The sequence below is a fragment of the Flavobacterium humi genome, from assembly GCF_004745595.1.
Classification (GTDB): Bacteria; Bacteroidota; Bacteroidia; order Flavobacteriales; family Flavobacteriaceae; genus Flavobacterium; species Flavobacterium humi.
In genome coordinates this window covers 230,686-288,356 of sequence record NZ_SRLH01000005.1, presented here as the reverse complement: position 1 = coordinate 288,356, position 57,671 = coordinate 230,686, and the positions used below count along the sequence as shown (strand labels likewise).

At 41.8% G+C, this 57,671-nt stretch carries 52 protein-coding genes and 2 tRNA genes (2 of these 54 only partly in view); 26 read left to right on the top strand and 28 right to left on the bottom strand.

Annotated elements, in window-relative coordinates:
- Nucleotides 1-622: the 3' portion of a universal stress protein gene (locus E4635_RS10995; protein ID WP_135526743.1), read on the top strand. It extends 203 nt beyond the left edge of the window; only the last 622 of its 825 coding nucleotides appear in the window; the start codon falls outside the window, past its left edge; it ends in the stop codon at nucleotides 620-622.
- Between the two features lie 50 nt (nucleotides 623-672).
- Here E4635_RS10995 and E4635_RS10990 read toward each other — a convergent pair whose 3' ends face one another.
- Entirely contained in the window at nucleotides 673-1,104 is a 432-nt protein-coding gene (locus tag E4635_RS10990) for a tellurite resistance TerB family protein (RefSeq protein WP_135526742.1), read from the bottom strand.
- A gap of 149 nt (nucleotides 1,105-1,253) precedes the next feature.
- Here E4635_RS10990 and E4635_RS10985 point away from each other — a divergent pair, with 149 nt between their 5' ends.
- The 3 genes from E4635_RS10985 to E4635_RS10975 are packed head-to-tail and all read left to right on the top strand — an operon-like array spanning nucleotide 1,254 to nucleotide 3,881.
- A complete protein-coding gene (locus E4635_RS10985) occupies nucleotides 1,254-1,847 on the top strand; it encodes a HupE/UreJ family protein (protein ID WP_135526741.1) in 594 nt (197 codons plus the stop codon).
- The gene (locus tag E4635_RS10980) at nucleotides 1,848-2,276 is read left to right on the top strand and encodes a deoxycytidylate deaminase (protein ID WP_135526740.1); all 429 of its coding nucleotides are present in this window, start codon (nucleotides 1,848-1,850) and stop codon (nucleotides 2,274-2,276) included. It abuts the gene before it with no gap.
- A gap of 30 nt (nucleotides 2,277-2,306) precedes the next feature.
- Entirely contained in the window at nucleotides 2,307-3,881 is a 1,575-nt protein-coding gene (locus E4635_RS10975; RefSeq protein ID WP_135526739.1) for a S41 family peptidase, read from the top strand.
- Nucleotide 3,882: 1 nt separating this feature from the next.
- Here E4635_RS10975 and E4635_RS10970 read toward each other — a convergent pair whose 3' ends face one another.
- Genes E4635_RS10970 through E4635_RS10960 form a run of 3 tightly spaced genes read right to left on the bottom strand, consistent with a single transcriptional unit; the run spans nucleotide 3,883 to nucleotide 5,313 of the window.
- Complete coding sequence (locus E4635_RS10970) at nucleotides 3,883-4,491, bottom strand: FAD-dependent oxidoreductase (protein ID WP_135526738.1); 609 nt, start codon at nucleotides 4,489-4,491, stop codon at nucleotides 3,883-3,885.
- Nucleotides 4,491-4,694 (bottom strand): hypothetical protein, encoded by a 204-nt coding sequence (locus E4635_RS10965; protein WP_135526737.1) that lies wholly within the window; start codon nucleotides 4,692-4,694, stop codon nucleotides 4,491-4,493. Before E4635_RS10965 ends, E4635_RS10970 begins: the two co-directional genes overlap by 1 nt.
- A gap of 40 nt (nucleotides 4,695-4,734) precedes the next feature.
- On the bottom strand, nucleotides 4,735-5,313 hold the full coding sequence (locus E4635_RS10960; protein ID WP_135526736.1) for a MarC family protein: 579 nt from the start codon (nucleotides 5,311-5,313) through the stop codon (nucleotides 4,735-4,737).
- Between the two features lie 123 nt (nucleotides 5,314-5,436).
- Here E4635_RS10960 and E4635_RS10955 point away from each other — a divergent pair, with 123 nt between their 5' ends.
- The 10 genes from E4635_RS10955 (at nucleotide 5,437) to E4635_RS10910 (ending at nucleotide 19,558) form a co-directional block, all read left to right on the top strand.
- Nucleotides 5,437-6,162 (top strand): hypothetical protein, encoded by a 726-nt coding sequence (locus tag E4635_RS10955; RefSeq protein ID WP_135526735.1) that lies wholly within the window; start codon nucleotides 5,437-5,439, stop codon nucleotides 6,160-6,162.
- A gap of 50 nt (nucleotides 6,163-6,212) precedes the next feature.
- A complete protein-coding gene (locus E4635_RS10950) occupies nucleotides 6,213-6,782 on the top strand; it encodes a DUF3109 family protein (protein ID WP_135526734.1) in 570 nt (189 codons plus the stop codon).
- Nucleotides 6,783-7,031: 249 nt separating this feature from the next.
- Nucleotides 7,032-8,009 carry a ribonucleotide-diphosphate reductase subunit beta gene (locus E4635_RS10945; protein ID WP_135526733.1) on the top strand — a complete coding sequence of 326 codons (978 nt, stop codon included), beginning with the start codon at nucleotides 7,032-7,034 and terminating at the stop codon, nucleotides 8,007-8,009.
- 229 nt (nucleotides 8,010-8,238) lie between these two features.
- Nucleotides 8,239-10,656 carry a ribonucleoside-diphosphate reductase subunit alpha gene (locus E4635_RS10940; RefSeq protein ID WP_135526732.1) on the top strand — a complete coding sequence of 806 codons (2,418 nt, stop codon included), beginning with the start codon at nucleotides 8,239-8,241 and terminating at the stop codon, nucleotides 10,654-10,656.
- A gap of 122 nt (nucleotides 10,657-10,778) precedes the next feature.
- Nucleotides 10,779-11,003: a hypothetical protein gene (locus E4635_RS10935; protein WP_135526731.1), complete on the top strand. Its 225-nt coding sequence runs from the start codon at nucleotides 10,779-10,781 to the stop codon at nucleotides 11,001-11,003.
- 6 nt (nucleotides 11,004-11,009) lie between these two features.
- Nucleotides 11,010-11,519, top strand: a complete 510-nt coding sequence (locus tag E4635_RS10930; RefSeq protein ID WP_135526730.1) for an RDD family protein — start codon at nucleotides 11,010-11,012, stop codon at nucleotides 11,517-11,519.
- Nucleotides 11,520-11,670: 151 nt separating this feature from the next.
- Nucleotides 11,671-14,910: a M43 family zinc metalloprotease gene (locus E4635_RS10925; protein WP_135526729.1), complete on the top strand. Its 3,240-nt coding sequence runs from the start codon at nucleotides 11,671-11,673 to the stop codon at nucleotides 14,908-14,910.
- Nucleotides 14,911-15,009: 99 nt separating this feature from the next.
- A complete protein-coding gene (locus E4635_RS10920; RefSeq protein WP_135526728.1) occupies nucleotides 15,010-15,453 on the top strand; it encodes a GNAT family N-acetyltransferase in 444 nt (147 codons plus the stop codon).
- A gap of 81 nt (nucleotides 15,454-15,534) precedes the next feature.
- The gene (locus E4635_RS10915) at nucleotides 15,535-16,878 is read left to right on the top strand and encodes a deoxyguanosinetriphosphate triphosphohydrolase (protein ID WP_135526828.1); all 1,344 of its coding nucleotides are present in this window, start codon (nucleotides 15,535-15,537) and stop codon (nucleotides 16,876-16,878) included.
- 79 nt (nucleotides 16,879-16,957) lie between these two features.
- Nucleotides 16,958-19,558 (top strand): T9SS-dependent M36 family metallopeptidase, encoded by a 2,601-nt coding sequence (locus tag E4635_RS10910; RefSeq protein WP_135526727.1) that lies wholly within the window; start codon nucleotides 16,958-16,960, stop codon nucleotides 19,556-19,558.
- Here the strand turns inward: E4635_RS10910 and E4635_RS10905 are convergent.
- Complete coding sequence (locus tag E4635_RS10905) at nucleotides 19,555-21,336, bottom strand: 1-deoxy-D-xylulose-5-phosphate synthase (RefSeq protein ID WP_135526726.1); 1,782 nt, start codon at nucleotides 21,334-21,336, stop codon at nucleotides 19,555-19,557. The two genes, E4635_RS10910 and E4635_RS10905, sit on opposite strands and share 4 nt — an antisense overlap.
- 38 nt (nucleotides 21,337-21,374) lie before the next feature.
- The gene (locus E4635_RS10900) at nucleotides 21,375-21,899 is read right to left on the bottom strand and encodes a hypothetical protein (RefSeq protein WP_135526725.1); all 525 of its coding nucleotides are present in this window, start codon (nucleotides 21,897-21,899) and stop codon (nucleotides 21,375-21,377) included.
- Nucleotides 21,900-21,963: 64 nt separating this feature from the next.
- Here E4635_RS10900 and E4635_RS10895 point away from each other — a divergent pair, with 64 nt between their 5' ends.
- Entirely contained in the window at nucleotides 21,964-22,410 is a 447-nt protein-coding gene (locus E4635_RS10895) for a nucleoside deaminase (RefSeq protein ID WP_135526827.1), read from the top strand.
- Between the two features lie 159 nt (nucleotides 22,411-22,569).
- Here the strand turns inward: E4635_RS10895 and E4635_RS10890 are convergent, their stop codons facing one another.
- Both E4635_RS10890 and aspS read right to left on the bottom strand, forming a co-directional pair.
- Nucleotides 22,570-22,770 (bottom strand): cold-shock protein, encoded by a 201-nt coding sequence (locus E4635_RS10890; protein ID WP_135526724.1) that lies wholly within the window; start codon nucleotides 22,768-22,770, stop codon nucleotides 22,570-22,572.
- 144 nt (nucleotides 22,771-22,914) lie between these two features.
- Complete coding sequence (gene aspS, locus E4635_RS10885; protein ID WP_135526723.1) at nucleotides 22,915-24,669, bottom strand: aspartate--tRNA ligase; 1,755 nt, start codon at nucleotides 24,667-24,669, stop codon at nucleotides 22,915-22,917.
- A gap of 234 nt (nucleotides 24,670-24,903) precedes the next feature.
- On the opposite strand from aspS, the gene E4635_RS10880 reads away from it, so the two are divergent.
- The gene (locus tag E4635_RS10880) at nucleotides 24,904-25,257 is read left to right on the top strand and encodes a toxin-antitoxin system YwqK family antitoxin (RefSeq protein WP_135526722.1); all 354 of its coding nucleotides are present in this window, start codon (nucleotides 24,904-24,906) and stop codon (nucleotides 25,255-25,257) included.
- Nucleotides 25,258-25,460: 203 nt separating this feature from the next.
- Here the strand turns inward: E4635_RS10880 and E4635_RS10875 are convergent.
- A tRNA-Leu gene (locus tag E4635_RS10875) sits at nucleotides 25,461-25,542 on the bottom strand.
- A gap of 106 nt (nucleotides 25,543-25,648) precedes the next feature.
- Here E4635_RS10875 and E4635_RS10870 point away from each other — a divergent pair.
- The 4 genes from E4635_RS10870 to E4635_RS10855 all read left to right on the top strand — a co-directional run bounded on the left by E4635_RS10870 (nucleotide 25,649) and on the right by E4635_RS10855 (nucleotide 30,555).
- Nucleotides 25,649-27,037 (top strand): dipeptidase, encoded by a 1,389-nt coding sequence (locus E4635_RS10870; protein WP_135526721.1) that lies wholly within the window; start codon nucleotides 25,649-25,651, stop codon nucleotides 27,035-27,037.
- A 9-nt stretch (nucleotides 27,038-27,046) separates the two neighbouring features.
- Nucleotides 27,047-27,598 (top strand): class I SAM-dependent methyltransferase, encoded by a 552-nt coding sequence (locus E4635_RS10865; protein WP_135526720.1) that lies wholly within the window; start codon nucleotides 27,047-27,049, stop codon nucleotides 27,596-27,598.
- Nucleotides 27,599-27,667: 69 nt separating this feature from the next.
- Nucleotides 27,668-29,236 (top strand): flavin monoamine oxidase family protein, encoded by a 1,569-nt coding sequence (locus E4635_RS10860; protein WP_135526719.1) that lies wholly within the window; start codon nucleotides 27,668-27,670, stop codon nucleotides 29,234-29,236.
- A 218-nt stretch (nucleotides 29,237-29,454) separates the two neighbouring features.
- A complete protein-coding gene (locus E4635_RS10855) occupies nucleotides 29,455-30,555 on the top strand; it encodes a DUF4407 domain-containing protein (protein ID WP_135526718.1) in 1,101 nt (366 codons plus the stop codon).
- A gap of 64 nt (nucleotides 30,556-30,619) precedes the next feature.
- Here E4635_RS10855 and E4635_RS10850 read toward each other — a convergent pair whose 3' ends face one another.
- From E4635_RS10850 to ruvC, 6 genes are read right to left on the bottom strand one after another with little or no spacing between them, the layout of a single operon-like run.
- Complete coding sequence (locus E4635_RS10850) at nucleotides 30,620-31,357, bottom strand: PH domain-containing protein (RefSeq protein WP_135526717.1); 738 nt, start codon at nucleotides 31,355-31,357, stop codon at nucleotides 30,620-30,622.
- A gap of 6 nt (nucleotides 31,358-31,363) precedes the next feature.
- A complete protein-coding gene (locus E4635_RS10845; protein WP_135526716.1) occupies nucleotides 31,364-31,726 on the bottom strand; it encodes an MmcQ/YjbR family DNA-binding protein in 363 nt (120 codons plus the stop codon).
- A 3-nt stretch (nucleotides 31,727-31,729) separates the two neighbouring features.
- Nucleotides 31,730-32,137: a GNAT family N-acetyltransferase gene (locus E4635_RS10840; RefSeq protein ID WP_135526715.1), complete on the bottom strand. Its 408-nt coding sequence runs from the start codon at nucleotides 32,135-32,137 to the stop codon at nucleotides 31,730-31,732.
- 11 nt (nucleotides 32,138-32,148) lie between these two features.
- Nucleotides 32,149-32,919: a cyclase family protein gene (locus E4635_RS10835; protein ID WP_135526714.1), complete on the bottom strand. Its 771-nt coding sequence runs from the start codon at nucleotides 32,917-32,919 to the stop codon at nucleotides 32,149-32,151.
- A gap of 12 nt (nucleotides 32,920-32,931) precedes the next feature.
- Entirely contained in the window at nucleotides 32,932-34,065 is a 1,134-nt protein-coding gene (gene hemW / locus E4635_RS10830; protein WP_135526713.1) for a radical SAM family heme chaperone HemW, read from the bottom strand.
- A gap of 59 nt (nucleotides 34,066-34,124) precedes the next feature.
- Entirely contained in the window at nucleotides 34,125-34,679 is a 555-nt protein-coding gene (gene ruvC / locus E4635_RS10825) for a crossover junction endodeoxyribonuclease RuvC (protein ID WP_135526712.1), read from the bottom strand.
- A gap of 23 nt (nucleotides 34,680-34,702) precedes the next feature.
- On the opposite strand from ruvC, the gene E4635_RS10820 reads away from it, so the two are divergent.
- Complete coding sequence (locus E4635_RS10820) at nucleotides 34,703-35,647, top strand: lysylphosphatidylglycerol synthase domain-containing protein (protein ID WP_135526711.1); 945 nt, start codon at nucleotides 34,703-34,705, stop codon at nucleotides 35,645-35,647.
- Entirely contained in the window at nucleotides 35,635-36,765 is a 1,131-nt protein-coding gene (locus E4635_RS10815) for a glycosyltransferase family 2 protein (protein ID WP_135526710.1), read from the top strand. Before E4635_RS10820 ends, E4635_RS10815 begins: the two co-directional genes overlap by 13 nt.
- 83 nt (nucleotides 36,766-36,848) lie before the next feature.
- Here E4635_RS10815 and E4635_RS10810 read toward each other — a convergent pair whose 3' ends face one another.
- A complete protein-coding gene (locus E4635_RS10810; RefSeq protein WP_135526709.1) occupies nucleotides 36,849-37,328 on the bottom strand; it encodes a hypothetical protein in 480 nt (159 codons plus the stop codon).
- A gap of 76 nt (nucleotides 37,329-37,404) precedes the next feature.
- On the opposite strand from E4635_RS10810, the gene E4635_RS10805 reads away from it, so the two are divergent.
- Nucleotides 37,405-37,905 (top strand): DUF456 domain-containing protein, encoded by a 501-nt coding sequence (locus E4635_RS10805; RefSeq protein WP_135526708.1) that lies wholly within the window; start codon nucleotides 37,405-37,407, stop codon nucleotides 37,903-37,905.
- A 212-nt stretch (nucleotides 37,906-38,117) separates the two neighbouring features.
- Here the strand turns inward: E4635_RS10805 and E4635_RS10800 are convergent.
- The 8 genes from E4635_RS10800 to E4635_RS10765 all read right to left on the bottom strand — a co-directional run bounded on the left by E4635_RS10800 (nucleotide 38,118) and on the right by E4635_RS10765 (nucleotide 49,993).
- Nucleotides 38,118-38,191, bottom strand: a tRNA-Asp gene (locus tag E4635_RS10800).
- 86 nt (nucleotides 38,192-38,277) lie between these two features.
- The gene (locus E4635_RS10795; protein WP_135526707.1) at nucleotides 38,278-39,204 is read right to left on the bottom strand and encodes a DUF58 domain-containing protein; all 927 of its coding nucleotides are present in this window, start codon (nucleotides 39,202-39,204) and stop codon (nucleotides 38,278-38,280) included.
- Nucleotides 39,205-39,505: 301 nt separating this feature from the next.
- Nucleotides 39,506-39,823, bottom strand: a complete 318-nt coding sequence (gene trxA, locus E4635_RS10790; protein ID WP_135526706.1) for a thioredoxin — start codon at nucleotides 39,821-39,823, stop codon at nucleotides 39,506-39,508.
- 168 nt (nucleotides 39,824-39,991) lie between these two features.
- Complete coding sequence (locus tag E4635_RS10785) at nucleotides 39,992-40,957, bottom strand: outer membrane beta-barrel protein (RefSeq protein WP_135526705.1); 966 nt, start codon at nucleotides 40,955-40,957, stop codon at nucleotides 39,992-39,994.
- A gap of 166 nt (nucleotides 40,958-41,123) precedes the next feature.
- A complete protein-coding gene (locus tag E4635_RS10780; protein ID WP_135526704.1) occupies nucleotides 41,124-43,820 on the bottom strand; it encodes a beta strand repeat-containing protein in 2,697 nt (898 codons plus the stop codon).
- Nucleotides 43,821-43,940: 120 nt separating this feature from the next.
- Nucleotides 43,941-48,461, bottom strand: coding sequence for a DNA polymerase III subunit alpha (gene dnaE / locus E4635_RS10775; protein WP_135526703.1), 4,521 nt, complete (start codon nucleotides 48,459-48,461; stop codon nucleotides 43,941-43,943).
- Nucleotides 48,462-48,809: 348 nt separating this feature from the next.
- The gene (locus E4635_RS10770; protein WP_135526702.1) at nucleotides 48,810-49,145 is read right to left on the bottom strand and encodes an RNA recognition motif domain-containing protein; all 336 of its coding nucleotides are present in this window, start codon (nucleotides 49,143-49,145) and stop codon (nucleotides 48,810-48,812) included.
- A 149-nt stretch (nucleotides 49,146-49,294) separates the two neighbouring features.
- Nucleotides 49,295-49,993, bottom strand: a complete 699-nt coding sequence (locus E4635_RS10765) for a DUF6252 family protein (protein ID WP_135526701.1) — start codon at nucleotides 49,991-49,993, stop codon at nucleotides 49,295-49,297.
- A gap of 183 nt (nucleotides 49,994-50,176) precedes the next feature.
- On the opposite strand from E4635_RS10765, the gene E4635_RS10760 reads away from it, so the two are divergent.
- The 3 genes from E4635_RS10760 to E4635_RS10750 are packed head-to-tail and all read left to right on the top strand — an operon-like array spanning nucleotide 50,177 to nucleotide 52,018.
- On the top strand, nucleotides 50,177-50,740 hold the full coding sequence (locus E4635_RS10760; protein ID WP_135526700.1) for a 30S ribosomal protein S16: 564 nt from the start codon (nucleotides 50,177-50,179) through the stop codon (nucleotides 50,738-50,740).
- Nucleotides 50,741-50,754: 14 nt separating this feature from the next.
- Nucleotides 50,755-51,282, top strand: a complete 528-nt coding sequence (gene rimM, locus E4635_RS10755; RefSeq protein ID WP_135526699.1) for a ribosome maturation factor RimM — start codon at nucleotides 50,755-50,757, stop codon at nucleotides 51,280-51,282.
- Nucleotides 51,283-51,313: 31 nt separating this feature from the next.
- Nucleotides 51,314-52,018 (top strand): tRNA1(Val) (adenine(37)-N6)-methyltransferase, encoded by a 705-nt coding sequence (locus E4635_RS10750; protein ID WP_135526698.1) that lies wholly within the window; start codon nucleotides 51,314-51,316, stop codon nucleotides 52,016-52,018.
- On the opposite strand, the gene E4635_RS10745 is transcribed toward E4635_RS10750, so the two are convergent.
- The 4 genes from E4635_RS10745 to E4635_RS10730 form a co-directional block, all read right to left on the bottom strand.
- Nucleotides 52,015-53,304: an HlyD family secretion protein gene (locus E4635_RS10745; protein WP_135526697.1), complete on the bottom strand. Its 1,290-nt coding sequence runs from the start codon at nucleotides 53,302-53,304 to the stop codon at nucleotides 52,015-52,017. The two genes, E4635_RS10750 and E4635_RS10745, sit on opposite strands and share 4 nt — an antisense overlap.
- A gap of 3 nt (nucleotides 53,305-53,307) precedes the next feature.
- Nucleotides 53,308-55,506, bottom strand: a complete 2,199-nt coding sequence (locus tag E4635_RS10740; RefSeq protein WP_135526696.1) for a peptidase domain-containing ABC transporter — start codon at nucleotides 55,504-55,506, stop codon at nucleotides 53,308-53,310.
- Between the two features lie 188 nt (nucleotides 55,507-55,694).
- Complete coding sequence (locus E4635_RS10735) at nucleotides 55,695-55,949, bottom strand: hypothetical protein (RefSeq protein WP_135526695.1); 255 nt, start codon at nucleotides 55,947-55,949, stop codon at nucleotides 55,695-55,697.
- Between the two features lie 357 nt (nucleotides 55,950-56,306).
- Nucleotides 56,307-57,671: the 3' portion of a vitamin K epoxide reductase family protein gene (locus E4635_RS10730; RefSeq protein ID WP_135526694.1), read on the bottom strand. Its footprint extends 201 nt past the window's final position; 1,365 of the gene's 1,566 nt are visible here — the last part of the coding sequence; its start codon lies beyond the right edge, outside the window; the stop codon is at nucleotides 56,307-56,309.

The following is a 57,671-nucleotide window of genomic DNA, read 5'->3' as shown; positions in this document are numbered from 1 at the left end:
AGAAGACCTCCTGGCCAGCGATTTCCTGGAAGGAATCAAAGTGAGCGAAGCCGTTAAATTTGAAAGGGCATTTGAAGGAATTGTAAAATCGAGCCAAAAGAACAATGTGGACCTTGTCGTTATGGGTTCCCACGGCGCATCAGGGTTTCAGGAAATGTTCATTGGTTCTACCACCGAAAAAATCGTGCGTACCTCGGAAGCCCCTGTGCTTGTGATCAAACATGAAAACAATAATTTCAAGGCGGACCGCTTCGTATTCGCTTCCGACTTTACGCCGGAAACCAAAAAACCATTCCGGAAAATAGTCGATTTCGCCAATGTTTTCGGTGCTCATCTTGACCTGGTTATGGTAAATACGCCAAACAGTTTCAAATCATCGCATGCGGCCCAGAAAATAATGAAGGAGTTCGTTGCCGAATTCCCTATTACCAATTATTCGCTCCACATTTACAATGACGCCAATATTGAAACCGGTATTTTGAATTTTGCCAATGGCATCAATGCCGATATCATAGGAATGTGCACTCACGGAAGAACAAGCCTGTACCACTTCTTCAACGGAAGCATCAGCGAAGGCCTTGTGAATCATTCCAACAAGCCGGTTGTCACTTTCAAGATTTAAATTTCAAAGAACCCTATAAAAAAAGAGCCCCATTAAGGAGGCTCTTTTTATTATTTATTCATATGCTGCATTTCGTAAATAAAAGTATCCAAATCTACCTGCAATAATAAAAGGGACATGGCTTTATCTACTATATAATTCACGTTTCCAGGTGTAAAACCAAGAGCCAGGGCAAACTTGGTTAAAATTTCCTTTTGCTTAGGGCCAAGGATATGGTCTGCATAAACCATTCTTGACAAATCATACAGACGCTCTAGTCTTTGCGTATGCAAAACCGGCGGGTTAATAGGATATTTTAAAGGGTTTTCAAGGATTTCTTCATATTCCTCATCAGAAATTTCAAGGCGGCTTTTCAGCTTGTCCAAGAATTGCTTCTCTTCTTCGCTTAAATCACCATCGGCAATGGCAACTCTAACAATGGCAGAAAAATGGCCTTTATTTCTGGCTTTAAATTCACTATCAAATAAATCGGAAAAAGACATAGTTTTTAAAATTAATATTTCTGCAAAGATAACTATATTCTTATTTTTAAAATCATTTTTTTTAAATAGTTCGCATCAGGCATATGATAAAATTTATCAAAAAAACAGAAAATAAATTGTATGTTTGACAATCCCAAAAACAATTTATTATGTCAGAATTCTGGTTGTATTTCAACATTGGCCTTAAGCATGTTCTAAATATAAACGCCTACGATCATGTGCTGTTTTTAATTGCATTGACAGTTCCGTATGCTTTCAAGGACTGGAAACGGCTATTGCTTTTAGTCTCTTTGTTCACTGTAGGGCACACTCTGGCCCTGCTCCTTTCGGTATATGGAGTGGTTATGATCAAAGTAAGCCTGGTCGAATTCATCATCCCGATTACCATATTAATTGTAGCCTTGTTTAATCTGTTTACGGCAGGGAAAAACAACAAAAACGAAAGCATCAGCCTGATTGCCATTGTAACCTTGTTTTTCGGTATTGTCCACGGATTGGGGTTTTCAAATTATTTCAAGACGATTTTACCGGGAAATGCAAGCGATAAACTATTACCTTTGTCTGAATTTGCATTGGGTATCGAAACCGCTCAGATTATCGTGGTTTTTGTGGTTTTGATCCTGTCCTATATCGTGCAGACCGTTTTCAGGTTTTCCAAAAGAGACTGGACGCTTGTCATGTCAGCATTCATTATAGGAGTAGTTGTGCCAATGATTATTCAAAGCCCGATTTGGAACAGATAAATGGAAGAAACAAAACAAAACAAATACGACAAAGCTTATTTAAGGCTCGCCAAAGAATGGAGTAAGCTTTCTTATTGCAAAAGAAAACAGGTTGGCGCGATTATTGTACGGGATAGGATGATTATTTCAGACGGGTACAACGGTACCCCTACAGGATTTGAAAATTGCTGCGAAGATGAAAACAACCTGACGCTCTGGTATGTTTTGCATGCGGAAGCCAATGCCATCCTGAAAGTTGCCCGCTCTACCCAGTCCTGCAATGACGCCACGTTGTACATCACGCTTTCGCCCTGCAAGGAATGCAGCAAACTGATCCATCAGTCGGGTATAAAGCGAGTGGTTTACCTCGAAGGCTATAAAGATGACTCCGGATTACAATTTTTAGAGAAAGCCGGCGTTCACCTTACACATATTGAAGACCTGGATTAAAGAAAGCTGAAGGAATAAAATTTTCCAAACATGAAAGTTGATAAAGTATATTTCCCCCTGATTATTTTTACTGCAGTAGCGGTAGGATTCCTGTTGGGCGGAATTTTTATCAAGGCTCCTGTTTCCGAAAAACAAAATGCCGAAAACCAAACCAAGCGCAAACTCAACAAACTGATTGATTTTATTGACAGTGATTATGTAGACGAAGTCAATACTGATTCTATCGTAGACCAGACCGTAAATGGCATTTTGGAAAAACTCGATCCTCATTCGGTGTATATCGCCAAAAATGAAGCTGAAGAAGCAGCTCAGAGTATGAAAGGCAATTTCGTGGGGATTGGCGTTAATTTTTTCATAGATAAAGATACCGTTGCCGTGATTCAGCCTATTGAAGGCGGCCCTTCGGAGAAAGCAGGAATAAAAGCCGGAGACAGGATTTTATCGGCCAATGGCGCTATTCTTTTCGGTAAAAAAATCACCACTGAAAAACTGTATTCCAAGCTAAAAGGCGAACCCAATTCAGAAGTTACGCTCCTTATTTTCAGGAAATCGGAAAACAAGAAATTTAAGGTTAAAGTCATCCGGAATGTCGTTCCCGTAAAAAGTGTCGACATCGCCATTATGCTTAACAAAACCACAGGTTACATCAAAATAAACCGTTTTGCCGAAACCACCTATAACGAATTCAAATCCGGGCTGAACAGGCTTATCAAACAAGGCGCAAAATCGCTGGTGCTGGACCTGCGCAACAATGGCGGAGGCTATCTGGAAGAAGCGGTGTTCATTTCCGATGAATTCCTCAAAGACGACAAACTGATTGTTTTCACCAAAAACCGCAAAGGCAGGATCGACAAGACTTTTGCTTCCGATAAAGGGGCTTTCGAAAACGGGAAACTAACAGTCCTGATTAACGAAAATACGGCATCGGCCAGCGAAATCATTGCCGGCGCTATCCAGGACAATGACAGAGGACTGATTATCGGACGGCGTTCTTTCGGGAAAGGATTGGTGCAAAGGGAAATGCTTTTTGACGACAAATCGACGGTACGGTTAACCGTAGCAAGATATTATACGCCAACCGGCCGTTCCATCCAAAAATCATACAAAGAAGGGAATGCCGAATATTTCAATGATTTCATGCATCGTTATGAAAGTGGCGAGCTGTATGCAAAAGACAGCATAAAAATTGCAGATACCTTAAAATTCAAAACCCCTAAAGGCCGCATTGTGTATGGCGGAGGTGGAATCGTACCGGATATTTTTGTTCCTATCGAAACCGCAAAGGGCAATGAGATCATTCCGTTGCTGATGCAGTCCGGGGCGGTGACCAATTTTGTTTTTACCGAATTGGATGCCAACCGCAGGGCTTTCAAAGGGATGACCATACAACAAATTAGCGCCAAGATCGAAACTTCCGATGTCTATTTTAATGATTTCAAGAATTTCATAAACACTTCCGAATCTTTTATCGACCTGGATTCCAACAAAAATTACGTAAAGCGTTACCTAACGGCCGAATTCTGCCGCCAGTTATTGGGAGAAAACCAATATTACCAGATTGTCCTTAAAGATGACACCATGGTCAAAGAAGCATTGAAGCACTAAATTATTTTCGTATGCTATCGTGCGAATGGGTTTCGGTACCACCATTCCAAAGCGTCAGGATATCGGTAGCTACAGCAGCCCCGCTTCCGGCAGCAATGGCCAATTGGCTTCTGTGGCCTGCTAAAGTCCCGATGACATAAATTCCCTCGGCAACCAATTGATCCTCATTTTTAAGCTGGATCCTGTTTTTCTCAGGTAATGATTTTTGGTGGGGTTCAATGTATTGTTTCAGGCCTTCAATATCGAAAAGATTGGAAGATCCAACACCTACAACCACAATCCTGGAAGTATAGCTGCTTTTATTTGTCACTACTTCAAAACCACCGTGTATAGCGGAAACTTCCATGACTTTTTCATCAGCAACCTGGGCAATATGAGCATAATTCTCCTGCAATTGCTGTGTACTTTCTACCAAAAGGTCAGCTCCTAATGTCCCGGAAGGAATCCCATAGGCATTATAAAAAATAGCATCCTGCAGTGCAGATGCTTTCTGGTGCGTAATAATGGTAATTTTTTTATCCTGTACAAAAGCTTTTTTATGGGCAGACCCAAGTACCAAAGCACATGAAACACCGGAAACTCCTCCTCCGATAATTAAAACATCAAGCATTACTGTTGTTTTTTAAGTTTCTCATCAATGGATTTTGACAGCCTGAAAATCAATAAGATAACAACAGCGCAAAGTATGGCGATGATTCCAATCAAGGCAATTAAGCTATCACCTTCAAAAAGGTTATTGAAATCTAACTTTGCTATGTTAAACCCAATTAAAACAACAGCCAAGGCAATGATTATGTATGTGAAGATTTTCATTTATAGGGGATTTATTGGGACAAAATTACTGAAATTTAAATTATACGAACAATCCTTTAACATTACCCGCAAATAATTTAACAGCAATCGCCAAAAGGATCACTCCAAAGGCCTTCCGAATGACGCTAAGGCCGTTTTTGCCTAGCATTTTTTCAATTTTAGGGGACGATTTCAGGACGGCATACACCAAAATCATATTCAGCAAGATGGCAATAATGATATTGACGGTATGGTATTGCGATTTCAGCGATAATAAAGTAGTCATCGAACCTGCTCCGGCTATCAACGGAAAAGCCAGCGGCACAATAGAAGCCGAACTTGCTTCTTCATCCCTGTACAAATGGATGCCCAGGATCATTTCCAATGCCAGGAAAAACAGGACAAAAGACCCGGCAACGGCAAATGAATTGACGTCAATCCCGACCAGGCTCAGGAATTCTTCTCCTACAAAAAGGAAAACAATCATGATCAGGGCAGCGACTACAGAGGCTTTTTCAGATTCGATTCGTCCGTGCTTTGCACCTAAATTTACAATTATCGGAATGGAACCTACTATATCAATTACAGCAAACAAAACCATTCCCACCGTTACGATTTCCTTCCAGCTAATTTCAAACATGATTTTCAATATTTAGACAAAGATATCCCAAATTCAAATTCCGCGTCAAATAAATCAGATGATATCTATATTATATTTAAATTTACCTTACTAAACTATTCTGCCAATTTAAAAATTTCCATTATGAAAAACACAAAATACATGCTGAATTTGTTTTTAGCCTTGTTCCTTTTTATGGGTGCTTACGCCCAAAAACCTACCGAAGCCCAGAAAGAGGCCATGAAACAGGCGCTAACCTCGGCCAAAAACAAAGTGGATCCGTCTGCCATTCCCGGCAAATATGCTTTCAGCTGGAAGTATCGTATGGAAGTGAAAACCGAAGCCGGAAAATCGATGAATATTGATTATTTTTTAGAACCGAATGCGGCCTATTACGGCGCCAACATGAACCAAACGGGTTCTAATATGTTTATGATAATGGATACAAAAAGCCAACTGATGGTAACCAGTTTTGAAAAAAGCGGCAAAAAAATGGCCATGGCTTCCAAAATTCCTGATTATTCGGGAATGACCGATCCCAAAAACACAAAATACACTTACAAATCATTGCCAAGCAAGGTAATTTTGGGATTTACCTGCAAAGGAATCCAAGCCACCAGCGCGGCATCGACCATGGTTTTTTATTATACCAGCGAAGCGAAGGTCAGTTTTGCAGAAATTTTCAAATCCCAACAAAACAAAGGGATGGCAAAGGCTTTTGAAGGTTTTTTTAAACCCGGCGAAAAACCCCTGATGATGTCCATGGAATATAAAGACCTGAAGGACAAAGCAAAGAGCGTGTCCATGACCTGTGTGGCTTTAGAAAAAAAAGCATATGTTTTTAACAAATCTGATTATCAGTTTATGTAGAGAATGCAATTAAACTTTGTACTTTTGCACCTCAAAAATTAAAGCGCAAAATGTTTCAACTCGGCAAAACCATCGTCTCTGAAGATATTCTTGAAAAAGAATTTGTATGCAACCTATCTGCCTGCAAAGGAGCCTGTTGTGTTGACGGAGATGCCGGAGCCCCTTTATTGGAAGAGGAAACCAAGATCCTGGAAACCATTTATCCTAAAGTGAAACCGTTCCTGCGCAAAGAAGGCATCGACGCCATAGAAGCTCAAGGAACCTGGGTAAAAGGCACTGACGGCGACCTGGAAACCCCACTTATCGACAACAAGGATTGCGCCTATGTGATTTTTGACAATAAAACTGCCCTTTGCGGAATCGAACAAGCCTACAATCAAGGAATTATTGACTGGAAAAAACCGGTTTCCTGCCATTTGTATCCAATCCGTGTAAAGGATTTTACCGAATTCGCCGCGGTCAATTACGACAAATGGGACATCTGCTCGCCAGCCTGCTCCTTAGGGAAAGAACTGGAAGTGCCGGTCTATAAATTTGTAAAGGAAGCCCTCATCCGCCGCTTCGGGCAAGACTGGTACACCGAACTTGAAAAGGTTGCCGAAGAATTGAAAAAACAATAAAAAAACAAAGGTCAAGGACAAATCAAAAAACCCTTGTTTTACAATACTTAAGCGATTTTTAAATTTTTAAATTACTGATTTACAATAATTTATTAAATTTGTAAAGCTTGGTTTACAAAAGATGTTTTGTTAAAAACTCAAGGCAATTGTGGATAACTATATCTTTTAATTTACATTACAAATTTCAATCTTTGTAAACCCCAATCGTTACAAAAAATCTTTTTTTAACTCAATAAAAATCAATTATCTATGTCTATTGTTGAACCAATATTACAAGAAAACAAGAACCGTTTCGTTATTTTTCCGATCAAACACCACGATATTTGGGAATGGTACAAAAAAATGGAAGCGAGTTTCTGGACAGCTGAAGAAATTGATTTGCATCAGGACTTAAATGATTGGAACAATAAGTTGAATGAGGATGAAAAATACTTCATCAAACACATTTTAGCTTTTTTTGCCGCTTCAGACGGGATTGTCAATGAAAACCTGGCCGAAAATTTCGTAAATGAAGTGCAATATGCCGAAGCCAAATTTTTCTACGGGTTCCAAATCATGATGGAAAACATCCACAGCGAGACCTATTCCTTGCTAATTGACACTTACGTGAAAGACGAAGCGGAAAAAGCAGAATTATTCAATGCTTTGGAAGTATTCCCGGCCATTAAGAAAAAAGCGGAATGGGCTTTGAAATGGATTGAATCCGATTCGTTTGCCGAAAGGCTCATTGCATTTGCTGCTGTGGAAGGAATTTTCTTCTCCGGCGCCTTCTGTTCCATTTATTGGTTGAAGAAACGCGGACTGATGCCGGGACTTACCTTTTCAAACGAATTGATTTCGCGTGACGAAGGTGTCCACTGTGATTTTGCCGTGCATTTGCACAATCATCATTTGATCAACAAAGTACCAACACCAAGGATCAGGGAAATCATCATTGATGCCTTAAACATTGAAAGAGAATTCATTACAGAATCTCTTCCGGTAAGTTTAATTGGTATGAATGCTACATTAATGACGCAATACCTGGAATTTGTTGCCGACAGGTTATTAATCGAATTAGGTTGCGACAGGGAATACAATTCCTCGAATCCATTTGATTTCATGGATATGATTTCGTTGCAGGGAAAAACCAACTTTTTTGAAAAACGCGTTGCCGAATACCAAAAAGCAGGAGTTATGAATACCGATAGCGAAGCCCAAAAGATCAGTTTCGATGCCGATTTTTAGCATCGATATATAAGCCTACAACAATACAAGCCAAATTACGTTTAGCCCGGATAGAAATGGAAATCCTTTTTATCTCAGGTACTGTATTTGTTTGAAAAACAACAGCTACAGGTGAGATAAAAAGATTGCAATGCAGAGCCGGATAAGCTCCAAAAAAACAAACAATCACAATTAATACAAATAACCAGAAACGGGAAAGGGATTTTCGGTTTCACTAAAAACAAAAATTATGTACGTAGTAAAAAGAGACGGGCACAAAGAACCCGTAATGTTCGACAAAATCACAGATAGGATTAAAAAACTATGCTATGGTTTGAATGATTTAGTAGATGCCGTAAAAGTTGCCATGCGCGTCATTGAAGGTTTGTATGACGGCGTAACGACCTCTGAACTGGACAACCTTGCTGCCGAAACTGCAGCTTCGATGACCATTGCCCACCCGGATTATGCACAGTTGGCCGCCAGGATCGCTATTTCCAACCTGCATAAGAACACGAACAAGTCCTTCTCGGAAACCATGAATGAAATGTATCATTATGTAAACCCGAGAACGAACCAGGAAGCGCCATTGCTTTCGGAAGAAGTACATAAAGTCATCCAGGAAAATGCGGAATTTTTAAATTCGCACATTATATACAACAGGGATTTCAATTACGATTATTTCGGATTTAAAACCCTGGAGCGTTCGTACCTGTTAAAGATAAACGGCAAAATTGTAGAGCGCCCGCAGCATATGCTGATGCGTGTTTCGGTAGGAATCCACCTCAATGACCTTGAGGCTGTTATCGAGACCTACGACCTGATGTCTAAAAAATTCTTTACGCACGCTACCCCAACGTTATTCAATGCCGGGACGCCAAAACCACAAATGTCCTCTTGTTTCCTTCTGGCGATGCAGGACGACAGCATCGACGGTATTTACGACACTTTGAAACAAACTGCAAAGATTTCACAATCAGCAGGTGGAATCGGATTATCAATCCATAATATCCGTGCAACCGGTTCGTATATCCGTGGCACAAACGGGACTTCAAACGGGATTGTACCCATGTTGCGTGTTTTTAACGACACGGCGCGTTACGTGGATCAGGGCGGCGGAAAACGAAAAGGAAGCTTTGCCATTTATATCGAAACCTGGCATGCGGATATTTTCGATTTCCTTGACCTGAAAAAGAATACCGGGAAAGAAGAAATGCGTGCAAGGGATTTATTCTTTGCCATGTGGACTTCTGATTTATTCATGAAACGAGTACAGGAAGACAGCTACTGGACCTTAATGTGCCCTAATGAATGTCCTGGATTATACGATGTGTATGGTGAAGAATTCGAAGCGTTGTACATTGACTATGAAAACCGCAAAAAAGGAAGAAAGACAATCAAGGCACGTGAGTTATGGGAGAAAATCCTGGAATCACAAATCGAAACCGGTACGCCGTACATGTTGTACAAAGATGCCGCCAACCGTAAATCCAACCAGAAAAACCTGGGAACGATCCGTTCGTCAAACTTGTGTACCGAGATCATGGAATACACTTCAAAAGACGAAATCGCCGTTTGCAACCTTGCTTCTATTTCGTTACCGATGTTTGTCGAAAACGGGAAATTCAACCACGAATTGCTGTTTAAGGTAACCAAACGTGTGACCCGCAACCTAAACAAGGTTATAGACCGGAATTATTATCCTGTACAGGAAGCCGAAAATTCGAACATGCGCCACCGTCCGGTAGGATTGGGCGTGCAGGGACTGGCTGATGCTTTTATCATGCTGCGTATGCCTTTTACTTCTGATGAGGCCAAAAAACTGAACCAGGAAATATTCGAAACCCTTTATTTTGCCGCAGTGACCGCTTCAAAAGAAATGGCTGTTGAAGAAGGGCCTTATTCCACATTTGCCGGCTCGCCTATTTCACAGGGAGAATTCCAGCACAACCTTTGGGGAATGAAAGACGAAGAATTATCAGGCCGCTGGGATTGGGCTTCGTTGCGAAAAGAGGTAATGGAACACGGGGTACGGAATTCCTTGCTGGTGGCTCCTATGCCAACCGCTTCGACTTCACAGATTTTAGGGAACAATGAGGCTTTTGAACCTTATACTTCCAATATCTATACCCGACGAGTGCTTTCCGGAGAATTTATCGTAGTGAACAAACACTTATTGGAAGACCTTGTAAACAGAGGTTTGTGGAACGAAGAATTGAAACAGCAATTGATGCGCAATAACGGATCTGTGCAAGATCTTGACATTCCTCAGGACCTGAAAGAATTATACAAAACCGTTTGGGAAATGTCCATGAAAGACATTATCGATATGTCACGCCACAGAGGTTACTTTATCGATCAGTCGCAATCGCTGAACCTGTTTATGCAGGATGCCAATTATTCAAAACTGACATCGATGCATTTTTACGCATGGCAATCCGGGCTGAAAACGGGAATGTATTACTTAAGGACCAAAGCCGCTGTCGATGCGATTAAATTCACCTTGAACAACGACAAAAAAACCGAACCTATAGAGGCTTCCACCGTAAAACCGCAAATCACTGCCGCTGAAACGGAAGTTGTCGAAATGACACCGGAAGAATACAGGGCCATGATCGAGCTGTCCAAAAACGCAGGTCCGGATGACTGTGAAATGTGTGGCAGTTAAGCCGAAAAAATAAAAAATACAATACTTAAAAAAGACAGCTATTACTATATGGCTGTCTTTTTTAGGTATATCAAATCAAATTGCTTGTGTCTTCGTACATTTGCAGCATAAAAACCATCAAGATGTCAAAAGAAAAAAAAGGAATATATACAGGGATTATAGAAAAAGACAATGACGGAAACTATTTCTGTGGCGAATACTTATTGGATTATCAGTACACTGAAGCTAAATTTAAGCTCGGTGACGAAATCAACATCAAAACAGTCATTGAAAACCCAAGCGACAAAAGTTACGGCAAATACCCTAAAAAGTCCCGTAACTTCTTTTTGGCCAATTTAAAAGAATAATATCTTATGGAAAACACCGCTCCATTTGAAATTACCGATGAAATGCTTGCCAGCAGAGGGCAACGTTTCGTAAATTATACTATCGATATCATTATACAATACATTCTTTATTTTATTTTGATCATAATTGTGTTCATTGTAAATGCATTGCTTGGATCGACCTCAATGCCTGATCAATGGTTCTCCGGTTTTCAGGGAACCTTCTTTTTCCTTGTATTCATGACTTTTTATTATACTCTTTTTGAAAGTTATTTTTCCAGGTCAATTGCAAAATACATTACCAAAACCATGGTCGTTATGGAAGATGGGTCAAAACCCGATTCGTCTATTATCTTAAGGCGCAGCTTGTGCCGGATAATTCCATTTGAGGCATTTTCCTTTTTAGGATACGATGCCCGTGGCTGGCATGATTCCCTCTCTTGCACATATGTGGTAAAAAAAGAAGCTTTTGAAAGAAGCCGGGCCCTTTTCGATTCTTTTGAGGAAATCGGAAAAGAACAAATTTTCGAACATTAGGAATCCGATACTTTTAAAAAACGGCTGTCATTTTTTACAGCCGTTTTTTTTTAGTATGATTCCATCGGACTTTTACAATAACAACTAAATTATTTGTATGTTTATCGGGTAAACTTATTTCCGGGGATGCTTTAAAAAATTATCTTAAAACATGAAGAACTTACTAATTGTTATAGCCTGTTTCGTATCATTTCTTACGTATTCTCAAGAAAATCCTCCAAAAGCACCTTGTCTGACCGGTGATTTACTACAAAAACTAACCGAAACCTTCCCTGAAGTAAAAGAACGGCTTGAATTGCAGGACAAAAGCATTTATGAGGAAGGGATGCAGCTTTCCAGAAACGCCCTGGCAATACCGCCATCGGGCTCCATAACAATACCGGTTGTCGTTTATGTGGTTCATGACGGGACGCCGTTAACCAATATTTCAGATGCCCAGGTAAATGCTCAGTTGCTTGCCCTGAACAATTATTTTTTAAATACCGGCATACAATTTTGCCTGGCAACCAAAGCCAATACAACAAGCCCGGTTCCTGTGGCAAATGCTTCAGACATACAAACAACTACCGGAATTATACATGTGAATAACCCCGGATTGTCCAACCATTTTTCCAGTTCCCAATCGAGTCTTGTTGCAACCGCAAGCCCTCAGATAACCAAAGACCGGTATTTAAGGATTTGGGTTGTCAAAAGCATCGATGGCAACAATTCCGGTATTTTAGGCTATTCTATGTATCCGAATACTTCCCCTGTTTTTGATGGGATTGTTATGCGTTATGATGTATTCGGGAATGGAAATCCGAATTTATTGGCCAATTACAACATGGGAAAAGTACTGGTACATGAAGTGGGGCATTATTTGGCATTGTACCATACTTTTGACGGAAGCTGTTCCAATACTTCCAACAATTGCTTATTGGACGGCGACCATGTTTGCGATACTCCGGCGGTAGCGGCTCCAAACTTCAATTGTGTGCCCGGGACAAATTCCTGCCCGGAAACACCTCCCGTACTTGATGATCTGTCCAATTATATGGATTATGGGAACCATAACTGCCAAAATCATTTTTCGACCGGGCAAATCCAGAGGATGCTTACCACGCTGAACCTGTACCGAAATACTTTATTTGAAAGCGATAACATTATTTACACCGGAACCTGCGGATCATCCAATTTATTGTCCGCAACCATCTCAGCGAATGATTTTTCACCTTGTGCAAGCCCAACGGCCGCCACTTCTTTTACCGCTCCTTCCGCTCAGACCTATTTATGGGATTTCGGAGATGCTTTTTCAACCGTTGCCAATCCAAATACCGCTACTACGCAAGTTGGATCCCATATTTATACTTCTGCGGCAAATTCGCCTTATACGGTGACGTTGACCGTTACTGGCAGCAATGGGCAATCAAAAACCTCATCTGTTTTAGTGTATGTTACAAATTGCACTACGATTGCAAACTCTAATTCCTATTGGTATGTAGATGCCGGTAACGGATTAAGTTTCAGTACTGGAAAGGCCGTTTTCGATCCAACATTCCCGATTAACAATTCAACGAATGTAAGTTGCAATTCACAATGTGACAGTTCCGGTAATTTACTTTTTTATACCAATAAATTTAAAGTCTGGAATAACCAGCATGCTCTCATTAATGGTACCGATTTAATGCTAAACACAAGCAGCAGCAAAAGCAATCAGGTGCTGATAGTACCAAAACCGCCAGTGTCCGGAAATACAATTACCCAATACTATATTTTTACGCAACAATCCCATAACTCCGGCGCGTCAGACATTGGTTTCCGATATAATATTGTAAATGTTTCCGGGACGAATGCCACAATGGGAGCCCTTCGCCAGCCGGTAACACTTCCTGCCGGTAATGGCTTTAGTACAGCTACTGACGGAGCGTTACTGGGGTCGGTCTGTATTTCAGCGGTAAAGAAATGCGACAGCAATGATTATTGGATCATCACCTTGCTAAAAAAAGGAACGACGCCTTATTTGGTTGTTTTTTCATTATCCAGCAGTGGTTTGACTTATCAAAGCGAACAACAAATTGTCGGTACAACTCCTTTTTTGTCTGACAGTTCAATTTATATGGCTCCTAATGGCAACAAATTATTTCTGATGCACCCTTACGGATCTGTATCAGTTCAATGCCGTTTATTTGATTTTAACAAAGCCCAAGGTATCGTAAGCAGTTCTTACTCAATAATATCCATTCCTGAAACCCCACTTCCCACCTATGCCCAAATGTTCGGAGCTGCTTTTAGCCCAAACTCAAATTTATTGTATGTGACCGATTTTTATGCCAAGAAAATATATCAGTTTAATATCAATAGCATAGCCATAAACAACTCCAGGAAAGAAATTATTTCCACAACTGACGGCCCTTGGACACTTAAAAATGGCCCGGACGGAAAAATTTATGTGGCCATGAGCAATACAACTAATAATTATCAAAAATTAGGGATAATCCATGCTCCGGACACTGTTGCAACGAACCAGGATCCCAATGCATGCCACTTTTCAGTAAATGGACCCAAAACGACTTCTTTTGCCTATCGGGTTGGCCCGGAATTGCCTAATAATATTGATGCACAACAGGCTACCGCTTATTTTAGCCCCAATACAACAAACGTCATAAGCAAATACATCACCGCTTGCAACACTTATAAATTTTTCCCGAATGTATGCGGTACAGCATTTGCGTGGACTTTTACAAATACAACCCTTGGGACAAGCACCACTTCAAATGTTACCAATCCAACGTATAATTTTTCGCAAAACGGCAATTATCTCATTACTCTTAAAGACATTAATAATGTAACCCTGGGAACAACTTCAATAGACATCATAACCGCTCCAATTCCAGCCATTTCAGGAAGCAGCACAGCTTGTTTGACTCAAACCAATGCGAACGTCACTTCCAATTCGGTTGGACTGCAAGCAGGAGAAACAGGAGTATGGTCTATAACTGGCGGTACGGGAACCATAACAGGACCGGCAAATCTTGAGAGTGTCAATGTCAGTTGGTCTGCCTTGCCCGGAACCTTGTCTTTTACTATGACCAATGCAATGGGATGTACAAGTACCAACACTAAAACAATCGCTCCATTTTGCCCAAATCTTAATAATCAAACCTTTACCTATTCGGATTTTCAAATAAAACCGAATCCATCGACTGGAATATTTATCATATCCAGCGGTAGTTATGCAGGCAAAGCATCAATCGAAGTTTTTGATATGCAAGGCCGGATGGTTTCAAAAGAATCCAGTTTTGATTTCAACAAACAAAAAACAATAGATCTGTCAGCATTGCAGTCTGGGGTGTTTATTGTTAAAATCTTTGGGGACGATTTTTCAAATGCTATGCAAATAATAAAGGAGTAACCGGGAAACAAATTTCATAATCGCCATTTTTCGGTTGACTGCTGTTTCAATTATGCCTAATTTTGGAATTCCAATTTCCATGGGATAAAAAAACAGCAAATGAAACTAATCCGAACCACATCCGACAATATCGATTTTCAATACTTGACGGCGCTTTTTGACGAATACCTTGTCATCATTGACGGCGATGAAAAAGATTTTTTCGCACAATTCAACAAAATTGAGCTCAAAAATGTCGTGGTCTGTTATGACGATGGCATCGCTGTAGGTTGTGGCGCTTTCAAGGAATATGAGCCTCAGGTAGCGGAAATCAAAAGAATGTTCGTGCATCCTGAACACCGCGGCAAAGGTGTTGCCAGCAAGGTTTTGGCCGAATTGGAATCCTGGGCGAAAGAACTCGGCTTCGGGAAATGCATTTTGGAAACGTCATACAAACTGGAAAATGCCATCCTCCTTTATAAAAAATCAGGCTATGCCACTATTGAAAACTATGGGCAATACATAGGTGTCGAAAGCAGTATCTGTATGGAAAAAATAATTTAAAAAAATAAGACTTCAATTCGTACATTCGTATTCTAAATGTCACCCTAAGCACAGTCGAAGGGCAAATTCCAACTTCCAATGATGCACTGGGAACAATTATTATCTTTAAAACGCCAAGGCGATACCAACAAACGATTGCGTAAAGAACAGGACGATACCCGGTTGGGTTTTGAAGTCGATTACGACCGGATCATATTCTCTTCTGCTTTTAGGAGCTTACAGGACAAAACACAGGTCATTCCGCTCTCCAAAACAGATTTCGTACACACCAGGTTGACCCATAGCCTCGAGGTTTCGGTGGTAGGACGTTCTTTGGGAAGATTGGTCGGCAAAAAAATCCTGGAAAAATACCCTCACCTGCAGGAAATACACGGTTATCATATGAATGACTTCGGGGCAATTGTCGCCGCGGCTTCTTTGGCACACGATATCGGGAACCCGCCTTTCGGGCACTCGGGTGAAAAAGCCATCGGGGAATATTTTTCCATAGGGAAAGGAAAACAGTTCAAAGACCGCTTAACCGATAAAGAATGGCAGGACCTGATTGATTTTGAAGGAAATGCCAACGGTTTTTCGGTACTTACAGGTTCCCGTCCCGGAGTAGAAGGCGGTTTGCGTGTTACCTACGCCACCCTAGGCGCTTTTATGAAATACCCGAAAGAAAGCCTTCCTAAAAAACCTACTGCGAATATTGCCGATAAGAAATACGGTTTTTTCCAGCAGGATAAAGTGTTTTTTGAAGAAGTAGCCAAAGAATTAGGATTGATTCCGAATAAAACCGGGAATGACATTGGTTTCGAAAGGCATCCCTTAGCCTATTTGGTCGAAGCGGCCGATGATATCTGTTATACCATCATCGATTTTGAAGACGGCATCAACCTGGGTTTGGTTTCAGAAGATTTTGCTTTGGAATACCTGATCAAATTGGTCAAAGACTCCATTGATTCTTCCAAATACAAAGCCCTGACTACAAAAGAAGACAGGATCAGCTATTTGCGAGCCCTGGCCATCGGAAGCCTGATCAATGATGCGGTCAAAGTATTTGTTGAAAACGAAGAGGCCATCCTGCAAGGCAAGTTCCCTTTCGCCTTAACGGACAAAAGCAAGTACAAGGCGCAAATGGACGATATCATTAAGCTAAGTGTTAAAAAAATATACCAAAGCCGCGAAGTCATCGAAAAAGAACTGACCGGATACCAGATCATCAACAACCTGCTGGACAAATTCATTACCGCATATAACAACAAACACGAAGGCACCACATCCAATTTCGATAATTTATTGCTCAAGATCCTGCCCGAAAAACATCATTTGGAAAAAGACGGCCTGTACAACCGTTTGTTGCATATTTGTCATTTCATTTCTATGTTAACCGACGGTAATGCATTACTTTACAACAAGATAATCTCCACAAACAACAGCTAAAAATATAAATGGAAAGTTCTGTTTTTTAGTGCAAAAAAAATTATAACTTTGAGAAAGACCTCTTAAAGCCAGGTTGCTTATGAAAAAAAACATACTTTTTTTGCTGCTGTTTATTAGTCCTTTTGGATTTTCGCAATCTTCATCTGAACTGGTTAAAAACTATCTGGAAACCAATTCCGGAGCATTAAAAACGAGTTCAAATGACCTTTCGGACTGGATTATCAAAAGCGAAGCCAATTCGGCTGCCACAGGAATTACAAGTGTGTATGTAACCCAACGTTATTCCGGGATCGAGATCGTGGGTGCGGTTACCAATTTTTCGGTCAAAAACCAAAAGATAATCAATGTTGGCAATCGTTTTGAAGCCGATCTTTTGCATCGGGTCAATACCGTTATGCCTAAAATAAAATTACCTGATGCTCTTTCAAAAGTATACAAATCCTTAGGCACAGAAAACAAATCCAATCCTGTCCCGCAGAAAACAGGGCCTTTTACCTATAAAATCCCTAACGGCTTATTGCACGAAGACCCTATCAGGGCACAATTGGTCTTGTATCCGGTCAACGAAACCGAAATACGCCTGGCGTGGGATTTTTGTTTTTATTCGCAAGATTACAATCATTTGTGGAGTGTCAAAATCGATGCGGAAAACGGCCAGTTGCTCGATAAGAAAGATTTGGTCCTTCGGTGCCATTTTGAAACCGGCAGCCCTGCAACAACTGCAAGCAACTCCTATTCTTTCACCTCCGGAATGCTTAAAAACCCTACGCTGCTGGAATCTTCGGGATACCGCGTCTTTCCGTACTTTATTGAAAGCCCTGACCATGGCGCAAGGGAGTTGATAAGTGCTCCTTACAACACGACCGCATCCCCTTTCGGCTGGCATGATACAAACGGTATTGACGGTCCTGAATTTACGGTTACCCGAGGAAATAATGCCTGGGCCAAAGAAGACCTGGCCGGGAACGACGAAGGCGGAACCAGCCCTGATGGTGGATCGGGACTGCTTTTTGATTTCCCATATCCGGGGACCAATGTTCCGGCTACCCAATATACCGATGCTGCCACCACGAATTTATTTTACATGTGCAATATCATGCACGATATCCTCTACCAATATGGCTTTACGGAAGCCAATGGCAATTTCCAGCAGAATAATTATGGAAAAGGCGGTGATGGAGACGATGCCGTAATTGCGGATTCCCAAGACGGAAGCGGTTCGAACAATGCCAATTTCACTTCTCCTCCGGACGGTTTTCAGCCAAGGATGCAGATGTTTTTATGGAACAGGCAACCTCCTAAAAAAATAATCACCATAAACGCTCCGGCGGAACTACTGGGAGAATACCAAGCCAATGACAATAATTTCATTCCGGGGCATGCTGATTTGCCTGTTTCCCCGAATGGGATAACCAGCGATTTGGTCTTATATAACGCTGACGATGGCTGTACGGCTGCCGTTAATGCTTCACAACTCAACGGGAAAATAGCCGTTGTCAAAAGAGGGCAATGCAATTTTGTCGTTAAGGTAAAAAATGCACAAGTAGCCGGGGCCATTGCCGTAATCGTTATCAATAATGCAGATGGGGCGTTTATCATGTCCGGAGATGATGCGGAAATTACCATTCCGGCCATAAGCATCACAAAAGCATTGGGCGATCAGCTGCTGGATAAAATGGCTTCAGCGACAGTAAATGTTACATTGAGCATGCCTGTTACCGGTTTTGTCAATTCCGACAGCGACCTGGCCAACGGTGTCATTGCCCATGAATATGCCCACGGTATCTCTTCGCGGCTTACCGGCGGGCCTGCCAATTCTTTTTGCCTGGAAAGTACCGAGCAAATGGGCGAAGGCTGGTCTGATTTTTATGCTTTGATGCTTCAAATGAAAGGTACGGATAATGGTTCTGAGAGAAAAGGATTTGCTACTTTCTTATCCCAGGAACCCGTTGACGGGCAAGGAATCAGGCTGTTTCCGTATTCCACAGACATGACAATTGATCCGCTAACCTACGGAGACACCAATGGAATGACCTTTCAGGATGATGGGCAAACAAAAATCAATGTGCATTCCGTTGGAACGGTCTGGGCCTCGGTTTTATGGGATCTGGCCTGGAAATATGTTGAAAAATACGGGTATGACCCTAACATTTATACCGGGACAGGAGGCAATAATAAAGTATTGCAATTAATTACCGACGCGCTGAAATTACAGCCCTGCAATCCTTCGTTTATCTCCGGAAGGGATGCGATACTATTTGCAGATAAAGAAACGACCGGCGGTGTTGACAATTGCCTGATCTGGGAAGTTTTCGCCAGGCGTGGCTTGGGCCTGAATGCTTCCTGTGGCTTGAATTCGGGTGTGGCGGCCATTAACGACCAGGTGGAAGATTTTACCATGCCTCCAACAGATGACAATTGCACTTCTTACTTAAACAAAGATACAATCATGGTCTTCCCTAATCCGGTGGATGATTTGGTGAATATAACCGTTTACGGCTATTCCGGTGATTTGGACATCCGGATTTTTGACATGAACGGCCGAAGTGTTTACCGGGAAATCGTAAAGAACTTCAAAATAACCCGGACCATTGATTTAGACAGGCTTCAAAGAGGTATTTATGTACTGAAACTTACCGGAAACGATTTGAATTACACTAAAAAACTAATACTGGATTAATTTTTAAGGCTAAGCTTTTTAAATTTCGACAGAAGGCTTTCCATATCAATGCCGCATATTTCCTGCAATTCTTTTACCGAACCATGTTCTATGAAATGATCTGGTATTCCTAATTTTTCTATAGTGACAGAATAGTTGTTTTCCGTGCAAAAGGAAGCCACTAAACTTCCAAATCCGCCTACAACAGTACCATCTTCCGCCGTTAGGATATGCTCATGGTTTTGGCAAATCTCATGGAGGGAATTCTCATCCAGCGGCTTGACGAACGGAAAATGATAGTGCGAAAATAAATTTTGATGTTCTGTTTCGGCCAGCGCATTTATCACATTATTTCCTATGGTTCCAGTAGACAAAACAGCTATTTTAGAACCTTTCCTGAGCATTTTCGCTTTTCCGGTTTCAAGCATGGCAAATGGCTGCTTCCAATCCTGGACTACACCACGCCCACGAGGATAACGGATGGCAATGGGATGCTTAAGTCCTAACTGGGCGGTATACATCATGTTCCGCAATTCGATTTCATTAATGGGAGCACCTACAATCATATTGGGGATGCAGCTTAAATAAGCTATATCAAAAACCCCATGATGCGTGGCGCCATCTTCACCCACAAGTCCTGCCCTGTCCAGGCAGAAGATAACCGGCAAATCCTGGATAGCCACATCGTGGATGACCTGATCGTAAGCTCTTTGCAAAAAAGTAGAATAGACATTACAGAAAACCACCATACCCTGGGTGGCCATACCGGCAGCCAGCGTTACGGCATGCTGCTCGGCGATACCCACATCAAAAGCGCGGTCCGGGAAAGCTTCCATCATGAATTTCATGGAAGAACCCGTAGGCATAGCCGGAGTGATCCCGACAATTTTTGGGTTTTGTTTCGCTAATTCGACCAAAGTCAACCCGAAAACATCCTGGAATTTAGGCGGCAGGTTATCGGAAGAAACCGGGTGTATTTTGCCGGTCAAAGCATCAAACTTACCAGGCGCATGGTATTTTACCTGGTCTTCTTCTGCCAGTTGCAGCCCTTTTCCTTTAGTGGTGATAATATGAAGGAATTTTGGCCCTTTTATCTTTTGCAATCGTTTCAGTTCTGCAATCAAACCGAAAATATCGTGGCCGTCGACTGGTCCGGAATAATCAAAATTCAAGGATTTGATAATGTTGTTGTCTTTTGGGTTCTTGCCTTCTTTGACAGCCGTCAGGTATTCTTTTAAAGCCCCAACACTGGGATCGATGCCAATGGCATTGTCGTTGAGGATAACCAATAAATTGGCATTGGTAACCCCTGCATGATTGAGCCCTTCAAAGGCCATTCCCGATGCAATGGAAGCATCACCAACAACAGCTATGTGCTGCTTATCGGTATCTCCTTTCAGGTTGGAAGCTATTGCCATTCCGAGGGCCGCTGAAATTGCTGTTGACGAATGCCCAACGCCAAAAGTATCGTATTGGCTTTCCTTTCTTTTGGGGAAACCCGAAATGCCGCCCAACTGCCTGTTACTATGGAAAATTTCCCTGCGCCCGGTTAGGATTTTATGCCCGTATGCCTGATGCCCTACGTCCCAAACCAGTAAATCTTCCGGAGTATGGAAAACGTAATGCAAGGCAATGGTCAGTTCTACAACACCTAAACTCGCGCCCAAATGACCTTCTTTTTTGGAAATAATATCGATAATAAAATCACGCAATTCCTGGGCCAGTTGCGGTAATTGCTGTTCCTTTAATTTTTTTAAATCGGCAGGGCTGCTGATATGCTGAAGTAGATTGCTTTCCATTTTTGAATAAAAAGCAAATTTACATTATTAAATCGGAATTATTTATTTTCTGTTTTTGTGGATGGTTTCTTTATAAATTTGACTTCGTCAATTTTTGGTTTAGGAAGCAAAGGCCTTGGAAGGTGTAAAGAATCTCTTTGATCAATGGAAATTTCCCCGACAAGCATATCATCCGGTTGAATCGAATCCTGGGCAATGGTATCATTTACAACCGCAACTTCTCCTAAAGTGCTTCCGTTGGTGTTCCGGCAGCTAAATAATGTACTGCCCATCACAACAAAAAGTGTGAGCAGAAAAGCTTTTCGAAACGGCATCTTCTGTTGTAAAACACTTTGGGGAATTTGCATATTGAATGTATTGACCTGTTCGTTTTTGAAACGCCCGCAAACATTTTTACCTGAATTTTCCGTAAAATATTCCTGGATTTCCGAAGTTTTCATAGTAGTGAAATCGACAACACTTTTTATACAACTCCCGCAAAACCTACCGGTTTGGTCTGGTGTCATAGCATTCCAGTCCTCATGGCAAGGCTTTGGGATGGTTATTTTGAATTTTCCTTCCATAGATTGAATCGTTTAGGTTTCTATAAATAGAGCTAAAATTATGCCAAAATCGTACTTTTACGGCATGGAAAACATTTTCACAGACGAATATTTCATGAAAAAAGCCCTGCAGGAAGCGGATGCTGCTTTTGAAAAAGGCGAAATCCCTGTCGGGGCTGTTGTGGTGATTGACAACAGGGTAATTGCGAGGAGCCATAACCTGACCGAATTGCTGAACGATGTCACAGCACATGCCGAAATGCAGGCCATTACGGCTTCTGCCAATTTTTTGGGCGGCAAATACCTGAAAGATTGCACATTATACGTAACCCTTGAGCCCTGCCAAATGTGTGCGGGTGCTTTGTATTGGAGCCAAATTTCCAAAATTGTGATTGGCGCCCGTGACCCGCAGCGTGGTTATATCAACATGGGAACGCAATTGCATCCGAAAACCGTAGTCGTGACCGGTGTGCTGGAACATGAATGCGGGAATTTGATGAAATTGTTTTTTTTGAATAAAAGGCGCAACTAGCCCCGGTAGCAATGAAAATCCTTTTGAGGAACGAAAAAGATTGTAATGGATAACGGGAAACAGCTCCTAAAAAAAACTGAAACCAATCCAGTTTAAATAAAAAAACCGCCCCAAAAATGGAACGGTTTAAACCTTCATTGGTGTGCAAAAAATAATTTATTATCCTTCGATAACTACTACTTGAGCAGCAACTTTACCTTTTCTTCCTTCTTCTTCTTCGTATGAAACACTGTCTCCTTCGCGTAACTCTTCAGCTTTGATACCTGTAGCGTGAACGAAGATGTCTTTTCCTGTTTCATCGTCTGTAATGAATCCATAACCTTTAGATTCATTAAAAAATTTTACTTTACCTGTGCGCATTCTTTTAATAAAAAATAATTAATAATAGTCAAAGATATACTTTTTTGTTAAACAAACAAGTTTTTGATAAAAAAGTTGAAACGCAACTGTAAACTATTCTGTTTCAGAAGTTAAATAGAAAAGCCGCAACACCTTATATTTATATTATGGCTTGCTGTCTACCTTAATTGACAACTCTTCCAATTGTTTATCGTCTATAACGGATGGCGCATCTATCATTACATCACGTCCGGAATTGTTTTTCGGGAAAGCGATAAAATCACGAATGGTTTCCTGTCCTCCCAAAATAGCCACCAATCTGTCAAGGCCAAAGGCCAAACCTCCATGAGGTGGCGCTCCAAACTGGAAGGCATCCATTAAGAACCCGAATTGGTTCCTGGCTTCTTCTTCAGTGAAACCTAAATATTTGAACATCAATTGCTGTGTTTCCTTATCGTGGATACGGATGGAACCGCCTCCTATTTCATTTCCGTTCAATACCATATCGTAAGCATTGGCGCGGACTTTCCCCGGATCTGTAGGCAGTAAGTGCATGTCTTCAGGTTTCGGTGAAGTGAAAGGATGGTGCATGGCATGGTAACGCCCGCTTTCTTCATCGAATTCCAATAATGGAAAATCCACGACCCAAAGCGGTGCAAATTCTTCCGGTTTCCTCAAGCCTAAACGTGTAGCCAACTCCATTCGAAGGGCGCTTAACTGTGCGCGGGTTTTATCGGCCGGGCCGGAAAGTACAAAAATCATATCGCCTGCTTTCGCACCGGTTGTTTTTGCCCAATTGGACAGGTCGTCCTGATCGTAGAATTTATCTACAGATGATTTATAAGTCCCGTCTTCGTTGCATTTTACATACACCATTCCCGAAGCCCCAACCTGCGGACGCTTCACCCAGTCAATCAGTCCGTCGATTTCTTTCCGGGTATATTCCCCAGCTCCCGGAACGGCAATCCCGACAACTAATTCAGCGGCATTAAAAACCGGGAATTCTTTGTGTTTCGAAAATTGGTTCAGCTCCCCGAATTCCATCCCAAAACGGATATCCGGCTTGTCATTCCCATATGTCCTCATCGCGTGGTCGTAAGTCATCCTTGGGAATTTGGCTACTTCGATACCTTTGATCTCTTTTAATAAATGACGCGTCAGGCCTTCAAAAACATTCAGGATATCTTCCTGTTCCACAAAAGCCATTTCGCAGTCTATCTGTGTAAATTCCGGCTGACGGTCTGCACGCAGGTCTTCATCACGGAAACATTTTACAATCTGGAAATATTTATCCATCCCGCCTACCATCAGCAATTGCTTGAAAGTTTGCGGCGATTGTGGCAAGGCATAAAACTGCCCCGGGTTCATCCTGCTTGGCACCACAAAATCACGGGCGCCTTCCGGTGTCGATTTTATAAGGTAAGGTGTTTCCACTTCACAGAAATCCTTGGCTGAAAGGTAATTCCTAACTTCCTGGGCTACTTTATGGCGAAACAGCAAACTGTTTTTTACCGGGTTCCTGCGGATATCCAGGTAACGGTATTTCATACGGATGTCTTCCCCGCCGTCTGTTTCATCCTCAATAGTAAAAGGTGGTGTAACCGCAGCGTTTAAAACCGTTAATTCCGAAACTAAAATTTCGATATCGCCAGTTGCCATATTAGGGTTTTTAGATTCTCTTTCGATAACCGTTCCTTTCACCTGGATTACAAATTCGCGGCCCAATGACTTTGCCAATTCAAAAACGGCTTTATCTGTCCGGCTTTCATCGAAAATCAATTGCGTAATTCCGTAACGGTCACGCAAATCAACCCAAATCATGAACCCTTTGTCGCGGGTTTTCTGGACCCAGCCCGCAAGAGTAACTTCCTTATTGATATGTGAAATTTTCAGTTCTCCACAATTATGACTTCTGTACATGCTTAAAATTTTAGATTGCTTCTCGGTCGCCCTAATGGACCCGGGTGCAAAAATACTATTTTGTTTCAAGTTATAAGTTGATGAAATAAGGTTTTCTTTCAAAAAAGTCAACGGCCTGGAAATCCCAATGTTAAGTTTTCATCCAATGTTACGAAATTGTTAAGTAAAAGTTTTTTTATTGTAAAAAAAAATATAACTTTGTTATGTTAACATGAAATCTTAAAACCCAAAGCTATGAAAAAGTATATCATTTTAGGAGCATTAGTATTCTCAGGAGTGGTTTTTGCACAGAACATTGAACCAAAATATGAAATTCAGGGAAACTTGGTTAAAGCTACTTATTACTATGACAATGGTCAGATAAAACAGGAAGGCTTTTACAAAGACGGCAAAGTGCACGGAAAATGGATTTCATACAATGAAGTGGGAAGCAAAATCTCTTTGGGAGAATTCACAGATGGTGCAAAAACGGGAAAATGGTTTTTTTGGAACGATAACTCCTTAAATGAAGTGGATTATTCCGATAGCCGTATCGCCGAAGTAAAAAAATGGTCCGCTAAGACCGAAACATTAGTCAACAGAAACTAAGAGGATAGAAAATATCCCAAATCTACCCTTTTCTTACCGGAAAGGTTCTTGATTAATTCACATACATAAAAAAGCCTTCTCGATTGGGAAGGCTTTTTTATTGGCTATTGTTTTGTTTTACAAGGAGTTAAAATAACAACATCTCTGTTTAAAACCGTAAACCCCAAAAACAAAAAAAGCCCAAACAAATGTTTGGGCTTTTGTGCGGATAATAGGACTCGAACCTACACGCCTTGCGGCACCAGATCCTAAGTCTGGCACGTCTACCAATTTCGCCATATCCGCAGAAATTGTGAGTGCAAATATAAGCATATCTTCTAAAAAACAAAGAAAAATTTAAAAAAATATTTTCCCCTTTTTTTGTACATTTGAATTTTATCTAAAATCTGAAATGGAAAATATAAAATCTTACGTTCAAGAAAATAAAGAACGTTTCATAAACGAGCTGATCGATTTATTAAAAATCCCTTCTGTAAGCGCAGACAGTGCTTATTCTCAAGATGTTATCGATACTGCAAATGCAGTAAAGGCAAGCCTTGACAAAGCAGGATGCGATTTTACGGAACTTTGCGAAACTCCGGGCTACCCAATTGTATACGGAGAAAAAATAATTGACAAGAGCCTTCCAACGGTCCTGGTTTACGGACATTATGACGTCCAGCCGGCCGATCCGATGGAATTATGGACCTCTCCTCCTTTCGAACCGGTCATCAAAACAACCGAAATCCATCCTGAAGGAGCGATTTTCGCCCGCGGTGCCTGCGATGATAAGGGACAGATGTACATGCATGTGAAAGCTTTCGAATATATGATCCAGAACAATTGCCTTCCGTGCAATGTCAAATTCATGATTGAAGGAGAAGAAGAAGTTGGATCGAAAAGCTTGGGCTGGTTCGTGGAAAGAAACCAGGAGAAACTGGCTAATGATGTCATCCTGATTTCCGACACCGGGATGATTTCAAACCAGCAACCTTCTATTACTACAGGATTAAGAGGTTTAAGTTATGTGGAAGTGGAAGTAACCGGGCCAAACCGTGACCTGCACTCGGGATTATATGGAGGCGCCGTAGCCAATCCTATCAATATCCTGACAAAAATGATCGCTTCGCTCCATGATGAGAACAACCATATTACCATTCCGGGTTTTTATGATAAAGTGGAAGAGCTTTCCCTGGAAGAAAGAGCAGAAATGGCCAAAGCTCCTTTTTCATTGGACAAATACAAGCAAGCCCTTGATATTGCCGATGTATATGGAGAAGCCGGATATGTGACCAATGAAAGAAATTCTATCCGTCCTACACTGGATGTAAACGGTATTTGGGGCGGTTATACGGGCGAAGGCGCCAAAACCGTAATTGCAAGCAAGGCTTTTGCTAAAATATCGATGCGTTTGGTCCCTAACCAGGACTGGGAAGAAATTACCGCGTTGTTTACCAAGCATTTTGAAAGCATTGCCCCGAAATCGGTAAAAGTGGTCGTAAAACCGCACCACGGAGGACAAGGTTATGTAACACCTATAGACAGCATCGGATACCAGGCAGCCAACAAAGCCTATACGGAAACTTTTGGGGTTCCGGCTATTCCGGTTCGTTCCGGCGGAAGTATTCCTATTGTCGCTTTGTTTGAAAAGGAACTGAAAAGTAAAACCATCTTAATGGGCTTTGGATTGGACAGCGATGCCATCCATTCGCCAAACGAGCATTTCGGGATATTCAATTACTTGAAAGGTATCGAAACCATTCCGTTGTTCTACAAGTATTTTACCGAATTGAGTAAATAACCAAAGCTTGTGAGCAAAAATAAATTTATTACCGAAGTTTTAAAATCAGGAGGAACAATTGGTGCTTTATCGCCAAGTTCCTCTTTTTTGGCAGAAAAAATGCTCAAACCGATTCATTTCAACGAAGCAAAATGCATTGTCGAATTTGGACCGGGGACAGGCGTATTTACCACTAAATTACTGGAAAAAATGAGTCCGGATGCCAAATTACTGGCCTTTGAAATCAATCCGGCTTTTCACGAAGAACTCAAAACCATACAGGACGACCGGCTGATTGTGATTAACGACAGTGCCGAAAAAATCGATCATTACCTCATGCTCCATCGCCTGGAAACAGCAGATTATATTGTTTCTTCGCTGCCTTTTGCCATGATTCCCGATGAAGTGGTCGATGCCATCCTGAAAAACGCATTTGAAGCATTGTCCCTAAAAGGGAAATTCATCCAGTTCCAGTATTCGCTCAACGCGCTTTCAAAATTAAAGGCGATGTATACAAAAGTTAAAATCAATTTTACTTTTTTAAATTTGCCTCCGGCTTTTATTTTCATTTGCAGCAAGTAAAAACAATCCTTTTTTGGCATTACGTTTGACTTTATTTTTTTTAAGTTTACGCTTTCAAAAACAGCAACAATGAAAAAGAATATATTGATTGCCGGCGGCGGGATATCCGGGCTGTACAGTGCCCTGCAACTAAGCCAGCGCGGACACAATGTAACCATTATAGAAGCTGCTCCCGATCATTGGGGCGGAAGGATCGAAACCACCATTTTAGATAAATTTGTAACCGAGTGGGGGCCAATGAGGTTTGAAACCCAGTTGCAGCCCAAATTCGGGAAATTAATAGATGACTTAAAAATCGAACTGATCCCTTTTAACGGGCCCAAAGCGAATCCTTCACCGTTTCCGCAATACGACCTGCCTTTGCAGGAACAAAACCTGGATGCTTTGGCGTTATTGCGAAGAGGTATCTTGCTGATGATGGGCAAATCACCTAACAATCCCATAGATTACGGCTGCCAGAATTGGATAGACAGCTTGACCGAAGAAGATTTCAGGACCATGCGCAAAGAGTCAAAACTCAATGGCAAACTCATGTGGAAAATGGGTTTTTGGAACGCTTTAAGCGAAGATGGAATCTTAACCCACCAGGCACTGATGAAAATTCGGGATACCGGGACTTTTTACCATATGATCCCGGATAACCTCAATGCCATTGAATGGGTCATTTGGTGGTTGCGGGCTTTCAAAACCGAAGGCCAGATTTTAGCTACTATCAAAAAAGGATCGAACGAGATTACCAATCAGATGATCCTCAAACTCCAAAAAAGACCCAATGTCACGATGATTAGCGGTGCAAAACTGGCTGCTTTCAAAAATACTTCTCCTAGCCAGGTGCAGGCCACTTACTTTCATGAAGGAAAGGAGAAAACAATAATCGCAGACCATTTACTATTGGCCTTGCCGCAATATCCGCTGAAACAACTGGCGCCTTCGTTGCCTTATAAAATCAGTTCGCAATTGGACGCAGTCAATGGATTTGCGATGACCAAAGTATTTTTTATCCTCAACCAGCCATGGTGGGAATACGACCAGTCGCCTCAAGCCCGTGCCAATAGGATGCCGACGCGTGAGATCCATTATTTCAGGCGCTCCAAAACCGATGATTTTGATGGATATGGCATGATTTTATTGTATACCGATAAACCTGCGACAGAATTTTGGAATTATTATATCCAGGACAGGAACCAGCACAATTTTGCCGAAATCAATAACAACGATGAGATAAAACAACAATTTGCCAATTTTATGTCTAAGGACGTTTACCGTTCTTTGCAAGGCAATGAAGCGATGACGAGTTCCGGCCTGCATCTGACCAAGGAAGCCTTGTTCAAATATTCGAACATGACCCTGGAACAGATTAATGCCGATATTGAAGCTTCTATCGTTTCTTACGGAATCCGCGACTGGTCCTGCGCACCTTACGGGGCCGGGAACCATTGTTGGCGCCCCGGTGTAAAATCCTGGGAAATCCAGCAAGAATTCAAGGCGTTTGCATTAGACGGTTCAGATCAGAAAAATGTGCATATCATTGGAGAAGCCTATTCGGATTATACCGGGTTTATCGAAGGCGCAATCAATTCTTCCGACTGGGCTTTGGAACTCATCACGGGCGAAAAAATGACCATCGAAATGCAATAATGGAAAATTACCATCCCTTTTCTGTTTGTTTTAATTCTTTTACTATCAATAAATTACAATGCAATTGAAAAAAAATTACAACGATTGCAATTGTAACTTAAAATAAATCAACGTTTTATACTGATTTTGAAAATTTGGCGTTAAATTTGCTTTATCATCAATCAACCCAAAGTGCAACAAGATTGTTTTGAAGCACAGCGGAAAAATCAAAATCAATCATGTTAAAACGTTTTTTCATTCTGTGCTCAGGCGCAGACAAAGACCTCATCGGCACTTGCTCCAATGGAGAGCAAAACAAATATGCCGGGATTGGGGCAACCGTGTTTTTTACTGCAGTAATGGCCTTTATTGCCAGCAGCTATGCGCTGTTTACCGTATTTGACAATCCTTACACTGCTGCATTTTTCGGTATCGTCTGGGGTTTGCTGATCTTCAACCTGGACCGATTTATTGTTTCCACCATCCGGAAACGCGACCGTTTTTGGGGCGAATTCCTACAGGCGACTCCCCGGATCATCCTGGCCATGATTATCGCCGTTGTTATTTCCAAACCTCTGGAAATCAAGATTTTCGAAAAAGAAATCAACACTGTTTTACTCAAAGAGAAGAACAATTTGGCTATGGCCAATAAAAAACAGGTGGCTGATTATTTTAAAAGTGATCTGGATAAAAACAAGGCGGAAATTGACAGTTTGAAATCGGACATCACCAAAAAAGAAAAGGAAGTCAACGACTTATACACCACTTACATTACCGAAGCCGAAGGAACCGCCGGGACCAAAAAACTCGGCAAAGGGCCTGTTTACAAAGAAAAAAGGGAAAAGCACGATGCCCAATTGAAAGCTTTGGACACCCTGCGTTCGGCAAACCTGGCTAAAATTGCAGAAAAAGAGCAAAAAAATAAAACGCTCCAGGCGGATTTGGACAAAAAAGTAACCCAAACCCAGCCGATCATTGATAGTTTTGACGGTTTGATGGCCAGGATCAATGCTTTGAACAAATTGCCGTTATTGCCATCGCTTTTTATCATGTTGTTGTTTTTGGCTATAGAAACTTCTCCGATAATTGCCAAATTGTTATCGCCAAAAGGAGAATTTGATTTTAAACTGGAAGACATTGAGACCGCTCTTAAAGCATCCCTGGCACAAGACAAATACCAACGTGATTTATTGGTGAAAACCAGTGCTTCCATGCATGACAGGGTATACGAAGACATTGCGCAGGATAAGGACCTGTATAATTTACAACGGCGCAAGGCTACGGAATTGCTCGAACTCCAGGCACATAATTTTGTAGAAAAACAAAAAAACGTAATGTAATTTTCAATAAAAAGGGATAAGTTTTTGGCTTATCCCTTTTGTTTTCAATCCGTCGCAGGACAGATTACATATAACTTAAGATTTCTTTCTTAAAGGCATCGTACTCGCCTTGCATAATCAATCCGTTATCCAGGAGTTTTTTATAATTCTGGAGTTTGGCGAACAATTCATCGCTGGACATTTCGCTCATTTTTTTCTCTCCGGCCGGCGTTTCAACAGGAACTTGCTCTATCACAGGCTCAGAGAATGTTGGAAGCGTTGGCATAATTTCTGCAAAATCGGTTACTTCTTCCGTTTCAACTTCTTCAATAACTTCCGGAAGCAATTCAGGTTCAACTGTTTTTACTTCTTCTGTGATTGTTTCTTCCACAACAGGATTTGCAGCTATGGGGTTTGTTAGTGTTGGGTTTTTCAGGGCATCCAGCTGCTCTTTGGCAAACGTATACAATTTCCTCGCCTGGTTTTTTGGGATATAATCAATATTGATGACCAATTCTGTTTGGGTGGAAAAAGAAAATTCGGACCCCAGGATATTTTCCTTTACAAATACCCCGGCGATATCATCCCAATCGTAATCTACAAAATCCATAGACAGGCCAAGGTTTTTGGGCTTGCACATGATGATTCTCTTGTTGGTCACCACGATGCTGTCCGGGAATACCGTAATGGCCGGTTTTTTTTGCACACCGATATAACCCACTTCTTCATTTTTCATCAGTAAAGTCTCCAGTTTAGCCGTAATTTTCTCAATAGCTTTTGGATCCTGATCTTCGTTTAAAAAATTTTTAATATGCTCTTTCATTGTAATTTACAGATTTATTTCGCTTTGTATTTTCTTTGTTAAACTCTTAAATACCAAATCATACGAATGGTCAATTAATTCCTTGACAAAAGTATCAGATATTTCGCGATTTACCGCAACAGTGTTCCAATGAATTTTACTCATATGGTAACCCGGCTGTATATCGTCATATTGTCCCCGCAATTCTTGTGCCCAATCCGGATCGGCTTTTAAATTTAACGCCGGTTTCCCGTTTTCCCACTCTTTTAAAGAGGTCAATGCAAACATTTTGCCGCCAACTTTAAAAACCAGGGTGTCCTCATCGAAGGGAAAATGTTCGGAAACCCCTTTTTTGGACAAACAATACGTATAACAATCTTCCAGATTCATATTTTATTTAGTGTTTGAGTATTTTTCCATCATTTTTTCAGGATGTGCCAAAGGGGTAAACCCGAATTTTTCGTATAAAAAATGCGCATCGGAAGTGGCCAGCCGCCAGATTTTGACCTCTTTGAGGCTTGGTTCTTCCATCATGTTTTTAATCAGGACCGAAGAATAGCCTTTCCCCCGATGTTCTTCAGTTATAAAAACATCCATAAGATAGGCAAAAACCACATAATCGGTAATAACCCTGGCAAAACCAATCTGCTTCCCATCCAGGTAAATCCCAAAACAGACCGAACTGTCAATTGTGACCTGGACTTCTTCCATCGTCCGGCCGGCTGCCCAATAAATATCCTTCAGGAAATGCTGGATGAAAGGCACATCTAACTTATTTTTATCTGTGGAAACAGTAATCATCGGCTTTATTTTTAGTTCACAATCGAATACAGGACAGGCTTACTTGGGCTCGCATCATTTTCAAACGAAGCAATCTGGATGTTTAGTATATAAGAGCCATCCTGAATCGCATCCTCCACAAAAATCATTTCCGTAATCGTGCAATGCATCCGGGCATCGTCATTTAAACGGGCAACATCGGTAACGTTCCAAAACGCTTTATGCGCCAATAACCGGCCTTCGTCATGTTCTTTATCTACGCTTGGCAGGTCAATGAGCAAATGCTGGATGCCTTTTTCGCGGATAAAAACGGCTGCGGCTTCTTCCAGGTAAGGCGGATTGGTGTTCGAGTATTTCCTTGACAATTTTTCTTTTTCATTGGGCAACGTCCTGATTACAATAGCTTGTGGCGTTTTATCATGCAGTGCCTTTTCCAGTTGGTTTTTAGTAATGACACAATCTTCGCCGTGTATTTCAGGTTTTACCGAGAGTAATTCGGCGGTAAAAACAAATTGTTTCAGGCATTGGTTGATGCTGTAAAAGTCGCGCGTAATGTGCCCCAGGCATTCCGTGTGGGTTCCATGCCCGTGCGGGTTGAAGAAAATATTGTTGAAATTTGTCGAAGAACTGCCTTCCGAAACTTTTCCTACCCAATCCCCGAAACGGACAGGTTCGATTACGGGTTTGTCTATGTACCAGGCGATCGGGTTCTGGTCTGTGGCGGTTAATGGGATAGAAATGTCGATAGGTTTCGACAAATCGATTTCGTAGGTTTTATTTTGATGGGTTATGATTGCCTTCACTTTGAAAAATATTTATTCCAAATTTAGCCAAAACAAGTCAGATGCAATTCCATCGCTGAAAAATTTTCCTTTTTTTGTCGTACGCAAAATACCGTTTTCCAAAATGAGTTGGCCCGCATCCAGGTACCGCTGTGCGTTTTGAAGAAGATAATCATGGTATTTTTGCCCGAAATCCTCCCGGATACGCAATAACGAAACGCCCCAAACTGTTCGCAGGCCGGTCATGACATATTCGTTGTAACGGTCGGTTTGTGTTAATGTTTCGGTTTCCTGCGGTAGTTTCCCTTCGGTTAAAGAATGAATGTAAACGGTATTGTTCGCGATATTCCAGCTTCGGTTTTTGCCGTCATAACTATGTGCAGAAGGGCCTATCCCTATGTATTTTTTGCCCAGCCAATAGGCCGAATTGTTCCGGGAAAAATAGTTTTCCTTCCCAAAATTAGACAATTCATAATGCACGAACCCATTCGCTTGCAGGATATCCACCAAAAGTAAAAATTGCTGGTGCGCTATTTCGTCATCCGGTTGCGGGATGATTCCCTGTTTGATAAATTTCTGTAAGGCGGTTTTCGGTTCGACGGTCAAAGCATAACTCGAGATATGCGGGATGTTCAGATCCAACAGTACCTGGATGTTTTCAAGCCAGCGTTCATTGGTCAAACCGGGAATCCCATAAATCAGGTCTGCGGTGATGTTATCAAAATATTTTGTCGCGATTTCCAGGCATTTCCTGGCTTCCGAAGCATTATGGGCACGGTTCATCAGTTGCAGGTCTTCCTCAAAAAAAGACTGGATGCCTATACTTAAACGGTTGATTTTATTTTCCGCCAATGCAATAATCCGCTCTTCCGATAAATCATCCGGGTTGGCTTCTACTGTAATTTCCGGGTTTTCCGAGACCGTATAATTTTCATAAACGGCATCGATAAGCATTTTTAAATCACTAATATCCAAGACACTAGGTGTCCCGCCGCCAAAATAAATAGTTTCGACACTATCGTGGGCAAACTCTTCTTTGCGTAAACGGATTTCTTCGGCCAATGCCGCCACCATCTGGTCTTTCTTCTTCATTGAAGTAGAAAAATGGAAGTCGCAATAATGGCACGCCTGCCTGCAAAAAGGGATATGGATGTAGATTCCGCTCATTTTAGTTTGCTGTCACAATCACAGTTAACAATCCTGAAACTGAAAACCGGGACTGGAAATTATTTTTTGATTCGTTCTTCATTCTGTTTTACAAAAGCATCCCAGCCGGAATAACTCTTGCTGCCCACTACTTTCCCGGAATTGAAAAAATGGCAGACTGCCGCCGCCAATCCATCGGTACTATCCAGGTTTTTGGGCAATTCTTTGAGCCCGAGCAATTGCTGGAGCATTTTGGCCACCTGTTCCTTGCTCGCATTTCCATTGCCGGTGATGGCCATTTTTATTTTTTTGGGTTCATATTCCGTAATAGGGATCTGACGCGACAGTCCGGCCGCCATAGCCACACCCTGGGCACGCCCTAATTTGAGCATCGACTGTACGTTTTTGCCAAAAAAAGGAGCTTCAATGGCAATTTCGTCAGGATGATGGGTTTCGATAAGCTCAATGGTCCGTTCGAAAATGATTCTTAATTTAGTATAATGGTCATCGTATTTGGACAACTGCAATTCATTTAGCTGCAGGAATTCCATTTTTTTGTTGATGACTTTTATCAAACCAAACCCCATTATTGTGGTTCCGGGGTCAATACCTAATATGATGCGTTCGTTTGCCAATTTTAATTTGTTATTTTGCACAGATGATTCCTGTATCCCACAAAGCTAAACAATTCCTTGTTCTTGCCGTCAAACTTTTGATTGTAGGCGCGGCTTTTTATTTTATTTACCATCAGTTGGCCCGTAATGAAAAGCTGGACTGGGAAAAATTCACAGCGCTTTTGCAGGCAAAATTATCATTTTGGAACCTATCTTTGGTTTTATCCTTGTCTTTTTTAAATCGTTTCCTGGAAATTTTAAAATGGCAGAACCTGGTTACCGTACTAAAGCGGATTTCTCTCGGAGTGGCCGCAAAACAGGTCTTGGGATCTTTGACAGCCGGTTTGTTTACGCCAAACGGCATAGGGGAATTTGCCGGAAAAGCCCTGTTCTTTGAAAAAAGCAATACTAAAAAAATCATTTTCCTGAACCTGGTAGGCAACGGGATCCAGATGGTGCTTACTGTTGTTTTCGGGATTTTCGGATTGTTGTATTTCAATACTGTTTTTGAGGTGATTACCCCAAAAGCCGTCATAAGCCTTTTTATTGTAGTGATTATGATATTATGCCTGCTTTTTTTCGTTAAAAAACTGACGGTCAAAGGATATTCCCTCGAAAAGCTGATCCGTAAAATCAATGAAATCCCAAAAGCGATCCATCGGAAAAACATACTGTTGGGCATAGGGCGTTACCTGGCTTTTTCGCACCAATATTATATTTTGTTTTTGTTTTTTGGTGTTGACAGCCCGTATTTCTTGCTGATGGCCGCCATTACGAGCGTGTATTTTGTGGCTTCCTCCTTACCCACTTTCCAGTTTTTGGATTTTGCCGTAAAAGGAAGTGTCGCCGTTTATTTTTTCGGATTGATGGGCATAAACGAATGGATTGTAGTTTTCATCAGTACGCTGATGTGGTTTTTGAATACTGTTGTGCCTTCCGTCATTGGAAGTTATTTTGTCTTAAATTATAAAGCGCCATGGAACCCGTAGCACTAGTCTTTAGCATTCTTTTTGCCCTTTATGCCATCGCTATTGGTTTGCTGATTTATGGTTTCGAAAAAGTGAAAGGATTTGAGGTAAATTTTTCAGTGCCGAAGACCGCCTTTTCCATTATCATAGCTTTTCGGAACGAAGAATCTCACCTGCCGGATTTGCTGAAATCCTTGTCAAGACTCAATTACCCAAAGGATTTATTCGAAATTATCCTGGTTGATGATCATTCGGACGATAGCTCCATCGACGTCATCAGCCATTGGCAAAAGGAAAATCCCGATTTTGCCCTGGCCGTTTTACAAAACCGGAGGATTTCCAATTCCCCTAAAAAAGATGCCATTACTACGGCCATTTCAGCCGCAAAATACGATTGGGTGATTACGACCGATGCAGATTGTGAAGTCAGGGAAAACTGGCTTTCAGTGATGGACGGCTATATTGGGAACAATCCGGTCGAAATGATAGCCGGCCCGGTCAATTTTCCTGCAAACGGTTCTTTCCTTTCTCATTTCCAACAGATGGACATGCTGAGCCTACAGGGCGCAACTATTGGGAGTTTCGGGCTTAATAACGCTTTTATGTGCAATGGAGCCAACTTTGCCTATACCAAACAGTTATTCCGTAAATTAAGCGGTTTTGATGGTAATGCCCACATTTCGAGCGGGGACGATGTTTTTTTACTGCAAAAAGCAATGGCTTCATTCCCTCAAAAAGTAGGATACCTCAAATCCCGGCAAGCCATAGTGACGACCAAAACCGAAGGAAGCTGGCCTGCGTTGTTCCGGCAGCGGGTGCGTTGGGCTTCTAAGGCAACGGCTTACCAGTCGGGCTTTTCCAAAGGATTGGCCAGTATTGTTTTTATGGCTAATTTGAGTATTGTTTGCGCAGGTCTTTTTACTGTATTGGGTTGGATGGACTGGCGATTGTTATTGGTTTTGTTTTCGGTCAAATTTACCTTCGATTCTATCTTGATGTATAAAACCAACCAATTACTCGGAATGTGTATGTATTCTGTAGTGTTGAGCAGTTTGGCCTATCCTTTTTTCAGTACGGCGGTTGCTTTGTATTCTTTAGTGGGGAATTTTGAATGGAAGGGCAGGAAGTTCAAGTCCTAGCCCAGGTTGCAACGGAAATCCTTTTTGTTTTTCCTTTAAAAACAAAAAGATTGCAGTGGAAGACTGGAAACAGCTCCTGAAATTTATTCCGATTTTAATATTACCGGTAAAATAAATTGTGATTTGACTTTGATGCCACGCTTTATTGCCGGTTCCACTACCGGGAAATCCTTGAGCCTCACCTGCATGATGCTGTCTATTTTTTCTGTGTCGTAGATTTTGCTGCTTTTAGGGAAATACGGCTCGAATTTGAGTTTGGCATCAGGAAAGACGGTTACTTTGACCTGAATGGTGTCCAGGTTCGGGTATAAGATCTTGAGCGTATCTGTGGCTAGTTTTTCCTGTATGGTTTGGGTCAGGTAATCGAAAAAGCACTGTTTGCGGGCTTCTTTGTCCTGGATTGAATCGCAGCTGTACAACGTGGGGAATTCATCTACCTGGGACCAGTTTATTTTTTGCAGTTCCTCCTGGAGCAGCTCTTCTTTTGCCGGGACATTTTTCTCAAAATACTGACAGCCCTGGAAAGCGATTATCAAAAGGAAGAATGCGATGGTGTTTTTCATGTACAATCAGGAGATAAATTGTTCTTATTCTGCGGAAATGCTTATTTTTAATATCAAAAATACTAAAAAAATAGTTATGGATACATTATTGTTGATTCTAGGGTTTGTTTGTGTCGTGGCCGGTATTTTCGGGAGTTTCCTGCCTGTGCTGCCCGGCCCGAGCATTAGTTGGGTGGGTTTGCTTTTGTTATACCTGACCGATGCCGTCCCCAACAATTACTGGGTCCTTGGGATTACTTTGCTGGTTACTGTACTCATTACTGTTTTGGATTATATGATCCCGGCCAAGGGAACCCGAAAATTCGGCGGCAGTTCGTATGGGGTTTGGGGCACTAATATCGGATTGGTCGTGGGGCTTTTTGTTCCAATCCCTTTCGGTTTTGTCATAGGAGCGTTTCTTGGGGCTTTCGTGGGCGAAATGATCTACGACTCACAAGACCAAAAAAGAGCGCTGAAAGCCGCCACAGGATCGTTTTTAGGCTTCCTTGCCTCTACCTTTATGAAATTCCTGGTTTGCATGCTGTTTTTAGGGACTTTCATTTATGTGGGCTGGAGTTACAGGGCATTGCTTTTTTAATTGCCTTTGCAAAAAACCAAACTTCCTTAAATCAAAAAAGCCCTCCATAAAATGGAAAGCTTTTCATTGGTCTAACTACTAAACCACCCATTTCTGGGTTAAACAACACAACTACTCTTAGATATCTTTAATTGGGAAAACCCGAAAGTATCTTTAGGATACTTTATTGGGCAAAAAAGCACTTTGTTTCCAAAGTGCTTTCCCAATTTTAGCGGTCTGGACGGGACTCGAACCCGCGACCCCATGCGTGACAGGCATGTATTCTAACCAACTGAACTACCAAACCATTGCTTAATTGCGGTTGCAAATATACAACCATTTTTAACTTCTACAAGTGTTTTTCAAAATATTTTGAAATTTTTTTTCATCGAATTATCCAAACTTTTGTTTTTCAATTAAATAGGTCGTCATAATTTTTTCAAATTTTTCATCAACAGAGACCGGAACGTACTTGATTTTATAAAGCGCACAGGTATTTGCTACCTTGGTAAAGTATTCCTGGACTACTTTTTCGTAGTCGGTTTTGACATTTTCGGCAAATAAATTGACCTGTTCGCCTGTTTCGAGATCGATAAATTTGCGTGGCGCGTTGTCAAAATTGAAATTGAACTCGGTTTTTTTATCAATCACATGGAACAAAACCACTTTATGTTTGTTGTGTTTGAGATGCTGCAGGGCTTTGAACAAACGCTCGTCATCTTCTCCCTGGAACATATCGGTAAAAAGGACAATCATGGAACGCCTGTGCATTTTCTCGGCTATCTGGTGCAAATAAGTGATGGTATCCGTTTGTTTGGCGGCTTTTGGGGTTTGCAGCACGTTTTCGAGGATATTGAGCAGCATCCTGTGGTGCCTGTCGCTTCCTTTTTCAGGAGCATAGTATTCGTACGTATCGGAATAGATGCTCAGGCCGACCGCATCCCGCTGCTTTTTCAAAAGATTCATCAAGACAGCCGAAGCCAGGACGGAAAACCCAATTTTGTTCTCATAGAAGAACTGGCCCTCCTTAAGCGCCGGATAATGCATCGAGGAGGAGTTATCAATGATAAGATGGCAACGGAGGTTGGTTTCTTCCTCGAAGCGCTTGGTATACAAACGGTCTGTTTTGGCGAATAGTTTCCAGTCGATGTGCTTGGTGCTTTCGCCGGCATTGTACACTTTGTGCTCCGCGAATTCGGCAGAGAAACCATGGAAAGGGCTTTTGTGCATCCCTGAGATGAAACCCTCCACGATTTGGTTGGCCAGGAGCTCAAGATGCGCAAAGCTGGATATTTTGGCAATTTGATTGTCGATATTCATACTCAAAGATAATTTGAAAAATTGAAAATCAAGTTGATTTGAAGATGATTTTTGAGTTTGCAGTTTGCAGTGGCGGTTTGCAGCCCGGATAGCAGCGGCATCCTTTTGTTTTTTTCTTTAAAAAACAAAAGATAAAGCGGATAGCCGGAATTGCTGCCCTGAAAAACAGTATTGGGGTTGCAGTGTCAGTTTACAGTAGCAGTTAGCAGGCTCGTGATTGCAAAAGAGCTTCTGCGAAAGTATGCGCAATAAAAAAGCCCGGCTTCCGCCAGGCTTTGTCTTTTATAGTCTGATGTACAGATTATAGCAATGCGTCGATCGCTTCAGTATAGGTGTTTTTTGGAGCTACTCCTACCTGGCGGCCTACTACTTCCCCGTTCTGGAATACCAAAACCGTAGGAATGTTACGCACACCGTATTTAGCGGCAAATTCCTGGTTTGCATCTACATCTACCTTTCCTACAACTGCTTTTCCTTCGTATTCTGAAGAAATTTCATCAATGATCGGGCCTACCATTCTACATGGTCCGCACCATGCTGCCCAAAAATCTACTAATACCGGTTTATCTGATTTTAATACCAACTCTTCAAAAGTTGCATCTGTTATTGCTTGTGCCATTTTTAAATTTCTTTAATTAATTGTTGAACAAAAGTAGGTTTTTATTTTGAATTGATTGCCGATTGAAAATCAGTTTTAGCTATCTGCAGATTGTTTTTTCTTATGAGCTTCTTCCCATAAAAAAAGACCGCCCTGACAGGCGGCCTTTTCGTGTATGGAGTATTGTGATTACAACGTGTATTTAAGTCCTAATGTCAAACCTAATCCGCTGATTCCTACGTAAGAACTGATGTCATCAGTAGCTTTGCCAGTATCAAAATTAGCGGCATTGGTTACTTTACTGTTGGAAGAAGTAGTCAATTGCTCTACATAGTTCACGTGGCTCGCTGAGTAAGAAGCATCCGGACGGAAAGCTGTTGGTGTGTATAATCTATCTACACCGTTTTCTTCGTATACTTCCGTTTCCTTGGATTTCCCGTGAACGGTGAAGTTACGGTATTCGATTTCACCAAAAATAGAGATGTGCTCCCCTAATTTGTAAGAAGTTCCGATGGCTGCCATAAATCCTACGGTTGGTTCCGGTTTTACCACGTCTTTAGCGTAAGCGTGTGTTGTCCCGGCCGGGTTGGTGTAGGTACGGTTGGTTTCGATAGTCAGGTCTCCGTGGATAGGAACGATTACCCCTACTTTAGTGTAAGGTTCAAAGTGATGCACTTCCCCTAAAAACAAAACCAAAGCAGGTGATAAATCAAGGGCTTTGATTTTTCCCTTTGCGTTACCGTCAACAAAAGTTGGTCCGGCTCCTACTAACCTGTGAGTCGTCTGTACCATTGTTTTGCTCTCTCCTGAGAAATAATTCACACCTAATTCAACACCTAAACGGGTTGTAAAACGGTAACCTGCCGTTAGGCTTGAACGGAATCCTTCTCCGAAAGAACCGTGGTTGGTTTCTCTTGAAATTAGAGTGGTACCATCTGCAGCGTATACGTCTGTGTTTGGCAATTGGCCACTAACGATTGGGAATTCTGTAGCGGCTGTCTGGATGAAGTAAGAACCTCCTAATTTGAAATACCAGCTTTCGTTTTTTTCTACTTTCTCTTCCTGAGTTTGCGTGGTAACTGTTGTTTCCTGGGTTTGTGCTACGGCAGTCATAGTACAAGCCATAAATCCTAATAAAAATAATTTGTTTTTCATTCGTTTAATGGGGCTTTATTAATTTTTTGCAAAAGTAAAAAACATCGGCCAAGAATCATAACCGGGCTTGCTTTCCCATAAACATAAATAATTAAAAACCTAATCGAATTGGAATTAAATTCGATTAGGTTTTTGCTGTAATCTATTCAGGATAATTTGATTAAATCTATCTTTTAGGCTTGGCGTTTTCAAGAACGGCCGCTCCTCTTGCCTGTGCTTTTGCAGGTGCTGATTTGCCAAATTCCAACGATCTTCCGTTCCACCACATGGCTTTTGCAGCGTCTTTGGAATCTTCGTCAATAGACAAGACACTGTCCAGGTTCCTATCGAAATCTTTGGCAAGGACTTCTTTAGGCACTTCGGTAGATGTGGCATTGTTTTTTTCGGCAACGGCAATCCAGTAGAACGAAACTGTTGAAGTTCCTCCTTTATTTTCCTTAACTGTAAATCCATCTGCAGAAACGGACGCTACATACACGCCGTTTGTTTCTCCCATTGGGGAAACCGTTACAATAACCGGTTTGTCTTTTGAGGCCAGGCCGGCAAAATTCTTATCGAATGCAATCCTGGCGACACCGTTTACCAATTCTCCGGTTCCTTTTGTAGTAACATCTACAGTAGTGGAAGTCGAGGCATAAGTGGCGATTTTTTCACCGCTGCCATTGTCATTTACTACGGCATAGGCTTTGTTGGTAATGGCTGTACCGTCTGTGTAGGATCCGAAACGGCCTCCTTTGGTAATCAATCCATATTGGTCTCCTTTGATGTGCCCTCCTAAAAACTCTCCTTCGATCCCGATACCTATTTGGCTGGATTCCTCTGTTTGGGAACTTCTGGAAGTACTGTTTTGATAAGCAGCATTCCCTAACACTGCATACAATGTTCCGGTACTTCTTCTGTACCCTAACATACCATAGGTTCCTGAACTATTGATGATCCCGATAACGCCTCCTACCTGGTTCCCGGCATTGTTAAGCGCCTGGCCTTTGATACCGAAAGAGAAAATACTGTTCCCGTTTGCTGCTCCTAACTGACCATTAACCGCTGAATTGGCATCGGTTAAAGTAGTCCCGGCAGTTGCACAAAAAGTAATCCCACGGAGACCCGTACCGGAACTTGCCGTACCGAAATATTCTCCCTGCACCGCTCCGAATGTGGTTGTACCCGAACTAATCGAGCCATAGACACCGCTTCCGTTATTGGCAGAATAACCATTGATCGCGTACGCACTGGTAGTACTTGAAGTTACGGTAAGCTGATCGCTTGCTGCCGGAGCGGTATTGTTTATACTCACCCTACCGCCATTTAAGATCTTCATCCTTTCGTCAAAATGAGGCGAAGCGGCTTTTCCTGTTGAAAATATGATCGATTTGGTATTGTTGGCATTGGCGATATACATGTCCTGGCCGCTTCCCATAAAAGTTACATCATTGGCAGCACCAATATTATAAGTTGCCGGAAAATTGAATGTGGAGTTATTGATTCCCATCCAGGCAAACCCTGAGGTATTGGTCCCATTATCGGCAGTGGCGGCATAACCACTTTGTGCATGGGTACCTGTACTGGTATTTTGAATATTGTACTGTAAAAAATCATTGATGCTTCCTGTTGCATTTACCACACTGTTTACTACCGTTGTTGAGGCAGCTACATCAAGTTTTGCTGCTGGCGCTGCGGTACCGATGCCAAAATTTCCGGCGCTGGTTACCCTTGTCTTTTCGGTATTGTTGGTTTTGGTAACATAATCGACAGCATCAGTCGTACCAACAAAATTAGTCCCTGCAACCGTTCCGGCATTTCCGGTTAACGTCCAATCGGCATTGGCGCCGGTTACCACGGGAATCCAGGCGGATCCATTCCAGTAATAAAAGCCAGGCGTTACCTGGTTAGGCCCTACGGCCGATGTAAATGTATTATAAACAAGTTCTGATGTAGTGGGTGTAGCAACAGTTGCAACATTGGTAGCCGCCAAAGCAATTCGGGGAATCAAAAGACCATCAGTAGTAGAAGTCACATCCAATGATCCCTGAGGTGTGGTTGTACCGATACCAAAGTTACCAGCACTGGTTACCCTTGTTCTTTCTGTATTGTTGGTTTTGGTCACGTAATCAACAGCATCGGTCGTACCGACAAAATTGGTGCCGGCAACTGTTCCGGCGTTTCCTGTTAACGTCCAATCGGAATTGGCGCCCGTAACAACCGGTATCCATGCGGATCCATTCCAGTAATAAAAGCCAGGGGTTACCTGGTTAGGCCCTACGGCTGATGTAAATGTATTGTACACCAACTCAGAAGTGGTGGGTGTGGCAACAGTAGCGACATTGGTAGCCGCTAAAGCGATTCGGGGAATCAAAAGACCATCAGTAGTAGAGGTAACATCTAATGACCCTTGCGGAGTTGAAGTCCCGATACCGAAATTACCGGCACTGGTCACTCTTGTTTTTTCGGTATTATTGGTTTTGGTCACAAAATCGACAGCATCGGTCGTACCAACAAAATTAGTTCCTGCAACCGTTCCGGCATTACCGGTTTGTTTCCAGTCGGAATTGCTTCCCGAGGAAATGACAGCTACCCATGACGTTCCATCCCAGTAATAAAAGCCCGGGGTTACCTGATTGGGTCCTACGGCAGATGTAAAAGTATTGTACACCAGCTCGGAAGTGGTTGGTGTGGCAATTGTCGCAACATTTGTAGCGGACAATGCTATACGGGGAATCAAAAGACCATCCGTAGTAGAGGTTACATCAAGGGCTCCCTGCGGGGTAGTTGTGCCTACGCCTACCTGGGCATTCCCATTAACAAATCCTAAAAAAACAAAGGATACTAAAAAAAAGAGCGTTCGTGCGGTAAATTTTACTGTCATAATATCTTATTTTAATAAAAAGACAAGTTAATTCTTATTAAAATAAATAAGGCAAGGAAAAACCTTACCTTATGTTAATTTAGTTACTCAATAACAGCAACTTACGAACTATAGAGATTTCTAATTCAATTTAAAATTCAATTGCATTTTTTCCAGTTCCAGCAGTAATTCGGTTGAGATTTTGATTTTCAGCTTGCGGCTGTTCATCGAAATCCGGTTCACGATCCTGGTTTCTTCCACTTCTGCAGGCATAGCGGCTGACTGGTTTTCGGATTCGGAAATGTCCCCATTTTCATCCAAGATAATCTCATCTATTTCAAGGGCTGGAGTTTCAACTTGCCTTTTGACGCTTTCGAGTTCCATTACTTCAAAAGTAACTGTATTATCACCGGCGTTGGATTGAAAGACACTGTTAAGCCTTGAGATCATTTCTTCCCGTAAATCTTTAATATCCAAGTGGATAATCAGCTTTTTGGCAAAAGTCCCCAAAACATCCTGCAGGGACTGGATTTGTAAAAATTGTATCCTCGGATCTGATTTTTTTCCTGTTTCCCTGTTTACCCAGCCTTCTTTTACATTGACTTTGATAAAAACGAAATGGTTCTGGACTAAAAAATGCCTGAATTTCAGGTATTCCTCATCAAAAATCCTGAATTCGTAACTTTCATCATAGCCTTCCAGCAGAAAAGTCGCCCAGCCTTTACCGTTCTTGGCCGTCCGATGCTGCACATTGGTCACGATCCCTCCAAAAGCAAGGTTTTTGCCTACATATTGTTCAAGGCTTTTTAACGATTCCAATTTAGTATTGCAGAAATATTTCATTTCAAATTTATAATCGTCCAGAGGATGGCCCGAAATATAAATCCCTACCACTTCCTTCTCTTTGGCCAGTTTTTCCATTGTATTCCATTCTTCGCACGGCGGTACGACCGGCTCGGCAATTTGTACTTCAGAAGCATCTCCGAATAAACTTACCTGAGAGGAATTCTCGTTTTCCTGGAATTTCGAACCATACCGCATCGCTTTTTCCAAAAAAGTAATATTGTCACCGTCCGTATGGAAATATTGGGCACGATGGGTATTCTCAAAACAATCCAAACCGCCGGCAAGCGCCAGGTTTTCAAAGGCTTTTTTATTGGCGGCCCGCAAGTCAATACGTTTGGCCAGGTCGAAAATGGATTTGTATTTTCCGTCTTTCCTGTTTTCGACAATAGTATTTACAGCTCCGTTCCCGACGCCTTTTACAGCTCCGATCCCGAAACGGACCGCATATTCTTCATTTACCGTAAATTTATAAAACGACTCGTTCACATCTGGTCCTAAAACCTGTAGCCCCATACGTTTGCATTCTTCCATAAAGAACGAAACCTGCTTGATATCGCTCATATTATTAGAGAGTACCGCTGCCATATATTCCGCGGGGTAATTCGCTTTCAGGTAGGCCGTCTGATAGGCAATCCAAGCATAACAAGTAGAGTGGGACTTATTGAAAGCATACTCCGCAAAGGCTTCCCAGTCTTTCCATATTTTTTCGAGTTTTTCTTCCGAATGGCCTTTGGCAGCAGCCTGGCTTACGAATTTAGGTTTCATTTTATCCAGGACGTCCCGTTGTTTTTTTCCCATCGCTTTACGCAGGACATCGGCATCACCTTTGGAGAAATCGGCCAGTTTCTGGGACAGAAGCATCACCTGCTCCTGATACACGGTAATCCCGTAGGTGTCTTTCAATAAATCTTCGCAGGCTTCCAGGTCATATTCAATAGGTTCCTCTCCGTTTTTCCGTTTGATGAAACTAGGGATATAGGCAATCGGCCCGGGGCGGTATAAGGCATTCATCGCAATCAGGTCATTGAAAACCGTGGGTTTAAGCTCCTTCATGTACTTCTGCATCCCGGCACTTTCATACTGGAATATCCCTACGGTTTCGCCCCGCTGGAAAAGCTCAAAAGTCTTAAGGTCATCAATTGGGAAAGCATCCGGATCCAGGACTTTCCCGGTCCTGTATTTGATCAGTTTTACGGTATCTTTAATTAAGGTGAGGGTCTTCAGACCCAAAAAGTCCATTTTTAACAATCCGGCACTTTCGGCAACAGAGTTATCAAATTGGGTAACATATAAGTCCGAATCCTTTGCTGTTGTAACGGGCACGAAATTCGTAATATCGCTTGGCGTGATGATAACCCCGCAGGCATGGATCCCCGTATTTCGGAGGTTTCCTTCCAGGATTTGAGCCTGTTGGATGGTTTCCCCACTTAAATCGGTATCTTTTGAAAGCTCTATCAATTCTTTCATCCTGTCGAAATCTTCCGGGCGCAGGGCCTTTCTGACTTCTGCCTCGGAATCTTTCATGAAACGGGCCAGGCTCCATTTTGCCGGAAGCATCCCAGGCAATAATTTGGCGATTTTATCGGCTTCAAAAAGCGGCAGGTCCAAAACCCTTGCCGTGTCACGAATAGCTGATTTTGCCGCCATGGTCCCGTACGTAATGATCTGGGCCACTTGTTTGGAACCGTATTTTTCAATTACATAATCCATAACGCGGCTTCTTCCTTCGTCATCAAAATCGATATCGATATCGGGTAATGATACACGGTCCGGATTCAGGAAACGCTCAAAAAGCAGGTTATACATGAGCGGGTCAATGTTCGTAATCCCCAAACAATAGGCCACTACCGATCCTGCAGCGGATCCCCGCCCGGGCCCAACGGAAACGTCCATTTTACGGGCTTCGGCAATAAAATCCTGGACAATAAGGAAATACCCGGGATAACCCGAATTTTCAATGGTGAGCAATTCGAAATCGATTCGTTCCTCAATTTCTTCAGTGATTTCTGTATACCTTCTTTTGGCGCCTTCATAGGTTAGATAGCGCAAATATTTATTTTCCCCTCGTTTTCCTTCATCGGCTTTGTCTTCTTCAACCAGGAATTCATCCGGAATTTCAAACTTTGGAAGCAAAACGTCCCGGTAAAGGGAATAAATTTCAATTTTATCTACAATTTCCTGGATGTTGATAATGGCTTCCGGCAGATCCGAAAAGACATTTTTCATTTCGGCATCCGATTTGAAATAATATTCCTGGTTAGGCAAACCGAAGCGGTAACCTCGGCCACGGCCAATTGGCGTAGCTTGTTTTTCCCCTTCTTTTACACATAATAAAATATCGTGCGCATTGGCATCTTCCTTGGAAATGTAAAAGGTATTGTTGGTTGCGATAAGCTTTACATCGTGTTTCCTGGCGAAAGAAATAAGGGTCTGGTTGACGCGGTTCTCATCTTCCTGGTTATGGCGCATGAGTTCAATATAGAAATCATCCCCAAATTGTGATTTCCACCAAAGCAACGCTTCTTCAGCCTGGTTTTCACCGATATTTAAAATCTTGCTCGGGATTTCTCCGTAGAGGTTTCCGGACAAGACCATTACATCTTCTTTGTATTGTTCGATTATTTTCCGATCGATCCTTGGCACATAATAAAAACCTTCGGTGTAAGCGATAGAAGACATTTTGGCCAGGTTATGGTAGCCTTTTTTATTTTTGGCCAGGAAAACAACCTGGTAACCGTTGTCTTTTTTGGTTTTGTCCTTATGGTCGTCACATACGAAAAATTCGCAGCCGACAATCGGTTTCATCTCCACTTCAGTGGGTTCTTCACCGTTTTCTATGGCGGCAGCGTTTTTAGACGCGGCAGCTTTGTTATGGTTGAGCACATCACGCACAAAATGGAAAGCTCCCATTAAGTTGGCATGGTCGGTCATGGCCACGGCCGGCATTTTATTTTTGGCAGCTGCCGAAACCAAATTAGCAATGGAAATGGTTGATTGCAATACCGAAAACTGCGTATGGTTATGCAGGTGCACAAAAGTAGCGGCTTCCAGATCCTGTTGGTGCGCTTCGGAAATAGGCGTTTTTGTATCAACCTTTTCAACTTGCTGCAATCGCTTCCTGATGTCATCCGAAGCCGATTTCAGGTTGATGTGCTTTAATCCGATCAGCTGGATTTCGGTTGTATTATTCTCTTGGAAATCACGGAAATACTCTGCGGGAACGTCAAGTTCTTCTTTGGTAAAAACCTCTCTTTTTACCAATTCCAGGAAACAGCGTGTGGTGGCCTCAACGTCGGCGGTAGCGTTGTGCGCTTCCGAAAACGGGACACCGAAAAGGTATTGATGGAGTTCGGTCAGTGTTGGCAATTTGAATTTACCGCCACGGCCTCCGGGCAATTTCAGCAATTCCGCAGTGACTTCGGTACAGGTATCGAGCACGGGCATTTTTACCATATCCGACCCGACATTCATTCGATGGAATTCACATCCCATGATATTGACGTCAAAACCTACATTCTGTCCGACAATAAATTTTGTCTTGGAAAGTGCAATGTTGAATTTTTCGAGTACTTCCTGCAACGGAACTCCTTGTTCCATAGCCAGTTCTGTAGAAATCCCGTGGATACGTTCGGCGTCATACGGGATATTGAAACCTTCGGGCTTGACTAAATAATCCTGATGCTCAATAAGGTTTCCCATGCCATCATGCAATTGCCATGCAATCTGGATGCATCGCGGCCAGTTATCCGTATCGGTAATAGGTGCTGACCAACTGCGTGGCAAACCGGTGGTTTCGGTATCGAAAATTAAATACATTCCGTTGAGCTTTAGGCTTTAGGCGTTTGGCCGCAAGCAAATTTAGACAAAAACAAAATTACGTTTTATGGGAGTGAAAGCCAATTTTAGTTATTAACAAATGCCTGTTGGATTCCATTTATAGCATTTCAACTACAAAATTATGTTATGGCCGTTGTCCGGTTTTGAAAAATTCCATAAAAATATTGGGCCAAAGGAATTGATTTCCCTAATAAAGAAGTGCCCTTAGAAATTTAGGAGAAGAGGATTCCTATTATTTGCAGAGGATAAAAACAGGCAATAGAAGGGACAAAAAAAACCCATCTGCCATGAAGCGGATGGGTTTTGAATATTCTGAAATAAGGTCAATTAGTATCTTCCTCTGTTTCCACCGCGATCATTTCCACCGCCATAACCACCACCTGAACGGTTGTTGTTATTGAAGCTTCTTCTCTCTCCTTCCGGTTTCGGCTCAGATTTGTTAACTACGATTGTACGTCCGCCAACAGTTGCACCGTTCAGCTCGTCAATAGCTTTTTGTCCTGCAGCGTCATCAGACATTTCAACAAAACCAAACCCTTTACTTCTACCAGTGAATTTATCAGTGATAATTTTTACTGAATCTACTGCGCCATACGCTTCGAAAGATTCTCTTAAATCCGCTTCCTCGATACTCCAAGGAAGACTTCCTACGAAAATGTTCATATATACATTTATTAAATAAAGGACAAATGTAGGCTATTATTATTCTAAATTACTCATTATTAAGCTTTTTCTTTTAAAATAAAAGTTGTATATGTAAAAAAAGCCATCAAAACTGACGGCTCTTTATTAGTAAATCCTGATGTATTCCTTTAGTTTATAGGCACTTTATAAAAGATCCCGTCACGGCACCATACCGTTTTCCCGGAAGGAGCATCAAAAGCGGTAAACTTAAAAGTTCCGGTAACAGTCAGCCCGTCATATTTAGTGATGATCACTTCTCCGTTGCTGTTGGCTACGTTCAAGACCGTAAGGTTTGCATTGTTATCCCCTCCGGTAATCCTAACATTATCACCAGCTTTATAACCGTTTCCTGGAACATTTACTTCCACTTTGTTTACAGAACCGATTGTTGTGCTTACACCTGTTATGTTCACTTTTAACCCTGAACCTGAACCGGTAAGGACATTTGTAGCTACAAGGCTCGCCGGCAAATATCCTGTCCCTCCTGAAGTAATCTTCACGGAATTTACAGCACTTTGCGTAATCCCGGTTTGATAATTTTTAGTAGGATCGGTCAATAAAGTACAGGTTGCCCTGTTTAACTGATTTGTAGTCCCTAAAGTATAAGTCCCTGCACTAGAGGAATTTGTTTTCAAAACGATACTCCCAAGTGGGGAATCCGCAACAAAAGTCAAACCTCCTGAAGCATCTTTAGAAGCGGAGAGAATTGTTGCTTTCCAGAAATTATTATTTAACCTGGCCTGGAAAGCCGGGGTGCTGTCTTCCACCTCTTTTTGACAAGACTGGAAAGCAACTCCTAGAATAAGGAAAAGTATAATTTTTTTCATAAGCTATGGTTTGGTTTTTGACAAAAGTAATAGTTTGCTATTAAATAACTAATAAATGATGTATTTTTTTTATTCCGGCCTAAATCGTAAAAAACAGTATATTAGTTCGGTGTGTAAAAAAAAAGTGTATATTTGCACCCTTAAATAATCGAGGTCGTGTACCTCAAATTAATCAAAAAGATTATGTCAGTAAAAATCAGATTACAAAGACACGGTAAAAAAGGAAAACCTTTTTACTGGATCGTAGCGGCAGATGCACGCTCAAAAAGAGATGGTAAATTCCTTGAAAAAATCGGAACTTACAATCCAAACACTAACCCGGCAACTATCGATTTAAACCTTGACGGTGCCGTACAATGGTTACACAATGGTGCTCAGCCAACTGACACTGCAAGAGCTATCCTTTCTTACAAAGGCGCTTTATTGAAACACCACCTAGATGGAGGAGTTCGTAAAGGAGCTTTAACGCAAGAGCAGGCTGATGCTAAATTAGCAGCTTGGTTGGAATCTAAAGCTGGTAAAGTTGATGCTAAAAAAGCTGGTTTGTCAAAAGCAGACGCTGATGCTAAAGCTAAAGCATTGAAAGCTGAAAAAGAAGCGAACGAAAAACGTATCGCTGCACAGGCTGAAGCTGCAAAAGCTGCTGAAGCTGTTGTTGAAGAAGAAGTTGAAGCTCCTGCTGATGCTGAAGCTGCAGTTGAGGAAACTCCTGCTGTTGAAGAAAACAACGAAGAAACAGAAGCTTAATATCACTGCGGTTTATGCGTAAAGAAGATTGTTTCTATTTAGGTAAAATCGCTAAAAAATTTAGTTTCAAGGGAGAAGTCCTTATCTATCTGGATACTGACGAGCCCGAAATTTATGAAAATCTGGAATCAGTTTTTGTTGAATTCAACAGCAAAAACCTGATTCCATTTTTTATTGAAAACAGCAATCTTCACAAAAATGATTTTTTACGTGTTCGGTTTGAAGATGTAAACAATGAGGAAGAAGCCGATGAGATCATTGGCTGTGAAGTGTATTTGCCTTTAAAAATGCTGCCGAAACTCACCGGCAACAAATTCTACTACCACGAGGTTATCGGTTTTGAAATCGAAGACAAACGATTGGGTGTTTTCGGGAAAATCGTAGCCATAAACGACAGTTCAGCACAACCTTTATTTGAAGTTTTAAACGGAGAAGTTGAAATCCTGATCCCGATGATCGATCATTTCCTGGTTAAAATTGACCGGGACAACAAGAAAGTCATCATGGATTTGCCGGAAGGACTCGTTGAGATGTATCTGTAAATACATCCGGTTATTTAAATCTTACCTGAGCATGTTTTCATTCAAAAAATTCAACATTGAACAAGACAGATGCGCCATGAAAGTGGGCACTGACGGTGTTTTACTTGGCGCCTGGGCTCCTGTTGAGCACAATCCTTACAGCGTTTTAGACATTGGCACCGGGACAGGGTTGATCGCATTAATGCTGGCGCAAAGAAGTTCCGCGGCACAAATTGACGCCTTGGAAATTGACGAAGATGCTTACGAGCAGGCTACCGATAATTTCGAAAATTCTCCCTGGAATGACCGCTTATTCTGCTTTCACGCCGGATTGGACGAGTTTGTGGAAGAACCTGAAGACGAATACGACCTGATTGTTTCCAACCCACCGTTTTATTCCGAAGATTACAAAACAGATAACGAGCAACGCGATTTGGCCCGTTTTATGGATGCCATGCCTTTTGAAGACCTGATTGAAGCTGCTGATTTACTGCTTTCTGAAGACGGTATTTTTGCCGTAATCATCCCTTATAAGGAAGAAGATCGTTTTTTGGCCATAGCCAAAGCACACGAATTGTACCCTTTTAAGATAACCCGTGTCAAAGGGGCGCCTACTACAGAAATCAAACGCAGTCTAATCGCCTTGGGCAGGATCGAAAAAAGCGCTACAATTGATGAATTGGTCATTGAAACCGCCCGTCATCAGTATACTCCGGAATATATTGAACTCACCAAAGATTTTTACCTGAAATTTTAAGCCGCCTTCAAAATACTACGGAACTGGTAAAGGATCCTTTCGAAAAGCCGCAGGTCTTCGGTAATGATTTCGGCTGTTCCTTTCATTTCCTGCTGAAAAGGGATTTCTTTCCTGTAATTGGTTTGAAGGTTTTGCGGCAAAGCGATGTCCATCATGACATTCCCGTCTTTGTCCGGAACGAGCGAAATATTTTTCACTTTACCAATAAGCACTCCAAATTCATTGTCCGGAAAATTCGCCAAACGGATATTCACTTGCTGGCCCACTTTTATCTTCCCGGAATTTAAGGCTGGCGCTTTTACTTTCCCGATGTAGCCTTTTTCGGTTTTAGGAACCACTGAAAACACATTCTCACCTGTGTTTATTGTTTGGTTTTCGACCCAAATCTGTGCAAAAGACACTTCTCCTTCTATCGATGATTTTAAAACATAGCTTAATTCCCAGTCTTTTATGGCTTTTTTGAGCTGGTAAAATGACTGTATCACATTTCTATCCAAATTGACGTTTTCTTTTGTCCCGTTAATTTCAGTGCCCTGGACTGCTCTTTTATTTTCAATCAGTGAAGACCGCAACTGGGAAATCGAGCTTAAAAGGCTTTTATAATTTTTCTCGGACTGCAGGTAATTCAGCTTCTTGGTCTCAAATTCCTGTTCCGAAATTACTCCTTTGCTATGCAAAACCGTATACCTGGCGATTTCGTTTTTCTGAAGGCCCAATTCCTGCTCGTTTATTTCTTTTTGCTGGAGCAAAAGAGTAAGCCTTTCCTGTATTTGGGAAGATTCCGATTTTTGCGCCCGGTTTTCCACCTGGAAAGGCTGCAGGTTCGTATTCAGGCTTTCGGCAATATAATCTTTCTGGAAAAGGGCAAAAGCACTTTCGATTTCTCCCAATTGGGCGTTTTTCAGTTTTTCAAACGGGAAACCGGCCCCGGATTTTGAGTTATCGATCAGTTGCTGAAGCAGGAACACATCGTTGTAATTTGCCGAATTTTCAATAATGGCCAAAGGCGTATCTTCCCGGACAACGGCTTTATCTTTCACAAATATCGCTTCAATTTTCCCTGTGGTTTTCGCCACTAGTTTTTCCGGAGGGATATTGGTAGTGATTACTATTTCGGTAGCCACGACATCCGGATATCTTAAAAACCATGAAATCACAAACAGCATGATGATGATCCCGAAAATAAGCACCGTCCCCCATCGGATCATCCAATGCGGCACGCGGGTAAGTATGTCTTGGACTTCTTCGCTGCGTAATTCGAAAGTATCTTTATTTTTCTCTTCCATAATCTAATTTCCTAACTGCAATTGGTTCCTCACCAATTCGAAATAATTTCCTTTTTGTTCCACTAACGCCGAATGGCTGCCTATTTCAATGATCCTTCCTTTGTCCAGTACAACAATCTGATCGGCATTCATAACGGTACTCAACCTATGCGCAATAACCACTACTGTTTTCTCTTTGAAGAAAAGGTCCAGTTTCCTCATGATTTCTTTCTCATTATTGGCATCCAAAGCGGAAGTTGCTTCGTCAAAAAAGAGCATTTCCGGGTTTTTGTATACCGCCCTGGCAATGAGCAGTCGTTGTTTCTGCCCGGTACTCATCCCTAATCCTTCCGAACCAATTTTGGTATTGTACCCCAACGGCAATCCTGAAATGTATTCTTTTATATTGGCCACATCAGCGGCATACACTAATCTGTCCTTGTCAATGATATCCACACCTACAGCAATATTGTTGGCAATGGTATCGTTAAAGATGAATCCTTCCTGCATCACCGCTCCGATATTCGAACGCCATGCCTTTTGTGAGATATTCTTGAGTTGCGAATTCCCGATGGTGATTTCCCCTTTATCCGGATCGTAGAATTTAAGCAGTAATTTCATTAGAGTTGTTTTCCCGCTTCCGCTGACTCCTACAATTGCAGTGACTTTATTGGCCGGGATAACCAGGTTTAGATCTTCCAAAACCGGAATATCGGAACCCAAATACCTGTAAGTAAGGTCTTTTATATGGATGTCCTCGTTTTTGGGAACATCGTTTGTCTGATGGATTTCCTGTTGCTTCTCATCTTCTTTTTCATGGATTTCGGATAGCCTCGCCAGCGATATTTTTGCATCCTGCAATTCCCGCACAAAACCGATAAGCTGTGTGATCGGCCCGTTTAAACTCCCTACGATGGAGCTTACCGCCATCATGGTACCAATGGTAAATTCGTTGCCGTGGTCGATCACCAATTTGGCCGAAAGGAAAATGATGAATATGTTTTTCAATTCATTGATAACCGATGAACCAATGGTTTGTGTCTGTTCCAGTACCAATCCTTTAATGGAAACCCTGAATAGCCTTGCCTGGACATATTCCCAGCCCCAGCGCTTTTGTTTTTCAGCATTGTGCAATTTGATTTCCTGCATTCCGTTGATGAGCTCCATCACTTTGCTCTGTTCCTGGCTTACCTCTGAAAAACGCTTGTAATCCAATGCTTCCCGTCGTTTTAGAAACAAGGTTATCCAACCAAAATACAAAATACTTCCTGCAAAAAACACCAAAAATATCTGAAGGTTGAAATACGCCAGAACAGCTCCCATGACAAACATATTGATGACTGAAAACAGTACATTCAAAGATGATGTGGTCAGGATCCGTTCGATACGGTGGTGGTCATTGATACGCTGCATGATATCACCTGTCATCCTTACATCGAAGAAAGAAATCGGCAAATTCATCAGTTTGATAAAGAAATCGGAAATCAATGAAATGTTTATCCGGGTGGAAAGATGCAGCAATATCCAGCTTCGGATCAGTTCCAATCCGGTCCTTCCGGCAAAAAGCGCCAATTGTGCAAACAGGATCAGGTAGACAAAATGGATGTTCTGGTTTTTGATCCCAATATCCACGATACTTTGTGTCAGGAAAGGGAAAATTAGTTGCAGCAAACTGCTTGCCATCAAACCGATACTCAACTGGATCAAAAACGATTTATACCTGAAAATATACTGTGACAGCATCCCGAACCCAAGCCCTTTTTTCTCTTCCTTGTCAAATTCCGACTGATGGAACAACGGCGTCGGTTCAATCAATAAGGCAATCCCTTCCTGAGTGGTTTGGCTTGCGTTGTTGCCGATCCAGAATTTTATAAAATCTTCCTGGCTGTATTCGATCAGTCCGAAACCGGGATCGGAAATACAATATTTCCCTTTTTTGATATCATGAAGAACAACATAATGTTCTTTGTTCCAATGCAGGATACAAGGCAAGGGAGCTTCTTCCAGCCTTTCCAGGTTCAGTTTTACGCCAAGTGTCCTGAAACCGATCTTTTCGGCAGCATCACTCAAAAAGAGCAGGTTGCTTCCTTCCCGGGTAGTTTCGCTAAAATCACGCAAATCCTGTATTTTGATTGTCTTGCCGTAATATTTGGCTACAATTTTCAAACAGGTTGGCCCGCAATCTTTGCTATCGGCTTGTATATAATTGGGGAATTTTTTCAATTTTAGTATTTTGATATCAAAAGTATGACTTTTTTGAAAGTTATTTCTTAAAGAAAGGCTGAAAAAAAGAAAATATTTTCAGCTTATTTATTTTATTCTGAAAGCGGCAAGCGCCACCATTATTCCGAAAAACCTTGGGATTTAAAACAAAGAGAGGGAAATTGCTTCCCTCTCTAAACCATATTCTATTAACCCTCAAATACAGTTGAATAACAACATCCGGTCGCATTTTCGTAAATCTTTCCAGTACCGGCACCGTTTGTGCAGGAGAATGTACTTGGAATATACGTCCCGCCGCTTTTACACAAACAAGTATTTACGTTACCTGTGTACACTCCACCTTGGCCACATCCCGGAGGAGGCAATTTACCGCCATTGATTTCTTTTTGCTCCGCAGCAGTTAATATTTGAGCGCCTTCTAAGTTTAAAATGTTTTTTAACATGATATTTTATTTAATTAATGTAATGAATCGCCCAATGGTATATGGGCATTTGGTTGTTGTACCTGCAAAAATGAATTCGACTAGAAACAACATTTTCCACAGAAATACATCCCGTCGTTTAGGTTGCAATTTGCCAAAGTTGACGTAGTACAAAACATAGTCGACCAAGCATTGGCACATTCTCTTGTAATTCCGCCTTTAATCGATTTTTGTTCAGCAGAAGTTAATTGCTGAGCCCCTTCTAAATTTAAAATGTTTTTTAACATGATATTTTTTTTTATAGTAAATGAATAAACCCAATCATTTAAAGACATTTGAGTATCTGTCTATCCTCGCGCAAGAATGTTTTATATATTGTTAAGCCTGGACGGAATTATTTTCCATAATGGCTTTTTCTTCTGAGAAAGCATTGAAAAAATATTTCAATTCGCTGATTTCGTATTCGTTAGGAAACATTTTCCCGTTTATCAACTTTACCGGGGTATAGTTGAATTCGTTTGCGCCGCACCAGTGGTATTGCTGGTGGATCTGATGGTTCGCTTTCATGTCGATTGTAGTGACCGCCCATTTTTCCTTCCATTGATCGAGTCCCATTTTTTTTATATGCCAGTCGATTATCGCTTCTTCCGCTTTTTTCGGGTCATGGTGGTTGAGAGCCAGCAGATTTTCGACAACGGGCTTATACGGGTTCTCGTTATTTTCAGGATTGATGTTGAACAGGACATTCAGGAAAACTTTTTCAGGGAATTTCAAATACAATTCATAGGCATCCTGAAAAGCTTTATGGCAATGCCCGCAGCTTGGGCTTATGATAATGGCCAGGTTTACTTCGGCGTTCTTGTTCCCGAAAACCAGTCCTTCCAATCTTTGGAATCCATCCAGGACAGGGATTTCTTTGGATAAAAAATCAAAAAGTTTGTAATCCCTTTTGAATCTCTTCAATTCCTTGGCACTTCCTTCGGCTTTGACCTTATCTTCCAAAACAGGCTTGAGCAATAACCATATCGAAGCAAAGAGGACCGAAACAAACAAATAGAAATACAAATTGGAAAACGCTATGTTTACCTCTGACCCGAAAGCCATCCAGAACGTTACCGCCTGCGCCACAATGACAATTGATACCGCCAAACACAGCACGCACCATTTTTTTACTTTGAATTTCTGCAGCCAGACCGAATATATGATTACAGGGATACTTATAACACTCAAGGCGCCCACAATAGGAACCGAACCTACAGGCTGAAGCAGTACCGAAAGCACATTGACCCCGAAAAAAAGCAATGGCAAATCCGAAAAGCCAACCCATTTGTTTATTTCGCTCTGATTGGATTTAATGACCGAATCGCAAGAAGTATTCGGGTTGATATTGCAAAATTTAGATACCATTTCATTTTTGTAACCCAGTTTTTCCTGAACGATAAAAATACTTATAATCAATCCGATAACAGAAGTAATCAACGTTATGGCATGATTCAGCCCATACGCATTGAAGGCCAATGATAACGCTATCAGCGCAACGGCCGGCAAACCGTACTGAAGGCCTTTGTAATTGAAAGCAACCGATTTACCCGTTACCGCTTCATTGGGTTCCATGGCAATGATAACACCGTTCCAGTCTTCCAGGAATGCATTGGAAGGAATTTGTTTCTTTTCTGCTTTTGCCGTTTCAATGGCAATCTGGCCGTCTTTTTTATGCACTAAAACCAGCTCTTCCTTAAAAAT

Coding starts and splice junctions, on each gene's coding strand:
- E4635_RS10850 (WP_135526717.1), bottom strand. CDS start 31,357: ATGAAAGAGCATATTAAAAATTTTTTAAACGAAGATCAGGATCCAAAA.
- E4635_RS10735 (WP_135526695.1), bottom strand. CDS start 55,949: ATGTTAAAAAACATTTTAAACTTAGAAGGCGCTCAAATATTAACTGCT.
- E4635_RS10940 (WP_135526732.1), top strand. CDS start 8,239: ATGTACGTAGTAAAAAGAGACGGGCACAAAGAACCCGTAATGTTCGAC.
- E4635_RS10955 (WP_135526735.1), top strand. CDS start 5,437: ATGAAAAACACAAAATACATGCTGAATTTGTTTTTAGCCTTGTTCCTT.
- E4635_RS10965 (WP_135526737.1), bottom strand. CDS start 4,694: ATGAAAATCTTCACATACATAATCATTGCCTTGGCTGTTGTTTTAATT.
- E4635_RS10815 (WP_135526710.1), top strand. CDS start 35,635: ATGGAACCCGTAGCACTAGTCTTTAGCATTCTTTTTGCCCTTTATGCC.
- E4635_RS10975 (WP_135526739.1), top strand. CDS start 2,307: ATGAAAGTTGATAAAGTATATTTCCCCCTGATTATTTTTACTGCAGTA.
- E4635_RS10930 (WP_135526730.1), top strand. CDS start 11,010: ATGGAAAACACCGCTCCATTTGAAATTACCGATGAAATGCTTGCCAGC.
- E4635_RS10985 (WP_135526741.1), top strand. CDS start 1,254: ATGTCAGAATTCTGGTTGTATTTCAACATTGGCCTTAAGCATGTTCTA.
- E4635_RS10905 (WP_135526726.1), bottom strand. CDS start 21,336: ATGGAAAGCAATCTACTTCAGCATATCAGCAGCCCTGCCGATTTAAAA.
- E4635_RS10895 (WP_135526827.1), top strand. CDS start 21,964: ATGGAAAACATTTTCACAGACGAATATTTCATGAAAAAAGCCCTGCAG.
- E4635_RS10760 (WP_135526700.1), top strand. CDS start 50,177: ATGTCAGTAAAAATCAGATTACAAAGACACGGTAAAAAAGGAAAACCT.
- E4635_RS10920 (WP_135526728.1), top strand. CDS start 15,010: ATGAAACTAATCCGAACCACATCCGACAATATCGATTTTCAATACTTG.
- rimM (WP_135526699.1), top strand. CDS start 50,755: ATGCGTAAAGAAGATTGTTTCTATTTAGGTAAAATCGCTAAAAAATTT.
- E4635_RS10750 (WP_135526698.1), top strand. CDS start 51,314: ATGTTTTCATTCAAAAAATTCAACATTGAACAAGACAGATGCGCCATG.
- trxA (WP_135526706.1), bottom strand. CDS start 39,823: ATGGCACAAGCAATAACAGATGCAACTTTTGAAGAGTTGGTATTAAAA.
- E4635_RS10855 (WP_135526718.1), top strand. CDS start 29,455: ATGTTAAAACGTTTTTTCATTCTGTGCTCAGGCGCAGACAAAGACCTC.
- E4635_RS10795 (WP_135526707.1), bottom strand. CDS start 39,204: ATGAATATCGACAATCAAATTGCCAAAATATCCAGCTTTGCGCATCTT.
- hemW (WP_135526713.1), bottom strand. CDS start 34,065: ATGAGCGGAATCTACATCCATATCCCTTTTTGCAGGCAGGCGTGCCAT.
- E4635_RS10900 (WP_135526725.1), bottom strand. CDS start 21,899: ATGGAAGGAAAATTCAAAATAACCATCCCAAAGCCTTGCCATGAGGAC.
- E4635_RS10915 (WP_135526828.1), top strand. CDS start 15,535: ATGCACTGGGAACAATTATTATCTTTAAAACGCCAAGGCGATACCAAC.
- E4635_RS10845 (WP_135526716.1), bottom strand. CDS start 31,726: ATGAATCTGGAAGATTGTTATACGTATTGTTTGTCCAAAAAAGGGGTT.
- E4635_RS10960 (WP_135526736.1), bottom strand. CDS start 5,313: ATGTTTGAAATTAGCTGGAAGGAAATCGTAACGGTGGGAATGGTTTTG.
- E4635_RS10810 (WP_135526709.1), bottom strand. CDS start 37,328: ATGAAAAACACCATCGCATTCTTCCTTTTGATAATCGCTTTCCAGGGC.
- dnaE (WP_135526703.1), bottom strand. CDS start 48,461: ATGTATTTAATTTTCGATACCGAAACCACCGGTTTGCCACGCAGTTGG.
- E4635_RS10860 (WP_135526719.1), top strand. CDS start 27,668: ATGAAAAAGAATATATTGATTGCCGGCGGCGGGATATCCGGGCTGTAC.
- E4635_RS10945 (WP_135526733.1), top strand. CDS start 7,032: ATGTCTATTGTTGAACCAATATTACAAGAAAACAAGAACCGTTTCGTT.
- E4635_RS10770 (WP_135526702.1), bottom strand. CDS start 49,145: ATGAACATTTTCGTAGGAAGTCTTCCTTGGAGTATCGAGGAAGCGGAT.
- E4635_RS10980 (WP_135526740.1), top strand. CDS start 1,848: ATGGAAGAAACAAAACAAAACAAATACGACAAAGCTTATTTAAGGCTC.
- E4635_RS10910 (WP_135526727.1), top strand. CDS start 16,958: ATGAAAAAAAACATACTTTTTTTGCTGCTGTTTATTAGTCCTTTTGGA.
- E4635_RS10820 (WP_135526711.1), top strand. CDS start 34,703: ATGATTCCTGTATCCCACAAAGCTAAACAATTCCTTGTTCTTGCCGTC.
- E4635_RS10765 (WP_135526701.1), bottom strand. CDS start 49,993: ATGAAAAAAATTATACTTTTCCTTATTCTAGGAGTTGCTTTCCAGTCT.
- E4635_RS10805 (WP_135526708.1), top strand. CDS start 37,405: ATGGATACATTATTGTTGATTCTAGGGTTTGTTTGTGTCGTGGCCGGT.
- E4635_RS10890 (WP_135526724.1), bottom strand. CDS start 22,770: ATGCGCACAGGTAAAGTAAAATTTTTTAATGAATCTAAAGGTTATGGA.
- E4635_RS10990 (WP_135526742.1), bottom strand. CDS start 1,104: ATGTCTTTTTCCGATTTATTTGATAGTGAATTTAAAGCCAGAAATAAA.
- E4635_RS10870 (WP_135526721.1), top strand. CDS start 25,649: ATGGAAAATATAAAATCTTACGTTCAAGAAAATAAAGAACGTTTCATA.
- E4635_RS10950 (WP_135526734.1), top strand. CDS start 6,213: ATGTTTCAACTCGGCAAAACCATCGTCTCTGAAGATATTCTTGAAAAA.
- E4635_RS10935 (WP_135526731.1), top strand. CDS start 10,779: ATGTCAAAAGAAAAAAAAGGAATATATACAGGGATTATAGAAAAAGAC.
- E4635_RS10780 (WP_135526704.1), bottom strand. CDS start 43,820: ATGACAGTAAAATTTACCGCACGAACGCTCTTTTTTTTAGTATCCTTT.
- E4635_RS10925 (WP_135526729.1), top strand. CDS start 11,671: ATGAAGAACTTACTAATTGTTATAGCCTGTTTCGTATCATTTCTTACG.
- E4635_RS10880 (WP_135526722.1), top strand. CDS start 24,904: ATGAAAAAGTATATCATTTTAGGAGCATTAGTATTCTCAGGAGTGGTT.
- E4635_RS10785 (WP_135526705.1), bottom strand. CDS start 40,957: ATGAAAAACAAATTATTTTTATTAGGATTTATGGCTTGTACTATGACT.
- E4635_RS10745 (WP_135526697.1), bottom strand. CDS start 53,304: ATGGAAGAGAAAAATAAAGATACTTTCGAATTACGCAGCGAAGAAGTC.
- aspS (WP_135526723.1), bottom strand. CDS start 24,669: ATGTACAGAAGTCATAATTGTGGAGAACTGAAAATTTCACATATCAAT.
- E4635_RS10970 (WP_135526738.1), bottom strand. CDS start 4,491: ATGCTTGATGTTTTAATTATCGGAGGAGGAGTTTCCGGTGTTTCATGT.
- E4635_RS10840 (WP_135526715.1), bottom strand. CDS start 32,137: ATGATTACTGTTTCCACAGATAAAAATAAGTTAGATGTGCCTTTCATC.